General features: G+C 63.9%; 53 protein-coding genes and 1 pseudogene (2 of these 54 only partly in view). 28 read left to right on the top strand and 26 right to left on the bottom strand.

Annotated elements, in window-relative coordinates:
• The 8 genes from AC56LU_RS14225 to AC56LU_RS14190 form a co-directional block, all read left to right on the top strand.
• Positions 1–894: the 3' portion of an MlaD family protein gene (locus AC56LU_RS14225; RefSeq protein ID WP_497176255.1), read on the top strand. 54 nt of this gene lie to the left of the window's left edge; only the last 894 of its 948 coding nucleotides appear in the window; the start codon falls outside the window, past its left edge; the stop codon is at positions 892–894.
• Positions 895–902: 8 nt separating this feature from the next.
• On the top strand, positions 903–1520 hold the full coding sequence (locus AC56LU_RS14220) for an ABC-type transport auxiliary lipoprotein family protein (protein WP_497176254.1): 618 nt from the start codon (positions 903–905) through the stop codon (positions 1518–1520).
• Complete coding sequence (locus tag AC56LU_RS14215; RefSeq protein ID WP_497176253.1) at positions 1517–2698, top strand: VanZ family protein; 1182 nt, start codon at positions 1517–1519, stop codon at positions 2696–2698. The genes AC56LU_RS14220 and AC56LU_RS14215 overlap by 4 nt, the downstream gene beginning before the upstream one ends.
• Before the next feature lie 61 nt (positions 2699–2759).
• The gene (locus tag AC56LU_RS14210; protein WP_497176252.1) at positions 2760–3095 is read left to right on the top strand and encodes a (2Fe-2S) ferredoxin domain-containing protein; all 336 of its coding nucleotides are present in this window, start codon (positions 2760–2762) and stop codon (positions 3093–3095) included.
• 32 nt (positions 3096–3127) lie between these two features.
• Entirely contained in the window at positions 3128–3757 is a 630-nt protein-coding gene (locus AC56LU_RS14205; RefSeq protein ID WP_497176251.1) for an alpha/beta hydrolase, read from the top strand.
• 112 nt (positions 3758–3869) lie between these two features.
• On the top strand, positions 3870–5015 hold the full coding sequence (locus AC56LU_RS14200; protein ID WP_497176250.1) for a D-alanyl-D-alanine carboxypeptidase family protein: 1146 nt from the start codon (positions 3870–3872) through the stop codon (positions 5013–5015).
• A 105-nt stretch (positions 5016–5120) separates the two neighbouring features.
• Positions 5121–6047, top strand: coding sequence for an aldo/keto reductase (locus AC56LU_RS14195; RefSeq protein ID WP_497176249.1), 927 nt, complete (start codon positions 5121–5123; stop codon positions 6045–6047).
• A gap of 13 nt (positions 6048–6060) precedes the next feature.
• Positions 6061–6372 carry a metal-sensitive transcriptional regulator gene (locus tag AC56LU_RS14190; RefSeq protein ID WP_497176248.1) on the top strand — a complete coding sequence of 104 codons (312 nt, stop codon included), beginning with the start codon at positions 6061–6063 and terminating at the stop codon, positions 6370–6372.
• A gap of 4 nt (positions 6373–6376) precedes the next feature.
• Here the strand turns inward: AC56LU_RS14190 and pssA are convergent, their stop codons facing one another.
• The gene (pssA, locus tag AC56LU_RS14185; RefSeq protein ID WP_497176247.1) at positions 6377–7165 is read right to left on the bottom strand and encodes a CDP-diacylglycerol--serine O-phosphatidyltransferase; all 789 of its coding nucleotides are present in this window, start codon (positions 7163–7165) and stop codon (positions 6377–6379) included.
• Positions 7166–7304: 139 nt separating this feature from the next.
• On the opposite strand from pssA, the gene AC56LU_RS14180 reads away from it, so the two are divergent.
• Together AC56LU_RS14180 and AC56LU_RS14175 are read left to right on the top strand one after the other, a co-directional pair.
• Entirely contained in the window at positions 7305–8279 is a 975-nt protein-coding gene (locus tag AC56LU_RS14180) for a CAP domain-containing protein (protein WP_497176246.1), read from the top strand.
• Positions 8276–8851: an Hpt domain-containing protein gene (locus tag AC56LU_RS14175; protein WP_497176245.1), complete on the top strand. Its 576-nt coding sequence runs from the start codon at positions 8276–8278 to the stop codon at positions 8849–8851. The genes AC56LU_RS14180 and AC56LU_RS14175 overlap by 4 nt, the downstream gene beginning before the upstream one ends.
• A gap of 4 nt (positions 8852–8855) precedes the next feature.
• Here AC56LU_RS14175 and AC56LU_RS14170 read toward each other — a convergent pair whose 3' ends face one another.
• From AC56LU_RS14170 to rpmH, 8 genes are all read right to left on the bottom strand, one after another.
• On the bottom strand, positions 8856–9071 hold the full coding sequence (locus tag AC56LU_RS14170; RefSeq protein WP_497176244.1) for a hypothetical protein: 216 nt from the start codon (positions 9069–9071) through the stop codon (positions 8856–8858).
• A 251-nt stretch (positions 9072–9322) separates the two neighbouring features.
• On the bottom strand, positions 9323–9898 hold the full coding sequence (locus AC56LU_RS14165) for a DUF1439 domain-containing protein (RefSeq protein WP_497176243.1): 576 nt from the start codon (positions 9896–9898) through the stop codon (positions 9323–9325).
• 184 nt (positions 9899–10082) lie between these two features.
• Positions 10083–10958 carry a DUF3494 domain-containing protein gene (locus tag AC56LU_RS14160; RefSeq protein ID WP_497176242.1) on the bottom strand — a complete coding sequence of 292 codons (876 nt, stop codon included), beginning with the start codon at positions 10956–10958 and terminating at the stop codon, positions 10083–10085.
• 188 nt (positions 10959–11146) lie between these two features.
• Positions 11147–12523: a tRNA uridine-5-carboxymethylaminomethyl(34) synthesis GTPase MnmE gene (gene mnmE / locus AC56LU_RS14155; RefSeq protein WP_497176241.1), complete on the bottom strand. Its 1377-nt coding sequence runs from the start codon at positions 12521–12523 to the stop codon at positions 11147–11149.
• A 72-nt stretch (positions 12524–12595) separates the two neighbouring features.
• On the bottom strand, positions 12596–14242 hold the full coding sequence (gene yidC / locus AC56LU_RS14150) for a membrane protein insertase YidC (RefSeq protein ID WP_497176240.1): 1647 nt from the start codon (positions 14240–14242) through the stop codon (positions 12596–12598).
• A 10-nt stretch (positions 14243–14252) separates the two neighbouring features.
• The gene (gene yidD, locus AC56LU_RS14145) at positions 14253–14531 is read right to left on the bottom strand and encodes a membrane protein insertion efficiency factor YidD (RefSeq protein ID WP_497176239.1); all 279 of its coding nucleotides are present in this window, start codon (positions 14529–14531) and stop codon (positions 14253–14255) included.
• A complete protein-coding gene (rnpA, locus tag AC56LU_RS14140) occupies positions 14528–14950 on the bottom strand; it encodes a ribonuclease P protein component (RefSeq protein ID WP_497176238.1) in 423 nt (140 codons plus the stop codon). Before rnpA ends, yidD begins: the two co-directional genes overlap by 4 nt.
• A 30-nt stretch (positions 14951–14980) precedes the next feature.
• The gene (gene rpmH, locus AC56LU_RS14135) at positions 14981–15115 is read right to left on the bottom strand and encodes a 50S ribosomal protein L34 (protein ID WP_075796440.1); all 135 of its coding nucleotides are present in this window, start codon (positions 15113–15115) and stop codon (positions 14981–14983) included.
• Between the two features lie 380 nt (positions 15116–15495).
• Here rpmH and dnaA point away from each other — a divergent pair, with 380 nt between their 5' ends.
• The 3 genes from dnaA to gyrB all read left to right on the top strand — a co-directional run bounded on the left by dnaA (position 15496) and on the right by gyrB (position 20705).
• Positions 15496–16893, top strand: a complete 1398-nt coding sequence (gene dnaA, locus AC56LU_RS14130) for a chromosomal replication initiator protein DnaA (RefSeq protein ID WP_497176237.1) — start codon at positions 15496–15498, stop codon at positions 16891–16893.
• Between the two features lie 108 nt (positions 16894–17001).
• Positions 17002–18108, top strand: a complete 1107-nt coding sequence (dnaN, locus tag AC56LU_RS14125; RefSeq protein ID WP_497176236.1) for a DNA polymerase III subunit beta — start codon at positions 17002–17004, stop codon at positions 18106–18108.
• A gap of 95 nt (positions 18109–18203) precedes the next feature.
• Complete coding sequence (gene gyrB / locus AC56LU_RS14120) at positions 18204–20705, top strand: DNA topoisomerase (ATP-hydrolyzing) subunit B (RefSeq protein ID WP_497176235.1); 2502 nt, start codon at positions 18204–18206, stop codon at positions 20703–20705.
• Between the two features lie 64 nt (positions 20706–20769).
• Here the strand turns inward: gyrB and AC56LU_RS14115 are convergent, their stop codons facing one another.
• Positions 20770–22056, bottom strand: coding sequence for an MFS transporter (locus AC56LU_RS14115; RefSeq protein ID WP_497176234.1), 1287 nt, complete (start codon positions 22054–22056; stop codon positions 20770–20772).
• 132 nt (positions 22057–22188) lie between these two features.
• Between AC56LU_RS14115 and AC56LU_RS14110 the strand changes: the two genes are divergently transcribed.
• A complete protein-coding gene (locus tag AC56LU_RS14110; protein WP_497176233.1) occupies positions 22189–22950 on the top strand; it encodes an HNH endonuclease in 762 nt (253 codons plus the stop codon).
• A gap of 46 nt (positions 22951–22996) precedes the next feature.
• On the opposite strand, the gene nudK is transcribed toward AC56LU_RS14110, so the two are convergent.
• On the bottom strand, positions 22997–23581 hold the full coding sequence (gene nudK / locus AC56LU_RS14105; protein ID WP_497176232.1) for a GDP-mannose pyrophosphatase NudK: 585 nt from the start codon (positions 23579–23581) through the stop codon (positions 22997–22999).
• Between the two features lie 72 nt (positions 23582–23653).
• On the opposite strand from nudK, the gene AC56LU_RS14100 reads away from it, so the two are divergent.
• Positions 23654–24409: a DeoR/GlpR family DNA-binding transcription regulator gene (locus AC56LU_RS14100; RefSeq protein WP_497176231.1), complete on the top strand. Its 756-nt coding sequence runs from the start codon at positions 23654–23656 to the stop codon at positions 24407–24409.
• Between the two features lie 17 nt (positions 24410–24426).
• A complete protein-coding gene (locus AC56LU_RS14095) occupies positions 24427–24798 on the top strand; it encodes a DUF4406 domain-containing protein (RefSeq protein WP_497176230.1) in 372 nt (123 codons plus the stop codon).
• Positions 24799–25089: 291 nt separating this feature from the next.
• Here AC56LU_RS14095 and AC56LU_RS14090 read toward each other — a convergent pair whose 3' ends face one another.
• From AC56LU_RS14090 to AC56LU_RS14080, 3 genes are all read right to left on the bottom strand, one after another.
• Positions 25090–25575: a hypothetical protein gene (locus AC56LU_RS14090; protein ID WP_497176229.1), complete on the bottom strand. Its 486-nt coding sequence runs from the start codon at positions 25573–25575 to the stop codon at positions 25090–25092.
• A 143-nt stretch (positions 25576–25718) separates the two neighbouring features.
• On the bottom strand, positions 25719–27206 hold the full coding sequence (locus AC56LU_RS14085; RefSeq protein ID WP_497176228.1) for a hypothetical protein: 1488 nt from the start codon (positions 27204–27206) through the stop codon (positions 25719–25721).
• Positions 27207–27220: 14 nt separating this feature from the next.
• Positions 27221–29908 carry a type VI secretion system Vgr family protein gene (locus AC56LU_RS14080; RefSeq protein WP_497176227.1) on the bottom strand — a complete coding sequence of 896 codons (2688 nt, stop codon included), beginning with the start codon at positions 29906–29908 and terminating at the stop codon, positions 27221–27223.
• A 623-nt stretch (positions 29909–30531) separates the two neighbouring features.
• Here AC56LU_RS14080 and AC56LU_RS14075 point away from each other — a divergent pair.
• Entirely contained in the window at positions 30532–31914 is a 1383-nt protein-coding gene (locus AC56LU_RS14075) for an RNA-guided endonuclease InsQ/TnpB family protein (RefSeq protein ID WP_497176226.1), read from the top strand.
• A 57-nt stretch (positions 31915–31971) separates the two neighbouring features.
• Positions 31972–32472: an NMCC_0638 family (lipo)protein gene (locus tag AC56LU_RS14070; protein ID WP_497176225.1), complete on the top strand. Its 501-nt coding sequence runs from the start codon at positions 31972–31974 to the stop codon at positions 32470–32472.
• Between the two features lie 6 nt (positions 32473–32478).
• Here the strand turns inward: AC56LU_RS14070 and AC56LU_RS14065 are convergent, their stop codons facing one another.
• The 3 genes from AC56LU_RS14065 to infA form a co-directional block, all read right to left on the bottom strand.
• Positions 32479–33573 carry an NHL repeat-containing protein gene (locus AC56LU_RS14065; RefSeq protein ID WP_497176224.1) on the bottom strand — a complete coding sequence of 365 codons (1095 nt, stop codon included), beginning with the start codon at positions 33571–33573 and terminating at the stop codon, positions 32479–32481.
• Between the two features lie 94 nt (positions 33574–33667).
• Positions 33668–35296, bottom strand: coding sequence for an ATP-binding domain-containing protein (locus AC56LU_RS14060; protein ID WP_497176223.1), 1629 nt, complete (start codon positions 35294–35296; stop codon positions 33668–33670).
• A 186-nt stretch (positions 35297–35482) separates the two neighbouring features.
• A complete protein-coding gene (gene infA, locus AC56LU_RS14055) occupies positions 35483–35746 on the bottom strand; it encodes a translation initiation factor IF-1 (RefSeq protein ID WP_497176222.1) in 264 nt (87 codons plus the stop codon).
• A 317-nt stretch (positions 35747–36063) separates the two neighbouring features.
• Here infA and blaOXA point away from each other — a divergent pair, with 317 nt between their 5' ends.
• From blaOXA to AC56LU_RS14040, 3 genes are all read left to right on the top strand, one after another.
• Positions 36064–36852, top strand: a complete 789-nt coding sequence (gene blaOXA, locus AC56LU_RS14050) for a class D beta-lactamase (protein WP_497176221.1) — start codon at positions 36064–36066, stop codon at positions 36850–36852.
• A gap of 361 nt (positions 36853–37213) precedes the next feature.
• Positions 37214–38896 carry a 2-isopropylmalate synthase gene (leuA, locus tag AC56LU_RS14045; protein WP_497176271.1) on the top strand — a complete coding sequence of 561 codons (1683 nt, stop codon included), beginning with the start codon at positions 37214–37216 and terminating at the stop codon, positions 38894–38896.
• 21 nt (positions 38897–38917) lie between these two features.
• Complete coding sequence (locus AC56LU_RS14040; protein WP_497176220.1) at positions 38918–39658, top strand: SDR family oxidoreductase; 741 nt, start codon at positions 38918–38920, stop codon at positions 39656–39658.
• A gap of 14 nt (positions 39659–39672) precedes the next feature.
• On the opposite strand, the gene AC56LU_RS14035 is transcribed toward AC56LU_RS14040, so the two are convergent.
• Positions 39673–41619 (bottom strand): FG-GAP-like repeat-containing protein, encoded by a 1947-nt coding sequence (locus tag AC56LU_RS14035; protein ID WP_497176219.1) that lies wholly within the window; start codon positions 41617–41619, stop codon positions 39673–39675.
• Between the two features lie 146 nt (positions 41620–41765).
• Here AC56LU_RS14035 and AC56LU_RS14030 point away from each other — a divergent pair, with 146 nt between their 5' ends.
• On the top strand, positions 41766–42401 hold the full coding sequence (locus AC56LU_RS14030) for an HAD hydrolase-like protein (protein WP_497176218.1): 636 nt from the start codon (positions 41766–41768) through the stop codon (positions 42399–42401).
• A 40-nt stretch (positions 42402–42441) separates the two neighbouring features.
• On the opposite strand, the gene AC56LU_RS14025 is transcribed toward AC56LU_RS14030, so the two are convergent.
• A complete protein-coding gene (locus AC56LU_RS14025; protein ID WP_497176217.1) occupies positions 42442–43686 on the bottom strand; it encodes an RtcB family protein in 1245 nt (414 codons plus the stop codon).
• Between the two features lie 171 nt (positions 43687–43857).
• Here AC56LU_RS14025 and AC56LU_RS14020 point away from each other — a divergent pair, with 171 nt between their 5' ends.
• Positions 43858–44277 (top strand): hypothetical protein, encoded by a 420-nt coding sequence (locus tag AC56LU_RS14020; protein ID WP_497176216.1) that lies wholly within the window; start codon positions 43858–43860, stop codon positions 44275–44277.
• A 138-nt stretch (positions 44278–44415) separates the two neighbouring features.
• Here AC56LU_RS14020 and AC56LU_RS14015 read toward each other — a convergent pair whose 3' ends face one another.
• The 3 genes and pseudogenes from AC56LU_RS14015 to folE form a co-directional block, all read right to left on the bottom strand.
• The gene (locus AC56LU_RS14015) at positions 44416–45021 is read right to left on the bottom strand and encodes a phosphatase PAP2 family protein (protein WP_497176215.1); all 606 of its coding nucleotides are present in this window, start codon (positions 45019–45021) and stop codon (positions 44416–44418) included.
• Between the two features lie 173 nt (positions 45022–45194).
• Positions 45195–45470: pseudogene (locus tag AC56LU_RS14010) on the bottom strand (transposase); the annotation flags it as partial.
• 98 nt (positions 45471–45568) lie between these two features.
• Complete coding sequence (gene folE, locus AC56LU_RS14005) at positions 45569–46135, bottom strand: GTP cyclohydrolase I FolE (protein ID WP_497176214.1); 567 nt, start codon at positions 46133–46135, stop codon at positions 45569–45571.
• Between the two features lie 144 nt (positions 46136–46279).
• Here folE and AC56LU_RS14000 point away from each other — a divergent pair, with 144 nt between their 5' ends.
• Positions 46280–47137: a hypothetical protein gene (locus AC56LU_RS14000; RefSeq protein WP_497176213.1), complete on the top strand. Its 858-nt coding sequence runs from the start codon at positions 46280–46282 to the stop codon at positions 47135–47137.
• Positions 47138–47235: 98 nt separating this feature from the next.
• Here the strand turns inward: AC56LU_RS14000 and nudC are convergent, their stop codons facing one another.
• Positions 47236–48060, bottom strand: a complete 825-nt coding sequence (gene nudC, locus AC56LU_RS13995; RefSeq protein WP_497176212.1) for an NAD(+) diphosphatase — start codon at positions 48058–48060, stop codon at positions 47236–47238.
• 149 nt (positions 48061–48209) lie between these two features.
• On the opposite strand from nudC, the gene AC56LU_RS13990 reads away from it, so the two are divergent.
• Together AC56LU_RS13990 and AC56LU_RS13985 are read left to right on the top strand one after the other, a co-directional pair.
• A complete protein-coding gene (locus tag AC56LU_RS13990; protein WP_497176211.1) occupies positions 48210–49904 on the top strand; it encodes a carbamoyltransferase family protein in 1695 nt (564 codons plus the stop codon).
• 56 nt (positions 49905–49960) lie between these two features.
• Positions 49961–51013, top strand: coding sequence for a glycosyltransferase family 9 protein (locus tag AC56LU_RS13985; protein ID WP_497176210.1), 1053 nt, complete (start codon positions 49961–49963; stop codon positions 51011–51013).
• Between the two features lie 119 nt (positions 51014–51132).
• Here AC56LU_RS13985 and AC56LU_RS13980 read toward each other — a convergent pair whose 3' ends face one another.
• The 3 genes from AC56LU_RS13980 to AC56LU_RS13970 form a co-directional block, all read right to left on the bottom strand.
• Positions 51133–52287, bottom strand: coding sequence for an MFS transporter (locus AC56LU_RS13980; RefSeq protein WP_497176209.1), 1155 nt, complete (start codon positions 52285–52287; stop codon positions 51133–51135).
• A 519-nt stretch (positions 52288–52806) separates the two neighbouring features.
• Positions 52807–53232 carry an organic hydroperoxide resistance protein gene (locus AC56LU_RS13975; protein ID WP_497176208.1) on the bottom strand — a complete coding sequence of 142 codons (426 nt, stop codon included), beginning with the start codon at positions 53230–53232 and terminating at the stop codon, positions 52807–52809.
• 168 nt (positions 53233–53400) lie between these two features.
• Positions 53401–55176, bottom strand: a complete 1776-nt coding sequence (locus AC56LU_RS13970; protein WP_497176207.1) for an ABC transporter ATP-binding protein — start codon at positions 55174–55176, stop codon at positions 53401–53403.
• Between the two features lie 152 nt (positions 55177–55328).
• Here AC56LU_RS13970 and AC56LU_RS13965 point away from each other — a divergent pair, with 152 nt between their 5' ends.
• Complete coding sequence (locus AC56LU_RS13965) at positions 55329–56225, top strand: universal stress protein (RefSeq protein ID WP_497176206.1); 897 nt, start codon at positions 55329–55331, stop codon at positions 56223–56225.
• Positions 56226–56273: 48 nt separating this feature from the next.
• Positions 56274–56476: the 5' portion of a monovalent cation/H+ antiporter subunit A gene (locus AC56LU_RS13960; protein WP_497176205.1), read on the top strand. The gene runs 2722 nt beyond the window's last position; only the first 203 of its 2925 coding nucleotides appear in the window; the start codon lies at positions 56274–56276; the stop codon falls past the right edge of the window.

Genomic DNA, 56476 nt, shown 5'->3' with positions numbered 1-56476 from the left:
GTGGCCGCCGTGCTGGTCGGCCTGTGGCTGAACCGCGACCGCACCGAACTGCTGCCCTACGAGATCGTCACCACGCAGTCGATCCCCGGCCTGAACCCGGAAGCGGCGGTGCGCTACCGCGGCCTGGAGGTGGGCCGTGTGGACCAGATCGTGTTCGACCCGCGCGTCACCGGCCAGATCCTGATCCGCCTGTCGGTTGACAAGAACTCGCCGATCACCACCACCACCTTCGCCTCGCTCGGCTACCAGGGCGTGACCGGGATCGCCTTCATCCAGCTCGATGACGACCGCACCGGCTCGCCGCGCCTGGCCGCGCGCGAGGACCAGCCGGCGCGCATTCCGCTGCGTCCCGGCCTGCTCGACATGCTGGAAAAACGCGGCACAGCCATCCTCGAGAAGACCGAGCAGATCACCGACAGCCTGAGCAAGATGGTGAGCGACGAGAACCAGAAGACCATCATCGGCGCCTTCGACAGCATCGGCAAGGCGGCCGACGCCTATGCCGCCATCCCGCAAAAGCTGGAGCCGACCATCGACCGCCTGCCGGCGCTCACCGCGAAGCTCGACCGCAGCCTGAGCTCGTTCGACGCCGCCGCCGCCAGCATCCAGGCCACTTCCAACAACTATGGCGAGCTGGCCACGCGGCTGCAGGCGCCGGACGGCCCGCTCGAGCGCCTGAACGGCGCGGTCGGCTCGCTGCAGTCGGCCACCAGCGAACTCGAACTCGAAACCCTGCCGCACGTCGTCCAGATGACCGACGAGGCGCGCGGCGCGCTGCGCGCCGTGAAGCGCACCGCCACCTCGCTGTCCGACCGCCCGCAGAGCATCCTGTTCGGCGCCCCGAGCGTCCAGCCGGGCCCGGGCGAACCGGGCTTCGTGCCCCCGACCAAATGAGGACCACCGTGACCGTTACTCCGATCCGCTCCCTGCTCGCCCTTGCCGCCTCGGCCCTCCTGCTGGCCGGCTGCGCCAGCACCAAGACCCAGGAAAACTCGACCTACGATTTCGGTCCCGCAGCGCCGCTGCAGCAGGCGGCCGCGCCCGCAGCGATGCCGGCCATCGTCGTCATGGACGCCACCGGCCCGGCCGCCCTCGAGAACGAGCGCATGTACTACCGCCTGACCTACGCCGATGCGCTGCAGGCCCGCACTTATGCCCACAGCCGCTGGGCCAGCAACCCGCTGCAGATGCTCACCCAGCGCGTCAAGGCGCGCCTGGCGCAATCGGGCATGAAGGTGCTGTCGGCCACCGACGCCTCCACCGGCGTGCCGCTGCTGCGCGTGGAAGTGGACGACTTCGTCCATGCCTTCACCGGCGTGAGCCAGAGCGAAGGCCAGCTGACCCTGCGCGCCTCGCTGTTCAGCGATCACCGCCTGCTCGACCAGCGCAGCTTCACCCGCGCCACGCCGGCGCCGAGCGCCGATGCCCCGGGCGGCGCGCGCGCCCTTGCCACCAGCACCGATGCGGTGGCGGCCGACATCCTGGCCTGGCTGGCGACGGTCGACACCCGGAAGCGATGACCAAGCCCACCGTCGCCGTCGACCAGCGCGAACGCCCGCGTGAAGGACGCGGCTCGCCGATCGCGCGCGCGGCGCTGCTGGCCTACCTGCTGCTGATTATTTACGCCAGCTGGTATCCGTTCACCGGCTGGCGCGACAGCGGCCTGCCGCCGTTCACCTTCCTCAACCTGGTCAAGCAGCGCTACTGGACCGGCTTCGACGTCGGCGTCAACGTGGTCGGCTACGTCCCGCTCGGCGTGCTGCTGGTGCTGTCGGTGTATCCGCGCGTGCGCGGGGTGTGGGCGGTGCTGCTGGCGGCGCTCGGCGGCATCCTGGTCACGATCACGATGGAGGCGGTGCAGAACTTCCTGCCCAGCCGGGTGCCGTCCAACCTCGACCTCATGACGAATGCCGGCGGCTGCCTGGTGGGCGCCCTGCTCGGCGCCTGGTGGGCGCCCGGACTGCTCGACCGCAGCCGCCTGTTCCAGCTGCGGCGGCGCTGGTTCGCGCCCTATGCCAGCCAGGGCCTGGTGCTGGTGGCGCTGTGGCCGCTGGCGCAGATCTACCCGCAAAGCTACCTGTTCGGCCATGGCCAGGTGCTGCCGATCGTCTCCGGCTGGCTGTCGCGCTGGTTCGATACCGAGATCGACCTGGTGACCATGCTGCGCCCGGGCGCGGCCATGTCGGTGGAGCAGTACTGGCTGTCCGAGACCATCATTACCGCCTGCGGCATGACCGGCGCCGTGCTCACCCTGATGTGCCTGGTGCGCCGCAGTGCCCCGCGCTTCCTGCTGATGGTGGTATTCCTCGCCACGGCGCTGCTGGTCAAGGCGCTGGCGAGCTCGCTGCTGTTCCGGCCGGATAACGCGTTCGTGTGGGTGACGCCCGGCGCCGAGGGCGGCTTCATCATCGGCATGATCATGCTGGCCGGCCTGGTGTTCGCACCGCAGGTGGCGCAGCGCCGGCTGGCGGTGGTGACGCTGGTACTGAGCCTCATCGTGGTCAATACGGTGCCGGTGAACCCGTATTTCGTCGCCACCCTGCAGGGCTGGGTGCAGGGCAAGTTCCTGAACTTTAACGGAGCAGCCCAGTTCCTGTCGTTGCTGTGGCCCTTCTTTGCCTTATGGTTCCTGCTGCTGCCCTCGCACAAGCTCAACCGCCCGGAACCGCGGCCGGGGCCGGCGGACGAGACGCCGTGACAGGGCGTCCCCGCCATTTGCCGTATCATGGCGGCTGGCGACCTTCCTTGACGAGACCGACATGAGCGATACCAACGACGCACGTCCCTTCTACCAGCACCATGTCTTCTTCTGCATGAACGAACGCGAAGGCAAGGATGCCCGCCAGAGCTGCGGCAAGTGCGGCGCCGAGAAGGCGCAGAAGCATGCCAAGAAGCGCATCAAGGAACTCGGCCTGAGCGGCGAAGGCAAGGTGCGCATCAACCAGTCCGGCTGTCTCGACCGCTGCGAGGAAGGACCGGTACTCGTGGTTTATCCCGAAGGCACCTGGTACACCTACGTCGACACGAGCGACATCGACGACATCATCGACACCCACCTGGTGGGCGGCAAGGTCGTGGAACGCCTGAAAATCTGAACCAGTCCCGAACACGTATTGAACACGCAGTGATGAACAAATACTCGCACAAGTTTACCCTCGACGGCCACGCCGGCAAGATGCAATGCATCCTCGACCTGCCCGAAGGCGCACCGCGCGGCATCGCGCTGGTCGCGCACCCGCACCCGCTGTACGGCGGCACCATGGAAAACAAGGTGGCCCAAACCCTGGCCCGCACCTTCGTGACCCTCGGCTATGCCACGGCGCGCTTCAATTTCCGCGGCGTGGGCGAATCGGAAGGCGTGCACGACGACGGCCGCGGCGAGGTGGACGACATGGACCTCATGTACCGCCACATGACGCAGCAGTATCCGGACCTGCCGGTGGCGCTGTCGGGTTTCTCCTTCGGCACCTTCGTGCAGGCCCAGTTCCAGCAGCGCCTGATTGCCGAGGGCCGCCCGGCCGAGCGCATGGTGCTGGTCGGCACCGCCGCTGGCAAGTGGCCGATGCCGCCGGTGCCCGCCGATACCATCCTGATCCACGGCGAGCTTGACGATACGATCACGCTGCAGGAAGTGTTCGACTGGGCGCGCCCGCTCGACATCCCGGTGACCGTGATCCCGGGCGCCGATCACTTCTTCCACCGCAAGCTCGGCCACATTAAAAATCTTGTCGTAGAAATGTGGCGGCGTGACATTTGATGCCATCGCTGTGCAATAATTAGTCTCTTCTTCCAAGGCAATATCGTGTCAATAAGGTGCGAGCTTGCCTTCTGCACTCCTGCATTGGCATTTTTTACAGACGAACACTCCCATGAAAAAACTGTTAGCGGCCGTCGCCGCCAGCCTGCTGATGGCTTCGGCCAGCGCCCAGACCGTGCCCGCGCCGACCGTCGCCGCCAAGTCGTGGCTGCTGCTCGACGCGACCAGCGGCCAGGTCATCGCAGCCCAAGATCCCCACGCCCGTATCGAACCGGCTTCGCTCACCAAGGTCATGACGGCCTACGTGACCTTCGCCGCGCTGCGCGACAAGCGCCTGACCCTGAACACCATGGTCAACGTCTCCACCCGTGCGTGGAAGGTCGACGCCAGCAGTTCGAAGATGTTCATCGACCCCAAGGTCCCGGTGTCGGTCGACGGCCTGCTGCACGGCCTGATGATCCAGTCGGGTAACGACGCGGCGGTGGCCCTGGCCGAAGCCGTGGCCGGCGACGAAGGCACCTTCGTCACACTGATGAACCGCGAATCCGAGCGCCTCGGCATGAAGAACACGCGCTGGGCCAACCCGCACGGCCTGCCGGACGCGAACAACTACTCCACCGCGAGCGACCTGTCGATCATGGCGGCCAGCGTGATTCGCGACTTCCCGCAGTTCTACAAGATCGACTCGATCAAGCAGTTCACCTATAACAAGATCACCCAGCAGAACCGCAACCGCCTGTTGTGGCTGGACCCGACCGTGGACGGCATGAAGACCGGCCACACCAACTCCTCGGGCTACAGCATGATCGCCTCGGCGCGCCGCCCGAACGGCAACGCCGGCCAGCGCCGCCTGATCTCGGTGGTGCTGGGCACTGCCTCGGATGCGGTGCGCACCCAGGAAAGCCAGAAGCTGCTGAACTGGGGCTTCCAGAACTTCGACACCGTCAAGCTGTATTCGAAGGGCCAGGCGGTATCGACCGTGCCGGTATGGAAGGGCTCGGAAGCGGCCGTGAAGCTCGGCTTCACCCGCGACGTGCTGGTGACCGTGCCGAAGGGCGTGGCGGCCAAGATGAAGCCGGTCCTCGAGCGCAAGGATCCTTTGGTTGCGCCGCTGGCGCGCCATGCGCAGGTCGGCACCCTGAAGATGATGGTCGACGGCAAACCGCTGATCGCGCTGCCGGTGGTGGCGCTGGACGAGGTGCAGGAAGCGAGCATCTTCGGACGCGCATGGGATTCGATGCGTTTGTGGATGCAGTGATCTTCTGATCGCTCCTCTAAAGCCCGTCCGTGCGCAAGCCGGACGGGCTTTTGTTTTTCCGCGCCCCGCTATAATCGTGCAATTCACCCAACAGGATGCTTGCCGATGACCACTTCGCTCCCCGCCGACCTGCACTGCCCGCGCATCGCCACGCGCGAAGGCGGCCTCGAACTCTCGCGTGTCGTGGCCGGCATGTGGCGCATGAACGAATGGGGCATGGCGGTCGAAGAGCGGGTGGCCTTCATCGAGCGCTGCATCGCGCTTGGCGTCACGTCCTTCGACCACGCCGACATCTACGGCGACTACGGCGTCGAAGGGGTGTTCGGCGAAGCCCTGCGCGCCCAGCCTTCGCTGCGCGGACGCATCGAGCTGGTGAGCAAGTGCGGCATCAAGCTGGTGTCCGAAAAACGCCCGCAGCACGGCATCCAGCACTACGACACCACGGCCGCCCACATCATCGCCTCAAGCGAGGAATCGCTGCGCCAGCTTGGGACGGATCACCTCGACCTGCTGCTGATCCACCGTCCCGACCCGCTGATGGATTTCGACGAGATCGCCGAAGCCTTCACCCGCCTGCAGGCGGCCGGCAAGGTACGCCACGTGGGCGTGTCGAACTTCACGCGCCACCAGTTCGAATGCCTGAACCGGCGCGTGGCGCTGAGCACCAACCAGGTTGAGTTCTCGCCAATGGTCACCGACCCGATGTTCGACCAGACCTTCGACGGCATGCAGGACCTGCGCATCGCGCCGATGGTCTGGTCACCGCTGGGCGGCGGGCGCCTGTTCACCTCGAGCGACGCCCGCGCCGTCGAGGTCCGCAGGGTCATCGGCGAGATCGCCGACCGCATGCAGAAGCCTTTCGCCAGCGTGTTGTTCGCCTGGATCATGGGGCTGCCGAGCCGCCCGATCCCGCTGACGGGCACCGGCCGCTTCGATGCGATCCGTGAAGCCGTACTTGGCGCTACCTTCAGGCTCGCGCGGGACGACTGGTTCCGCATCCTGCGCGCCGCACGCGGGCACGAAGTGGCGTGACGGTCAACAGACCATGGCCGACAGCCCGCTGAAGATCGTGGAAGGCAGCGCCCTCACCGCGCAGCAGAAGAAAGACCTGCTGAACCGGCTCGCGCGCATCGAAGGCCAGCTGCGCGGGGTACAGAAGCTGATCGCGCTGGCGGCGGAGCCGTCGGACGTGGATGCCGTGGCCCAGCAGATGGCGGCGGCGCGCAAGGCGCTCGACCGCTCCTTCGTGCAGCTGCTGGTGGGCGCGGTCCAGACCCAAACCGGCAATGCCGCCGACCTCGAGGAAGCTAAAACGCGCGCCGCCCACCTGGCGGCAATGCTCGACAAGTTTGCGTGAACCCTCAGTCCTCGTAGACCACCGGCGGTGCGATCCCGCGCCAGCCGGTGCGCCACGCCAGGTTGAGCAACAGGGTCGCGCACACGTACACCAGGAAGAACAGCACGAAGAAACGCGTCTGCAAAACCGCCAGCAGCACCGCGCATACGGCCAGCAGCACCAGCATCACCTTGCCGCGCGGGTGCTTCGAGCTGGGGAAGCGGATGGTCGACACCATCAGCGTGCCGACCGCGATCATCAGCGCCATGATCGCGAAGCACTGCGCCATGGTGGTGGCAGGATCGGGCCAGGCCACCACCACCGAGGCCACGCAGGCCGCACCGGCCGTGATCGGCATGCCGACGAAGTAGCGCGGGTCGGTGCGGCCCACCATGACGTTGAAACGCGCCAGTCGCAGCGCGCCGCAGGTGACGAAGATGAAACAGGCCAGGCCGCCCATGCGCACCAGGGTCGGATGCGCGGCATTCATCTGCGCGAAGCCGTAGCAATACAACAAGAGCCCGGGCGCGCAGCCGAAGTTCATCACGTCGGCGATCGAATCGAGCTGCACGCCGAAACTCGATTGCGTCTTGGTGATGCGCGCCACGAAGCCGTCGAGCGCATCGAACACCCCGGCCAGCACCAGCAGGATCGCCGCCAGGCGGTAATCGGCCGGCGCGCCGACGTGGGCGTTGTCCACCGAAATGACGATGCTGCCGAAGCCGCAGGCGATCGACAGCAGCGTCACGAAACTGGGCAGGGCGAACTTGGCGCGCGCAAGGCGCTGGCGGTTGGTGGGCGTAGGTTGGGACACGGCTGGCTCGGTTATAGGTTCGATAAGCCTATTCTACAGGAGCGAAATAAGCGGTCCGCCGCACAACATGACGCAAGGCATTTGCCTCGTTTTGCTCTAGAATGTCGGATCGTTTCTCAGTATTGACAGGAGTTGCAATATGAGCTATATGCCACGCTGGCGATCCCTTATCGCCCTGCTGACGGCCGCGTCGACCCTGGCCGCGTGCGGCGGCGGCGGCGGCGACAACACGGCCGCTGCGTCCCCGGCCGGAGTGACCCCGCCGCTCGGGACCCCGGCCGGCACCCCTGCCGGCACCCCGGAAGCCGGTCCGGTGGCGACCAACAACATCGCGGTCGATGGGCGCAACTGGATCAACTACCGCCGCGCCCAGGCCGGCGTGCCGACCGTGACCGAAAACGCGCAGATCAACATTGCAGCGCTGGGCCACTCCGAATACCTGCGCACCAATAACCTGATGAGCCACGACCAGAAGCCGGGCACCCCGGGCTTCACCGGCGCCACGCTCCTGGACCGCCTGAACGCGGCCGGCTACACCATCCCGGCCACGGGCTTTGCCTATGGCGAAGTGATTTCCGGCGCCACCAACGGCAGCGGCTTCTACATGGCCGAAGAACTGATCACCGCGATCTACCACCGCTTCGTGATGTTCGAGCCGAAGTTCCGGGAAATCGGCACCGGCGCCGCGACCTCCGCGAGCCGGTATAACTACTTCACCGCCGATTTCGCGACGCGTGGCGGCTTCGGGCCCGGCATCGCCGCCAACAGCGTCGTGATCTGGCCGTTCAGCGGCCAGACCGGCGTGACGCCGAACTTCTACAGCGACAGCGAGGAACCGGATCCGGTCCCGAACATCAACAACGTGGGCTACCCGATCAGCGTGCACGCCAACATCGATTCCACGGTGGCGATGCAGACCTTCACGGTGCGTCCACGCGGCGGCGCCAACCTGCCGGTGCAGGTCGTGAATTCGTCGGCCACGGCAGCGGAGCGCACCGCCATCGCGATCGTCCCGCTGGCGCCGCTGGCCGCGGCCACCACCTATGAGGTCAGCTTCTCCGGCACGGTCAACGGCAGCCCGGTGACCCGGGACTGGTCGTTCACCACACGGTGAGCCTGGACACCGCCGCCGGCCTGGACCGGATGATGGGCGACCGCGCGATGTACCTGCGCGTGCTCACCCGTTTCCGTTCCGACTACGCCGACAACGTGCTGCGCCTGCGCGCCGCGCTCGCCGCCGGCGACGCCCTGCTTGCGCACCGCATCGCCCACACGCTGAAAGGCGCGGCGGCGATGATCGAGGCGCGCGGCCTGCGCGCCCTGGCGGTGGACATGGAACAGCTGCTGCGCGCGGGTGCGCCAGCCGACAGGCGGCTGCTCGCGCAGCTGATCGATCGGCTGGAAACGGAACTGGCCCGGGTGATGGTGCAGGTCGATATGCTGCTGACGGCGCCGAAAACGGCAACGGCGCTTGCCGTGGCAAGTGAGACCGCGCTGCGCGAGGACGATCTGGCACGGCTGGGCGCCCTGCTCGATCTGGGCGACAGCGGCGCGCAGGATTTCATCGCGGAGAAGCGCAGCGGGCTGCACACCCGCCTGGGTGCGCCGCGCATGGCGGAACTGGAGTCGGCGGTGGCCGCATTCGATTACGAACGGGCCTTGCGGGTATTAAAACACCTGGCTTGAACGCCTAGCGTGTGAACTCGGCTTCCTCGTCGAACGAGTCGGCGCAGCCCTTGCCGCAGAAGCGGCGCACGCTGTCGAGCGGTTTCTCGCAGTACCAGCAGGACCCCTTCGCAGGCAGGCTCGCGCGCGATGGCATCCCTGGGGTCGCTATAGCGACCGCGGCAAGCACCGGCTCGGCAGCCAGGCCACTGTCCGGATACGTTTCCTGTGTCGTTTCCAAGATCCACCCCCTACACGACGGTCTGAAGTCCAACCAAGATTACTTCAGCGGAACATCGTGCCCATGAGAAACCTCAAACCCGAATCGTGGCAGGTTCGCGCCACGGCAGTTCAGTGCAATTCCACACCATTTAGTGTGCGCCGAATGAACTGGCTCTGCAATCTCGGAATGCCGATTCAACTTGCGAACAACATTTCCTTCACGGACCTGCGCTGTATTCTGCCAATTTTTTGTACCTACGCAACTGCACGCTACTTCACCGGTTCGAGCGTCACCAGCAAGCCGGAACGTGTGGTTTCGATCCGTGTCGGGATGTACTGGACGCCGGCATAGCGCAGGTCGGCCATGTCGAAGGAATAGACCGGCGTGCCGCGCACGACGGTGTCGATCAGGGAATTGGCCACGCGCGTAAGCTGGCGTTCGGCCTCGGGATTGGCGCCGAGCGTGAGGCGCTCGACGCGCGGCTCGGCCATCATCACGGCGGGGCGGCCCGGGTCGACGTAGAGGCGGCCCGAGAAGGCCAGGCCGCCGCGCCATGCGTCGCGCGCGAAGGGCGGAGAGACCGAGGCGTCCAGCGCCACCGCCACGCGGTCGCTTTCCGGCTCGATCGACAGCACCGGACGCTGCAGGCGGACATTGAACAGGCCCATCAGCGGATGATTGAGCGGGAAGCGGCGCTCGAGGCCGGCCTGCAGCTTGTGCAGGGGGAGTTCGACCTTGCGCGGGCCGCTCAGGCTGGCGCAAGAGGACAACAGGGCGCAGGCGGCCAGCGCCAGTCCTGCGTTGGCCAGCCGGCGCTGCCGGCTGAAGCCTTGCGTGATCGTCATCTTCCTGCCTCCTGTTCAGTCTGTTGGGCGAAGCCTAGCATGACGTGAGCGGTGGCGCAGTGACGATTCTATTTGCCGATACAGAAAATAGAGAAAGCGCGTGAAGGCAGAGCAGGTGCGACTTTCTCATTCACGAGGCGACGGCGAACCTTGACAGGCAATCCGCACGCACGATCTCATGTTTTCATGCCGTGAGTGCTTTCGCCCCCACACGCCGTCTGGTCCGCAGCACCCCGACTGCGCACAGTCCGAGTCCGAACAACGCGAGGCTCGCCGGTTCCGGTACCTCGCCCGTTGGCACGGCTGCTACGCCAAAGCCGCTGAACCCGCCGCTGCCGTAGTCATTCGCCACGTTCGTCGAAGCGTAGGCATTGCAGTCGTTGGAGATGGTATTGCCGATCATCGTGACCGCCGCCGTCAGTGCAAGCGCCCGTCCGCAGGCGATGCTTGCAGCCGAATCAAAGCTCACGCTTTGCTGGGCCAGAATATTTCCTGCAAAAACTGCATCCGCCCCGAGGGTGGCCGAACTGCCGACCTGGAAGTAGATCCCGTTACTGCTGGTTCCGTTGATCACGTTGACGATCGAATTCGCCCCGGTAACAAGCGTGCTTCCGATCTGAAAGATGACGACGCCGTTCGGGTCGTTAGCAAAATCGATGGTCATGTCACCGGTCAGCGAGGCCGATGAAGAAAAGCTATAAATACCTGACTTGAAGAGGCCGACGGTACCGAGATCCTGGCCGCTCAGGTCGATACCGCCAGTCAAGGCGGCAAGGCGGTTGTAGGCGGAGCGAGCATCGGACCGCGCCTGGGCGGCGATGGCGTCCGTCTCGTGGATTGTGCCACCCGAAGCGAATGTGATGCTCTCCCTACCGGTAATCGACGAACCGGATGACACACCAAGCTTGCCATGCAAGGTGGTCGCACCCGTATTCGTTACCGACTCAGCCCCGAGAACGGCAAATTGCTGTGCTCCCCCGAGGAAGGGTATCACCTCAGCGCTCGCGGAACCACAGATCAGTGCCAGCATCATCGGCAAAATCAATTTTTTCGTATTCATGCATTTTTCTCCAAGTCGTTTTCTTACGGATGCGATAAGACGTCACATGTTGCCTAAGCGACACTTGAAGAATAATTGCATTTATTACAATTACTATATCATATAAACAATTTTTATGTACATTATTTCAACAACATTTGGGCAAACTTCAAACCTTCTTTTCAAGACCATTCGCTGAAGTCACTATGTTATTTACCGATGCAGAACCTGCTGAAGATCACCCCCAGCAAATCGTCCGGCGTGAATTGCCCGGTGATGCTGGACAGCTGGTCCTGCGCCAGGCGCAGCTCCTCGGCGAACAGGTCGAGCGACTGGTCGTCCTGCAGTGCGTGCTGGCGCGCCAGCTCCAGGTGCTCGCGGGCGGCGCGCAGCGCGATCAGGTGGCGTTCGCGCGCCAGGTACAGCGACTCGCCGGTCTGCTGCCAGCCGGCGATGCGCAGCAGCTCGGCGCGCAGCAGGTCGATGCCGAGCTTCTCGTGGGCCGACAGGTACAGGTGGGTCGCGTCGGGCGAGACATCCATCGACGGCTTGTGGCCCGACAGGTCGATCTTGTTCCAGATGCGCACCACCGGCACGCCCTGCGGAAAGGCGGCGACGATCTTTTCGTCCTCAAGGCTCGGGCCCAGGTTGGCGTCGAGCAGGTGCAGGATCACGTCGGCCTTGCCAACTTCGCCCCAGGTGCGCTCGATGCCGATGCGCTCCACGACATCGATGCCCTCGTCGGTGCGGATGCCGGCGGTGTCGATGATGTTGAGCGGGATGCCTTCGATCTGGATGGTCTCGGTAACCTTGTCGCGCGTGGTGCCGGCGATCGGCGTGACGATCGCCACGTCCGCCCCTGCCAGCGCGTTGAGCAGCGACGACTTGCCGACGTTGGGCTGGCCCACCAGCACCACGTTCAGGCCTTCGCGCAGCAAAGCGCCTTGCGCCGCCTGGCGGAACACGTTTTCCAGCGCCTCGATGATGCCGGCCAGCTGGCCGCGCGCGTTCGATTTTTCGAGGAAGTCGATTTCTTCTTCCGGGAAGTCCAGCGTCGCCTCGACCAGCATGCGCAAATGGATGGTCTGGTCGACCAGCCGGTGCACGACTTGCGAGAAGGCGCCGGACAGCGACTGCGAGGCGGATTTCGCCGCCGCTTCGGTGGAGGCGTCGATCAGGTCGGCCACCGCCTCGGCCTGTGCCAGGTCCAGCTTGTCGTTCAGGAAGGCGCGGCGGGTGAACTCACCCGGCTCCGCGAGCCGCAGGCCAAGCGCGGCCCCAGCTTCCAGCACCCGCGCGAGCAGCATCTGCAGCACGACCGGGCCGCCGTGGCCCTGCAGTTCGAGCACGTCTTCGCCGGTGTACGAATGCGGCCCCTGGAAGACCATGGCGATACCCTGGTCGATCACGTCGCCGTTGGCGGCCTTGAACGGGATGTAGGTGGCGTGGCGGGGCTTCAGCGTCACGCCGGGGAACAGGGCGTCGATCAGGCCTGCCAGCGATTTGCCGGAGGCGCGCACGACGCCGATGCCGCCGCGGCCGGGGGCAGTGGCAATCGCTGCGATGGGGGAGGTGTCGAGTTTCATGGGGGGATTGTAAGGGATGCGAACGTAAAAAAGCCCGCGACCGGCGCGGGCTTTTGAAATGACACGGAAGGCTTATTTTGCCGGCGCGGCCGTTTCGAACTTCTTGGTAATGACCCACTGCTGCGCGATCGACAGGATATTGTTGACCACCCAGTACAGCACCAGTCCCGACGGGAAGAAGAAGAACACCACCGAGAAGGCCAGCGGCATGAACAGCATCATCTTCGCCTGCATCGGGTCGGTCGGCTGCGGGTTCAGCTTGGTGGTGATATACATCGACACCGCGTAGATGACCGGCAGGATGAAGTACGGGTCGGGCTGGGTCAGGTCCTGGATCCACAGGATCCACGGCGCGCCGCGCATCTCGACCGACGCCTGCAGCACCCAGTACAGGGCGAAGAACACCGGCATCTGCACCAGGATCGGCAGGCAGCCGCCCAGCGGGTTGATCTTCTCGGTCTTGTACAGCTCCATGGTGGCCTGCTGCATCTTCTGCGGGTCGTTCTTGTAGCGCTCGCGGATCGCCTGCATCTTTGGCGTCACGACGCGCATCTTGGCCATGCTGCGGTAGCCGGCCGCCGACAGCGGGAAGAAGGCCAGCTTGATCAGCACGGTCAGCGCGACGATGGTCCAGCCCCAGTTGCCCAGCATCGAGTGCAGGTGGGTCATCACCCAGAAGATCGGCTTGGCGATGATGGTCAGCATGCCGTAGTCCTTGACCAGCTCCAGGCCCGGGGCGATGGTTTCCAGGGTCTGCTCGTCCTGCGGGCCCGAGTACAGGCGGGTGTCGTTCGACACGGTGGCGCCCGGCGCGACGGTGCCCAGCGGCTGCACGGTGCCGATGGCGTACAGGTTGGTCGCGATCTTCTTGGTGAAGATTTCGCGCTGCGCCTTGTCGGCCGGGATGAAGGCCGACACGAAGAAGTGCTGCGAGATCGCGATCCAGCCATTGTTGGCCTTCTTCGAATGCTGGGCGCTGCCGTCTTCGAGCTCTTCGAAGGTCAGCTTCTGGTACTTGTCTTCCTCGGTGTACAGGGTCGGGCCGGTGTAGCTCGGCATGAAGAAGGAGTCGGTCGGCGGCTTGTTGCCGTCGTGCTGCAGCTGCAGGTACAGCGATGGGGTCACCGGCGCCGCGGTCAGGTTGGTGACATCGTGGCGGATGCCGATGGTGTAGTCGCCCTTGCGGAAGGTGAAGGTCTTGGTCAGGCGCACGCCGCCCTGCTCCGCGTCCAGCACCAGCTGCACGGTGCCGTCGGCGCCGCGCGTGATCGGACGGGCCACGAACGGCGTCGCGTGGTTCGGCATCACGCCGGCCGGGGTCGAGCCGACCAGGCCGGTCTGGCCGAGGTAGGTGTTGTTGCCACTCACGTTGAACAGCACCTTGTTTTTCTTGCTGTCGATCTCGTCGGCGAAGTGCAGCAGCTCGAGGCGCTTGATGACGCCACCGAGGGTGTCGATGTCGGCCTTCACCACGTCGGTGGTGATGGTGATGCGTTGCGTCGCAGGGGCTGCCGGTGCAGCGCCGGGCACGGCGGCGGCGCCAGCCTGGGCAGCGGCCGGCACGTCATTCGGCTTGACCGGCTGCTGCGCCACCTGGGCGGCAGGCGGAGCCGGCGAAAACAGCGACTGTTTACCGTTGGCCACCATCCAGTTGTTCCAGAGAACAATCAGGGAAATGGCGAACACGATCCACAGGACGGTACGTTTATTGAGTTCCATTGGAGTCTAGTCAGGAGTGGTTACAACCGCGAGCGGCTGGTGGAGGTTGCCGATCCTTGCCCGCGTCCGGCGGGAATGCAGGCGGGACGAAGTCGACCCCGCCCGGATTCCACGGATGGCAGCGGCACACGCGGCGCGCGGCCAGCAGCGAGCCGCGGGCGGCGCCGTGCACGCGCAGCGCTTCGATCGCGTAATTGGAGCAGGTCGGGTAAAAACGGCATTTCTGCCCGAGCAGCGGGGACAGCAGCAGCTGGTAGCCGCGAAGGAACCAGACCAGCAGCGTCTTCATGGCGTCGGGGGTGCCGGGATAGGCTCGGCACGGCCAGTCTCGGCACGACGCGGACGCTGCGAGGCGAACAGGCGTGCAAGCTCGACGCGCAGCGCGGCCTTGAGCGCGCGCGTGGTGGCCGGCCCGTCCTTGGCATTCACCGGACGGGATAAGCGTACGATGCAATCGACGGCCTGCAGCTGGCTGGTGCGGAACAATTCGCGCGTGATGCGCTTGATCGTATTGCGGGTGACGGCGCGCGGCGCGAAACGCTTGGCCGCAACGACGCCCAGCCGCGCATGCGGCAGCGTCGTGGGCCGGGTATAGAGCACGAAATGCGCGGATTTTTGTGTCGGCCGCAAACGAAAAACGGATGAAAACTCATCCGTTTTAACGATACGCCGAACGCGCGCGAAGTCGTGCGAACCTTCGCCTGTCATCACCGACCGCGTCGATCTGGTCTAAGGAACTTAGACAGCCAGGCGCTTGCGGCCCTTGGCGCGGCGTGCGTTCAGGACCAGGCGGCCACCACGGGTAGCCATACGTGCGCGGAAGCCGTGCGTGCGCTTGCGACGGACGACGGAAGGTTGGTAAGTACGTTTCATGGTGGTCTCGCTTAAAGCAAAAGAAAGTGCAAAATCGGGTCTGACGTCGCGTCAGGATTCGTCGCCAATGACAGTTCGCAGATGGTTAAGCCAGCGTCACGCCTTAGCAGATACTCAATTTCGACCGGGCCGTGTCGGGCTGACTTTGCAGTTTGACGGAGCACGCGGACGGGGAACCCTGAATTAGACTCGATTTCCGGCCCAGCTGTCAAGGAGGCCGTTGTTTCCGGATCGCTTGCCGATGAGCTCCCCTGCCCGCCTGTGTTGTGCACTGCAATGCTGCAAAAAGCGCGGCTCCAGTTGAAAATAGTGGGACCAACCTGTGGATAACTATCGCCGAGACAGGTAAAATAGCGTGTTACGTATCAACTAGCGAAGTAATGGAAAATTTTTGGCAGACCTGTTCCGCGCAGCTGGAACTCGAGCTGACGCCCCAGCAATACAGTGCGTGGATCAAATCGCTTGTCGTACTCGACTACGAGGACGGCAAGCTGCGCATCGCCGCACCGAACCGCTTCAAGCTTGACTGGGTCAAGACGCAGTTTGCCACGCGCATCACCGAACTCGCCTGCCAGTACTGGGAAGCGCCGGTGGAGGTGCAGTTCGTGCTCGACCCGAAGAACAACCCGGCCAAGAAGCCGGCCAGTTCCGGCGCGTCCACGTCGGGCGGCATGTCGCCGGCCAACCTCGACGCGCCGCGCCAGCCCGAGCCGCCGAGCCAGGGCAACGTGAACATCGCCAACTCGCCCAAGCGCGAGCAGAGCCGGATCAACACCGACCTCACCTTCGACAGCTTCGTCACCGGTAAGGCCAACCAGCTGGCGCGCGCCGCCGCGATCCAGGTGGCCAACAACCCGGGGGTGTCGTACAACCCGCTGTTCTTCTATGGCGGCGTGGGCCTCGGTAAGACCCACCTGATCCATGCGATCGGCAACCAGGTAATGGCCGACAACCCGAACGCGCGCATCCGCTACATCCACGCCGAGCAGTACGTGCGCGACGTCGTCACCGCCTACCAGCGCAAGGGCTTCGACGACTTCAAGCATTACTATCACTCGCTCGACATGCTGCTGATCGACGATATTCAGTTCTTCGGGGGAAAAAGCCGTACGCAGGAAGAGTTCTTCTACGCGTTCGAAGCACTGATCGCGGCCAAGAAGCAGATCATCATCACCTCCGACACCTATCCGAAAGAGATCACTGGCATGGACGACCGCCTGATCTCGCGCTTCGACTCCGGCCTGACGGTGGCGATCGAGCCGCCGGAGCTGGAAATGCGCGTGGCGATCCTGCTGAAAAAGGCGCAGTCCGAAAACGTGACCCTGTCGGACGATGTCGCGTTCTTCGTAGCCAAGCACCTGCGCTCGAACGTGCGCGAACTGGAAGGCGCGCTGCGCAAGATCCTGGCGTACTCGCGCTTCCACGGCAAGGACATCACCATCGACGTGGTGAAAGAAGCGCTGAAAGACCTGCTGTCGGTGCAGAACCGCCAGATCTCGGTGGAGAACATCCAGAAGACGGTTGCGGACTTCTTCAACATCAAGGTCGCGGACATGTACTCGAAGCGCCGGCCGGCGAACATCGCCCGCCCGCGCCAGATCGCCATGTACCTGGCCAAGGAACTGACGCAAAAGAGCCTGCCGGAGATCGGCGAGCTGTTCGGCGGACGCGACCACACCACCGTGCTGCACGCGGTGCGCAAGATCGCGGCGGACCGCCAGAAGAATGCGGAATGCAACCATGAGCTGCACGTGCTGGAGCAGACGCTGAAGGGTTGATTTGCCGGATGGCCGGTGCTGCCGGCCCCCGACATTTGTGTTTGCCTCCGGCAATTGGCAAAATAGAGCGATAGCAATAAATAAATTAATACTTAACTGAGGATATCTATGCAACTGGTCAAAACCACCCGAGACACGCTTCTCCGGCCACTGCAGATCGTGAGCGGTATTGTCGAGCGTCGGCACACTATGCCGATTCTGGCCAATATCCTCATTCGCAAAAACGGCGAAAGCGTCTCGTTCCTCTCGACCGACACCGAAGTGCAGATCACCACGCTCGCCAATATCGGCTCGGGCGACGACGTGACCGGCACCACCGTGGCGGCCCGCAAGCTGCTGGACATCCTGCGCGCGCTGCCGGAGTCGGGCGACGTCACCATGACCCTGCAGAACAAGCGCCTGGCTGTGCAAAGCGGCAAGTCGCGCTTCGCGCTGCAGACCTTGGCAGCCGAAGAATTCCCGACCGTGTCGGTGGCCGACAGCTACAACGCCAGCGTGACCCTGCCGCAGAAGACGCTGAAGCACCTGTTCAACATGGTGCACTTCTCGATGGCCCAGCAGGACATCCGCTACTACCTGAACGGCCTGCTGCTGGTACTGGACGGCCAGAACATCATCGCCGTGGCGACCGACGGCCACCGCCTGGCCTTCTGCCAGGTCGCCACCGAGCAGAGCTTCGAGCGCCAGGAAGTCATCATCCCGCGCAAGACCATCATCGAACTGCAGCGCCTGCTGGAAGAAAGCGACGAAGAAGTGCGCCTGGACATCGCGGCCTCCCAGGTCAAGCTCACCTTCGCCGACATCGAGCTGGTCTCGAAGCTGGTCGAGGGCAAGTTCCCTGACTACACCCGCGTGGTCCCGAAGGGTTACAAGAATGATTTCACGATCAGCCGCGATGAACTGCTGCGCTCGCTGCAGCGCGCCGCGATCATGACCAGCGATAAGTTCAAGGGCGTGCGCTGCATCATCGAGCCGGGCATCATGAAGATCAGCTCGACCAACGCCGACCAGGAAGAAGCAGTCGAAGAACTCGAGATCGACTACGGCGGCGACACCATCGACATCGGTTTCAACGTCACCTACCTGCTCGACGTGCTGAACAACCTGAAGTGCGACCAGGTGAACATCGCACTGGGCGACTCGAATTCGTCGGCACTGATCTCGATTCCCGACAATGGCGACTTCAAGTATGTCGTCATGCCGATGCGTATTTGAACTAAGGAATAGCATTCACCGCCGCGCCGGCCCGTCCTGGTGCGGCGGTAAAGGCTGCCAGCAGCCTGGCTCACCCGTTTTATAGAAAGCAGTCCATGTCCGAGAATATCCAAGCACAAACGTCCCCCGCTCCCCAGGCGGAAGAATACGGCGCCGCCTCGATCCAGATCCTGGAAGGCCTGGAAGCCGTGCGCAAGCGTCCGGGCATGTACATTGGCGACACCTCGGACGGCACCGGCCTGCACCACCTGGTGTTCGAGGTGCTCGACAACTCGATCGACGAATCGCTGGCCGGCTACTGCACCGAGATCCACGTCACGATCCACTCCGACAATTCGATCTCGATCACCGACAACGGCCGCGGCATCCCGACCGGCGTCAAGATGGACGACAAGCACGAGCCGAAGCGCTCGGCGACCGAGATCGCCCTGACCGAGCTGCACGCCGGCGGCAAGTTCAACCAGAATTCCTACAAGGTGTCCGGCGGCCTGCACGGCGTGGGCGTCTCGTGCGTGAACGCCCTGTCGAAACTGCTGCGCGTGACCGTGCGCCAAAAAGGCAAGGTGCACCAGATGGAATTCGTGCGCGGCGTCCCGCAGGATCGCATCATCGAAATCCGCGACGGCTTCGAAGTCTCCCCGATGAAGGTGATCGGCGACACCGACAAGCGCGGCACCGAGGTGCACTTCTGGGCCGACGAAGAAATTTTCACCCACGTCGAGTTCCACTACGAGATCCTGAGCAAGCGCATTCGCGAGCTGTCGTTCCTGAACAATGGCGTGAACATCCGCCTGAGCGACCACCGCACCGGCAAGGAAGAGATCTTCGCCTTCGAGGGCGGCACGCGCGGCTTCGTCGAGTACATCAACAAGACCAAGAGCGTGCTGCACCCGACCGTGTTCCAGGCCACCGGCGACCGCCTGTCGGACCAGGGCACCAACATTTCGGTGGACGTGTCGATGCAGTGGAACGACGCCTACAACGAGCAGGTGCTGTGCTTCACCAACAACATCCCGCAGCGCGACGGCGGCACCCACCTGACCGGCCTGCGTGCGGCGATGACGCGCGTGATCAACAAGTACATCGACGAGAACGACTTTGCCAAGAAGGCGAAGGTGGAGATCTCGGGCGACGACATGCGCGAAGGCCTGACCTGCGTGCTGTCGGTGAAAGTACCGGAGCCGAAGTTCTCGTCGCAGACCAAGGACAAGCTGGTGTCGTCGGAAGTGCGCGGCCCGGTGGAAGAAATCGTCGCCAAGACGCTCACAGACTTCCTGATGGAGAAGCCGAACGACGCCAAGATCATCTGCGGCAAGATCGTGGAAGCGGCGCGTGCGCGCGAGGCTGCCCGCAAGGCGCGCGACCTGACCCGCCGCAAGGGCATCATGGACGGCCTGGGCCTGTCCTCGAAGCTGGCCGACTGCCAGGAACGCGACCCGGCGCTGGCCGAACTGTACATCGTCGAGGGTGACTCGGCAGGCGGCTCGGCCAAGCAGGGCCGCGACCGCAAGTTCCAGGCGATCCTGCCGCTGCGCGGCAAGGTGCTGAACGTGGAAAAGGCGCGTTTTGAAAAGATGCTGTCGTCGGAGCAGATCACCACCCTGATCGCTACGCTGGGCACCTCGATCGGCCCGGACGAATTCAACGTCGACAAGCTGCGCTACCACCGCATCATCATCATGACCGACGCGGACGTCGACGGCGCCCACATCCGTACCTTGCTGCTGACCCTGTTCTACCGCCAGATGCCGCAGCTGGTGGAGCGCGGCCACATCTACATTGCGCAGCCGCCGCTGTACAAGGTGAAGTCCGGCCGCGACGAGCGCTACCTGAAGGACGACGTCGAGGAAGCGAGCTACATGATGACGGTGGCGCTGAACAATGCTTCGCTGATTCCGCGCGAAGGCGCCGATCCGATCACCGGCGAAGCCCTGAGCACGCTGGTGACCCAGTACAACCTGGCCAACGCCATCATGATGCGCCTGACCCGCGTGATCGACCGCGCGGCGCTGACCGCAATCATGAGCGGCGTGACGCTGCAGATGAGCACGCTGGAAGACGCCACTGCCTCGGCCCAGGCGATGGAAGCGGCAATCAATGACCCGGCTGTGAAAGTGGTGGTGCGTTCCGATGAGCTGTCGGAAAAGCAGGCGCTGCGCATCGAGCGCATGCGCCACGGTAACGTGAACGTCACCTCGATCGACGCCGACTTCGTTCTGAGCAACGACTACGCCGTGCTGGCCAACGCGGCCGCCACCTTCCAGGGCCTGATGGGCGAAGGCGCCATCATGCGCCGCGGCGAAGGCGAGAAGATGAAGGAGTTCGCGGTGCGCGGCTTCCACGAAGCCATGATCTGGCTGCGCGAGGAAGCGGAACGTGGTGTGTCGAAGCAGCGCTATAAGGGTCTGGGCGAGATGAATCCGGAACAGCTGTGGGAAACCACGATGGATCCGACCGTTCGTCGCCTGCTGAAGGTGCAGATCGAGGATGCGATTGCGGCGGATCAGATCTTTACGACGCTGATGGGGGATGACGTGGAACCGCGCAGGAACTTCATTGAGAGCAATGCGCTGCAGGCGGGGAATATCGACGTCTAAGTCGGCTTGCCAAAGCAAAAAAGCCAAGCGTTTCGACGCTTGGCTTTTTTTTCATCGCTGCCGCTTAGTCCTGCTCAGGGATCGGCCGAACAACCAGGAACTGGTACGACATCGCACCTAGGAAGGCGATCCCGGCACCAGTCAGCAAGGCGGGAACGAAGGACCAGCTCTGCGCGATATAGCCCGTGAAGATGGGCGCCAGCGCACTGCCGATGAACCCGCCGAAGTTCTGAATCGCGCCCAGTGAGGCAATGCGGCTGCGCGGCGCAACCGCGGTGACCAGCGACCACGAACAGGCCGACGCCGCGTTGGCGAGGAAGATCACGACCGAGATGCAGGCGATGGCTGCCGTATTACTCTCGACCAGCGCCGCCGGAATCGTGAACGCCACCATGCCCAGCATGGCCAGCACCACCGCCGCGCGGCGGCCCTGCACAGTGGAGGCTGCACGCCGGGTGATCCGATCTGATGCCCAGCCAGCGCTCAGGGCGCCGGCGAAGCCGCACAGGAAGGGAATCGTGGCGGCCACCCCAACGTAGGCCACATCCATGTGGCGTTCCGTCCGCAGGTAGCCTGGCAGCCAGGTAAGGAAGACCCAGTTCAAATAAACCGAGCCGAAGAAGCCGAGCATCATGCCCCAGGTGGCACGCTGGCGGAACAGCGCGCGCCAGGCCGCGAAACCTGGCTTTGGCGCGGCCTCGCCAGTTTGTCCCTCGTCCAGGTAGGCGCGCTCCGCGTCGGTCAGCTCCTCGCGCACCGGATCGCGATACAGCATGACCCAGACAACGGCTGCGACGATGCCGAGCGCGCCGGTGACGAAGAAGGCCCAGTGCCAGCTTGTCGCGGCGATCAGGGGCGACAGGCACAAAGGTGCAAGCGCAAAGCCCAGCGGCGAGGCCGAGTTATAAATGCCGGTCGGCGTGCCGCGCGCGCGCAAGGGAAACCAGTTGCTCACCACCCGCGCCGCGGCCGGGAACTGCGGCGCTTCGCCGATGCCGAGCACGACGCGCGCGAGCACGAACCAGCCGAAGGTCGACACCAGTCCGCCGGCGGCCTGGGCCAGCGACCAGAGCACCAGGCCGGCACCGAGCAGCCAGCGCGGCCCGATCTTGTCGACCAGCGCGCCGACCGGGAGCTGGCATAGCGCGTAACTCCAGGAGAACGCCGACAGCAGCAGGCCCATCTGGCCGAGCGAGAGGTCGAGGTCGGCGCGGATGAATTCGTTGGCGACGGCCAGGGTGGCGCGGTCGAGGTAGTTGATGACGCCGGTGACAACCAGCAGTACGAGCGCGATTGTCTGACGACGGCGGATGCGTGGAGGTGCGGCTTTATTTATAGAGATATCGATCATGTCGAGATCGTATCAAATCAGTGTTAATGCGGGGAAAGATATTCGGTAGCTATACGCTCTAACAACAACTTTTCTTGTTGAGAAGATATTGAACAAAGACTAGACTGGCTGGATGAAGAAACCGACCAGTTCATGTCCGATCTAATATCAATCTCGACCGATTCGAAGGCCTGGAGCGACGCGGAGCTAGCCGCTACGGTCAAGTCTTATCTGCGCATGCTGCATGCGGAGCTGAACGGTATCAGCTATAACAAGGCGGCGGCCAATCGAGAACTGCGTGCCGGCCCGCTCGCCACCAGGACAAAAGCCTCGATCGAATTTCGAATGCAGAACATCTCGGCAGCTTTATATGAACTGAAGATGCCGTATATCGCCGGCTATCTCCCGGCACGGAACATTGGCTCAGCCGTCAAAGAGAAGATGGTCGCCTTGTTGAGCACTGAAGGCATCGAATCGCTAGAGGCCTATGTTCCAACACCTGATGCCTCTGTGCTTTCAGAGCGCGTGTCTGATCTTAGGCAACGGTCTCTTGGTACCGTCCCCAAAGGGTCGCATTCGCCACAGATTGTCACAGTGACGACGACAAGCTACGTCCGCGATCCGGCCGTGAAAGCATGGGTGCTTCAGGGGGCGAAAGGACGTTGCGAAGGGTGCGATGATCCGGCGCCGTTCGTTGGAATGGATGGATTGCCCTATCTCGAAGTGCATCACGTCATGCCACTGTCCAGTTATGGCTCGGATAAGACGACAAATGCGGTAGCGCTTTGCCCGAATTGCCATCGTCGCTGCCACTATTCCAAAGACCGTGACGAGTTCAAACTCGCGCTGTATCAACGGATACCGCGGCTCATTGTTGAAGTGCCGGAAATGGCTGAACAAACTGCCGCCATTTGAGTTGGCGTGGAAATTACGGTCGGGTGTATTCTCGGCAAGCCAAGGCTTACGGCCTGTCGAACAAACGCAGCGCCGCATGCTGCAACAGCATGATCGTCTTGCCGTCAGCAATTTCTCCCTGCCCGATCATGCTCATTGCCTGATCAAACGGTAGCTCCAACACATCGATGTCCTCACCCTCCCCCGCTATACCGCCCCCATCACCCACGCGCTGGCTGTCCTCATACTCAGCCACGAAGAAGTGCAGTTTCTCCGTCACCGACCCCGGGCTCATGTAAGCCTCGAACACCTTCTCGACCCGCTCGATGCGGTAGCCCGTCTCCTCTTCGGCTTCGATGCGGATGCGCTCGGCCGGCGACATGTCGTCCAGCAGCCCGGCTGCCGCCTCGACCAGCATGCCGTCCGCCAGGCCATTCAGGTAGGCCGGTAGCCGGAACTGCCGGGTCAGCACGACGCTGCGCCGCGCGCGGTTGTACAGCAGGATCGCGGCGCCATTGCCGCGGTCGTAGACCTCGCGCTCCTGGCGCTGGCTGCTGCCATCCTTGCGCTGGTAGTCGTAGGTGTACTTTTTGAGCACGTACCACTGGTCGGACAGGACGGAAACATCGACAAGCTGGACAGGCGCGGACATGGCGTTCCTTGACGTTGGGATTCCGATAGCCTAACATGCAGTTTCGTGCAATTTCAAGAAATTTCGTGCAATATGCTGACCAGCCAACGCAAGAACGAGATCCTCACCATGCTCACGCAGCAGGGGCAGGTCGAAGCCAAGGCGCTCGCCGCGCACTACCAGGTCTCGGAAGACACCATCCGCCGGGATTTGCGGGAGATGGCGGCCGAGGGCCTGCTGCAGCGGGTGCATGGCGGTGCCCTGCTGGCCTCGCCCGCGGAAGCCGGCTTCACCGAGCGCCAGCACATCGCCATGGGCTCAAAAGCGCAGGTGGCAGCGAGCGCAGCGCGCCTGATCGCGCCCGGCCAGATCGTCATCCTCGACGGGGGCACCACCTGCGCGGAGCTGGCGCGCTCGCTGCCGCGCAACATGCCGCTCACGGTGGTCACCCATAGCCCGACCATTGCGGTCGCGCTGGCCGAACACGAGAAGATCGAGGTCATCCTGATCGGCGGACGCCTGTTCCGGCATTCGATGGTCGCCGTCGGCGCCGCCGCGCTCGAGGCACTGAGCCACATCCGCGCCGACCTCTATTTCATGGGTGTGACCGGCGTGCATCCCGATGCCGGGTTCAGCACCGGCGACTTCGAAGAGGCGTATATCAAGCGCGCCCTGTCCGGGCGTGCGGCAGAAACGGTCGTGCTGGCTTCCAGCGAAAAACTCGGCGTGGCCTCCGCCTACAAGATCGGAGACCTCGGCATGGCGGCAAGCTTGGTCATCGACTGCGCGCCTTCGGCCGAACTCGATGCCGCACTGACAAGCGCTGGCGTGACTGTCCTCAGCCATTGAACCCAAAGGAGACTCATATGCAAACAAAAACCATCCTGATCGCCGGGCCCTATCGCAGCGGCACCGGCGGCGATCCGATCTTGATTGAACGGAACCTGAGAGCCCTGGAGCAGGCCGCGCTGGCGGTATACGACAAGGGACACTTTCCGCTGATCGGGGAGTGGGCCGCGCTGCCACTGGCGCATGCGACCGGCGCCACGATCCCAGGAGCGATTCCGCAAGCTTTCCTGTACGAAGTGGCCCAGCGCATGCTGCGCCAATGCCATGCCGTCTACCGGATCGCCGGCGAGTCGCGCGGCGCCGACATGGATGTGCAGACGGCGCGGGACCTAGGCCTGCCAGTCTATCTCGATCTTGCCGATATCCCACCCGGCGCGAGAGGCGAATAGAGAAGTCTTGGTGCCTGTAATGTTAGAAAAATCTGCGCTCTGATCAAGGCGTGACATGCCTGTTTCGTCGGCCTAGCCAGGCAGATGCGACAGACGTTGCGGTCGAAACGACCAACCAGCAGCGAAAAGCCACCGGCCTTCATTTTGTCTGCTGTTAAGCTGCGCGGGCTAGTGGTGTGGCCGATCACGCCCGGCTGGCGAGAAAGAGCGTAGCAGGCTGCGATCGCCGACAAATACAATACGCAAACGGAGACCAGAAATCACCGTGGTCAAGAATGCATCAAATGCCCCCTACGGACGCTGGGCAACTGCAATGCTAACCTCGTTCGACTGATAGCCCGCCCACTCGACTTTTAGGCGATAACGAGCAGGCTGCAACGGCAGCGCAACGTACCACGCTACATTTACGTTAAAGTAGGTGCTGGAAAATACACCTTCAAAAGCTGCCACATCTAGCGGAGGCGACGGTGGCGGAGGAATCGTTATGTTCGGGTCTCGATCGACGATCGGACCACGATACGTTTTTCCTGTCCCAACGTGGGTAACGATCAAAGTTAGCGGCCCAGGATACCGGATCGCCTGAGCAAGGTTTATACGATATATTCCGCATAAAGGAATGACGAGCGCTAAATGCGGAGCGTCTTTTTTAGGCATGATAACTTGCGAAGGGGCGCGCACTTTCAACCCGCGCCACTCAATACCAGGGTCAGCCGGCGAGCAAGCGGTCTGCTTATTGGTGTCAAACGGCACGTGCTCAAATAATTCGTCTTCGGTCATAATTTTGTCTACCTTTGCACCACGCGAGGTTGTCGCGTCCGCGGATGGCGAATAGCGTGGTGCAAACAAAGCGCTACCGCTTGCGCCCGCGGACGAACATGAGAAGCAGGCGGCAATTACAAATAGAGGAGTCGACCAGCGCCTCATAACGGTCTCCATCCATCACCAAGATCAACCTTGCAAACAGCCGGCGCACAATCTACACAGAAGTCGCTGACGCCATTAGCTGCACCGTACATTACGCATTTGGAACGGATAACATCAGTGCGCGAATCGTAACGAGTCTGGCTCGCAGGGAGACCATAAAAGCAGTGATTTCCGTGATGCCCTTTCGCATCGTCGTAAAATCTGGTCATTCTGTCGGGCAGCTTCCCGCTCCCATCCGGCACCATCCCGATCTTGTGACCTAGTTCGTGGACGATAACTTCGTTCTGCATTTTAGTGTCGATAGTAGACCACCATGCTTTCGTGCAAACACAGATCAGGTTCCCTCCAGGGAATGAAAGCCCACCTCGCATCCGCTCAACAATATTTACCACGAGAACAATTGTTCCGGTCCCACGTTGCAGCGTGCTGACATCGATTCGTACGATATTTGCGCGTTGAGGGAGTGCTGAGCTGCTGGGCACTGCTGTGCATTTTTCGACCGGAATATTGACTGCATCGGCGGGGGTCCCGCCTGTCTTGATAAACTTCGCGGATACGAACCAGTTTTCGCCTGGCACAAGGCCCTGCCAAAGAAAATACGTCACGGGAAATATCGATGTCGCGCTTGGAGGGTCGCCGACGGGAATTAACACTGGTGAACTTCCTGGCCCGACCACAACTGGCGACGCCCCAACCTGAAAATTTTCTTTCTTTACAGCCAAGTGTCCCGTATACGCGATCGCTATCACCTGAGGCTGCTTTCCAACAGCTGACGATTTAGAATAAGCCTTCCTGGCATTTTCCTGAAATATTTGCTCGTCACGCGTGCCGATATTTGGAAGGGAGTCCATCTCAACAGCTGGCAATCTCGTCAACTTGATGTTGTGCTTTGCGTATGTGCGTTCCACTAGCGCCAAACTAGTAGCGCACGTTGTAAGCGAGCGCATTTTTAGCTCGACGTAGTAGATCAGACGGTGCACTTCCAGATTCCCGGTCGACACTGTCGTGCCGTTGGCGTCGGCAGCACGAAAAACGTATTTATCCTTCCCTGCGGCGCCAACATAGAAATCGTCTAGCGGCAGAACCAGACTTCCATCGCTCGCCGTTATGTAGGATTTCTTTTCTTTCTGATACGCGAAGCGAGAATTTCTCGCCAGTTCTCCCGGCGTGTATTTTGCATTGCCATCGAATGGCTCACATTTGACTGTAAATTGGTGAGTGCCTGGCTTATTGAAATACACCTTGAGCCGCACCTTGGCCCCAGCACGATCCACGTTCGGCACAACTTTCCCGTCAACAAAGCTATCCGACCGGCTCAGATTGACGAATTGCGTTACGCTGCTTGTTTCGGTGCCATCGCCATTGAGGAAAGCGATCCGTGCTATTCGCTCCGAACCCACTTTTATCCTTACCTCCTTTCGCTCCAGGTTCTCGAACGGATTTGTATAGGCGGTCCCCGCGAGCTTGAACTTTGTGCCTGTCATGTCGAAGCAAACCTTTATGCGCGAATGATCTCTAGTTTTAATTCCTCAACTTCACCTGAGGAAACCAGGTGAGTCCGACCTTCCTCGTCCGTTACTCCCGGCTCTATTGATCCATCCGCTCGGATGATGCGGTATTGATAGTTTGAGAGGGGAAGCCCGGTTTGCTCGTCCTTGAGAACGAATGCTTCATCGAAGAGCCTTGGTCGGCTGTCTGGCAAACTGGTGAGCGAGGTCTCGCTACGGACACCGGAGTCAAACAAATGCTGGCCACCCTTGACAGAGAACGTCCCCGGACAAGCAAACGTAATATCCCCACCCTCCAGCGTGATCGACGACTCCCCCGCCTGCAGCACGATCTTTTCCTTCGCCTTGATCTCGATGCAGTCATTCACCGAAATCACCGTGATCTCCTTGTCCGCCAGGATCTCCAGCCCATCGGTATGCGCCTGCAGCGACACCGGCCCATTCGCCGCGATCGCCTGGATGCCGCCCCCATGCGTGAACAAACTGGTCGCCTCGCCGGATACGGACGACAACGTATGCCCCGCCGTCATGTGCAAATCCGACTGCGTGGTCCAGTGCAGGTGCTTGCCTGCATAGAGCACGGTCGATGCCGGCGTCGCCCAGTTGATGCTGGCCGCCGAATCCATCAGCACGATGGGTGATCCGAACTTTTCCACAGGCTGCGTTGAATCCAGCTCGCGCGAACCCGGCCTGGCCTTGAAAGCCGCCTGCCCGTTGACCGGTCCGTCGTACTTGCCCTTCGCCTCCGGATCGATCTGCGCGATGAACGCCTCCTGCGCCTTCAAGGCATCCTTGCTGAACAAGGCCTGCTGCTGCGACGCCGCATCCCCGAGCTTGGCCGACAATTCGGCAGCGCTCCTGCACTGCGCCACGGCCTCCGCCACATCCATCTGGGTCGAGCTGACGCCCGCTCCCTGCGCAGGCCGCGCACGTGTCGACAGCAGCACACCCTCCCCGCCCCGGATCACCGCCCAGGCGTCGGTGCGCAGCTCAAAACCACTGCCGCGATAAGCGCCGCGCTGCGACGTCCCCGGCTCCTGATGGATCAAGTAGCCGAGATTGAGCTGGGTCGCCCCGCTACTCGTCGCCAGCCGCATGCGCAGCTGCCCGGTCGTGTCGTCGATCTGCCACTGGTTGTAGCCGCTGCCGTCGAAGTTACGGGTGTGGATGCCGGACAGGACCCCCGCATGGTTGGCGCCCGAGTCCACGCCGGCCGAAAACGGCGGCAGGTCCGCGCCGTTGTACAGCTGCGCGACGATCACCGGCCGGTCGATATCGCCTTCGATGAAGTCGACCAGTACCTCGGTGCCGATGCGCGGGGTGAACACCGTCCCCCAGTTCGGCCCCGCCAGCGCCTCGGTCACGCGCACCCAGGTGCCGGATGTCTCATTGCCCGGTGCGCAGCCTCGGTCGTCGGTGTTGTGCGCCATGCCGCCCGCATTCGGACGTGCACCGCGCTGCCAGGCGAATTGCACCCGCACCTGGTGATCGCGGTTGGTGGTGGACACCGCATCCGCCAGCCCGACCACCAGGGCACATTGCGGCCCCGGCGCCGTGGTGCGATGCGTCGCGGCCGTCAAACGGGGAACGAGCGGCACTACTTCGCGCACGCAGGTGAACACATTGCGATACGTGCCGTTCTCGACGCCAGCCGAGGGAGCACCCGTAATCCCGGTCTCGAAATTGTTGCGCGCCTCGTGCCACACCGACAGCACCTTGAATGCATTGTCCCCCTCGGTATAGCGGTCGTGCTGGGTCAAGTAAAAAGCATGGCCGGCCGCCAACCTGCGCACTGCGCCGGTCCCTTCAAAGACCTTGTTGCTCTGCTCGAGCGCCAGCAGAATCAGGTCACTGTGCGCGTCAGCGGCGCCGCGCTCGGTGGCGATGCGTTCACCGCTGCCGTCGTAGAGCTGCAGTGGCGGCAGTTCTCCTGCGTCGAGGTGGGACGCATGCTCGTAGCCGGGCGCCACCAATTGTGCCGGATCCCAGCTGCTGATCGCGACGCGATTTGCCTGCACGCTGCGGCGAGCCTTTAAGCCGTCGATCGCATCGTCGGTCTCGGTGGCGCGCACGCCATGGAAGCGGATCACGTCACCGCCCGGTGTCGCAGGCGTGCGCGCGCGCCTGTCGAAGATGACGATGCGATGCTTCGCGTGGCCATTGCCATCGCCCGCCGCCTGGTTGTGCTCGAAACGCCAGTTCAAGCCTTCGGATGCCAGCAGGCGCACGAAGAATTCGAGGTCGCTTTCACGGTATTGAGTGCAAACCGGGCGGACTGCCAGCTCCTGCGTGATGTCGAAGTCCAAGCGCACCTGCGGATAATCGGCCAGCAGTTCGATAACGATGTCTCGCGCATTCTTGTCTTGGAAAATGTAGCTGTCACGGCGGTGGGCCAGCAGCGCCAGCGCGGGCTCGAGCCGCAACCGATAGCGAGCAACGCCACCATCGGCGCCAAGCCAGGAGGCCTCGGTACAGATGCCATGCCATGCGCGCCGGCTGCCGTCGGGCTGCGAAAGCGTAATCGTCAGGTCTTCGCCGATGAAATTGGACAGGTCCAGGTCGGTCGACGTGCAGAGGGCGTCGATATCGAAACGAAAGAGCTCATTGACAGCCTCACGGCCAATGAACTGATCTGCAACCAGCGACTCCGGAAGGTCGCGTTCCTGCGGAGTGGTCAAGGTGATGAGCCTGCTAATCTGACTCAGCCCTGTTCCGTTCCGACCCAATGAGGCAAACTCGGGGAGAGCTTTCATTCGACCAGACGACGTGTGAGCGTTCCCCATCTGAATGACTCCATCATGATCGAGATATTTACGCCTCGAAACATCGATCATAGCGAACTCAGGCATGCGAATGAGCTAACCGCGCTTGACGTGCGTCAATGTCGCGTTCTGTCCTACGCGTCTCCTCTATAGGACAGATTGCATTATTTTTGTCATCCAAAGGCGACAGGCAGCGGGCCAACTGCAAAGGTCACTGCCTGCTAGGCGTCGGGCTTACCGGCCCAGATAGTCCATAAATGTGCGCCACCACTGCGACCGCTTGCTCAACTAGCCGGTCACGCAAGAACAACTCGACGTCTTTCTCGTCGGCACCTTCTAAATGTTAGTCATTAAGCGCGGCTGTTACTGCTTCCAATGCCGCGTTCAATTCCTTTCGGCAAGTCAGGATTTTGGGCACGAATTGCTATAGTCAGGTTGCCTTCCAACTGGTCGCAGCAGGCTTAGTCGACTGGATGTGCACAAGGATAGATGTGATCTGTCCTGCCTTTGACAGCCGTTGTCGAACTGCCCGAATACACATGAGTCAAACAGCTTATTCTTTTGGATATCACTTCATGCTTCTATCGCACCGTATCCGCCTGAATGCCACCCGCGAGCAATGCGACTATTTCGCACGCGCGGCTGGGGCAGCGCGTCGCGTATGGAACTGGGCGCTGGCAGAGTGGAAGCTCCAAGCCGCAAGGGGAAAACATCCGAACGCTTTAGCACTGAAAAAACAGTTCAACGCCATCAAGTACGCTCATCCTGACTGGCTCGACGAAAATGGACGGCCCTGGCTCCGTGCACTCCACCGCGATGCCCACGCGCAGCCATTCACTAACCTTGCGCGTGCCTGGAACCGCTACTTCGCGGACAGGAAGGCCGGCAAGACCGCTCACCCACCGGTGTTCAAGAAAAAGGGCCGCTGCCGCGACAGCTTTTATGTGGCAAATGACAGAATTCGCTTTGACGGCAACAGCGTTGTATTGCCCAAAATCGGTCGCGTCGCGTTGGCTGAGACGCTGCGATTTCCTGGCAAGATGATGGGGGCGCAGCTGTCACGCGAGGCAGACCGGTGGTCGCTCTCTGTTCAGGTCGACGTTCCTGAAAGCCATGCCCAACGTATCCGAACGGGCAATGGCGTCGTCGGCATAGACCTGGGTGTGGCCGCTGCCGCCACTTTTAGTACAGGCGAGAAGATTCACGCACCACGTCCACTGAGAGCAGCTCTGAGGCGCCTGCGCATTCGCTCTCGCCGCCTATCGAGGAAGCATACTGCAGCTAAGGCGGCTGCCGGCATTGTGGGCTCCATCCCGAAAGGGACCCGTCTGCCCAAGTCCGCCAACCAGATCAAAGAAGCGCGAAAGTTGGCACAGCTGCATATGCGAATCGCCCGGATACGACGCGACTTTTGTCATAAGCTTACGACGCGTCTATGCCGCGAAAACCAAGCGGTGGCGATTGAGGATTTGAACGTAAAAGGCATGTTGGCCAACGCACGGTTGTCGCGCGCGGTCAGCGATGTAGGCATGTACGAGATCAGGCGCCAATTGCACTATAAGGCGCAACGCTACGGCACCATATTAGTAATGGCCGACCGCTGGTACCCGTCGAGCAAACTGTGCTCGGCATGTGGCGAGAAAAACAGCACGCTAACGCTCGGCACAAGAACATGGGCCTGCACCTGCGGTGCTGCCCACGACCGGGACATCAACGCCGCGGTCAATCTCCAACGGCTCGCAACCGGCGCTCTCAAGGCGCACTCTGCGCTACCCGTGGCGAGTCTGGCGGCAACGTCAGGCACTCCAGTCGGAGTGGTTCCGACTGGAGGCGGGAAAGTTACGCCTGTCAGGTACGAATTCGGTCAGCAGGACGGTTCGGGGCAGGAAGATAACGGTGCGCGCCACCGCGCACGTTTTTGAAAGCAGTTCGACCCTATGCGACTTCTTCTACAAACAGCCATCACCGTTGGAGGTATCTTGCTCTCTTCAATCGCTGTCGCTGCGCCTGAACAGCAGGCCGCCGCCTTCATGAACATTTATTCCACGCACTGCCTGAAGTACCTGCACGACTTCGACGGCCTGCGCAAACAGCTTGCTACCTTGCCCCAGCTCCCCGCGGAGGCGGCAGCGATGTTTCTGCAGGGCGCCAAGGGCAGCGCATGGTCGGTGCCGAGCCAGCATGGCCAGTTCGTGCTGGTCGTCCATTCGGACAAGAACCTGTGTGCGCTGTACGCGAAGACGGTGCCAGCCACCACGGCTCAGGCGATGTTCGAAAAGACGGTGGGCAAGGCCCCCTCGCCTTTCCGCAGTGAGCGCAAGCGCAATACCTCGGAAAAGGGACCGGACGGCGTCAAGAGCACCGTCGCCTACGAGTGGAGCACGGATAAATCGCCGCGCAAGCCGCTGTTCGCGCTGACCACCACCACCAGCAAGAACAGCGTGGCGCAGGGCGTGGCCACCGCGGCGATCGGCCACTGAGCCCGCTCAGGGCAGCCGAATCTTCACGACCGCATTGCCCGAGGTGACGTACAGGTTGCCCTTGCCGTCGTTGGCGATGCCGCGCAGGGGCGCCAGGCTGCCCGGCAGGCCGCCCGTCTGCAGCGTGGTGGAGCGGGTGGTGCCGGCAAGCGTCGTCACCAGGCCCTCCTGGTTGATCCTGCGCACCAGGTTGTTCACCGCGTCGGCCGCGTAGACAATGCCGTCCGGGGCGACCGTGAGCGCCACCACCTCCTGGAAGCTGGCTGCGGTGCCGGCCCCGTTCGCCGAACCGCGCGCATTCGGCGCGCCGGCAAACGGCGTGAGCACGTTCGCGTTGACGGTCGAGGGATTGACGGTGCGGCTGATCTTGCGCTGCAGGTCGAACACGTAGACGTTGTTGTCGCTGTCGGTCGCCACGCCGCGCGCTTCGGCGGTGCGCACGCCGAACAGCTCCTGGGCCACCTCCGGGCCCTCCAGCATGCCCGTCGACCCGGCCACGATGCGCCGCGTGCTGAGGCCGTTCGTCACCAGCAGTTGGCGGCGCGCGTCGACCGCGATCCCTTTCGGGTAGACCACCGGCATGCTGCCCAGGGTGACATTGACGCCGACCGGGATGATCGCCTCCGTGGCCACCTGGCCGGCGCTGCTCACGCTGCGGATGCGCAGGTTGTCCGTGACGAACAGGGTGCCGTCGCTGTGGATCGCCAGCGCAAAGGGCGAGACGAAACGTGCGCGGTCGCCGGGCCCGTCGATGTGCTCGCTCGAGCCCGCGGCGCCGGCCAGGGTAGTGACGACCCCGGCCGGCGTGATCTTGCGGATGGACTCGTTCCCAGTGTCCGCCACGTACACGTTGCCGGCGGCGTCGACCGCGATGCCGGTGGGCGTATCGAAGCGCGCCGCCTCGCCGGTGGCGTTGGTGCTGCCCGCCTCAAGGGCGCTGCCGGCGACGATGCTGATGGCAGCCGGGGGCGGCTGGTCGTCGTCATCGTCGTCGTCTTTCGGCGGATGGTCGCCGCACGCGGCCAGCAGCAGCATGGCGGCGGATGCGCACACCAGGCGCACGCGCCGGCGCGCCGCGGTGGAAATTCCCTGCTTCTTCATGAACGCGTCTCCCGGGATTCGATGCCCAAAATGCTAGCACGCGCCGGTTGCGGCGTTTCCCCGATTCGTCATGTGCGCCGCATGAAATGCATGCTCACATGCGGTCGACGAACTGCGCATGCGCACGCACGCTCATCACCAGCACCAGTTTCAGGCGCGCCCGGGTCATGCCGACGAACAGTTTTCTCAGGGTCAGCTCGTCCATCTCTTCGAAATCGATCTCGGTGAAGATCAATGCCGGCGCCGACTGTCCCTTGAAGCGGTAGACCGACTCTGCCAGCAGCCCGCCCTCGCGGAACACCGGGTTGCCGAACAGGTCGTAGGCGCCGGTGAAGGAGCGCAGCGTGTGCGCGTCGCTCAGTCGATCGAGCTTGAGGATGCTTGAACGTTCGCGGCCGCGGAAGGAGCAGATCGCAATGTCCTGGCGCCCGAAGCCGGCGGCCAGGCAGGTCGTGACGGCGCGCCGGGTCTGCGCCAGCATGGCCTCGGTATCGCCTTCCGGGTAGGTGAGTTCCTCGATGTCGGCGCCCTTGAACGGGCTGCCCGCTTCCACCGGCTGGCTGACGGCGCCGATGGAGCTCAGCATCTGCACGATCTGGCGCGGGCTGCGGTAGTTGGTGTTCGAGTGCAGCACCACCCAGCCCGGCAGCGGCACCATCTCCTTGCCGTACAGGTTCTGGTCCGGGTCCTCCAGCCAGATGGCGCGTCCGCCGTGCTTGAGCATGCGCAGCACGATGTCGCGCCAGGTGGCGGAGAAATCCTGGCCCTCGTCGACGATGACGACGTCGTACTGCCAGGTCTCGGGCAGCGCGGCCGATGCCAGCGAGCTTTCGATGTCGGCCCAGACGGTGGGCGCGCCGTAGTCGGGCGTCATGCCCTGGGCGCGCAGCCAGGCGTCGCACAGTTCGTGGAAGTTGGCGACCCGTCCGCCGGGCGGGACCAGGCGCTGGATGTGGTCGGCCAGCGGGCGGTTGAAGCAGACGTAGAGCGGGCGCAGGCCGGCATCCAGCGCGGCGGTATATTCGGCCAGCGCCAGCTGGGTCTTGCCGCTGCCGGCGGTGCCCACCACGCGCAGGCGGAACGGAGAGAATTCGAGCCGCCGCGCCCAGGTCGCCAGGCCGCCGGACAGGTGCGTCACCATGCTGGTGGCGCAGCCGATCATCGAGCTTGGGTCGGGGCGCAGGCTCAGGGTGTCGCCGAGGTAGCGGGTGACCCGGTCGAATTCGTCGGTACGCGGCGTGAGCGGCAAAATTTCCCGGATCTTCGCGCCCAGCCGGCCCTTGGTGGTGGCGTCAATGATGTGGCTGGGGTCGATGCCGGCCAGCTGCGGGTCCTTGACGATGTAGTCGGGGCAGTACAGCAGGTAGTCGATCGACAGCTCGCCCTGGTAGCGTTTGGCGAAGCCCTCGATGGTGTGCAGGATCTGGTTGTGGATCTTGCGCGGCTTGCCCTGGTAGTTCTTCACCAGGCCATCGCGCGATTCGTTCAGGAAGCCGGCGATCTGCTCGATCAGCAGCAGCCTGCCGTTCGGCGCCAGGATGATGAAGTCGATGTCGCCATAGGCCGAGAAGCCGTGCTCGACGTTGGTCCAGTGGACGCCGTGGTAGATCTCGTAGGGCGTGTCCGACAGGCGCTTCTCGAGCAGCGTGAGGGTTTCGATTTCGCGCGCGGCAGATCCGGTGACGGACATCTCGCGCCAGCCGGCAGGATGGATATGGGCCATGGATCGTCGCTTGCCTGTTTTTAGGATAGCAACATTCTAAGGCCTATCACGCTTGTTTATAACACTGTTGAAACGGACGTGATCGATCTACCGCGCGATGTGCGGACAGACCAAATGCGAGAAAGCGGAGAAGGGTGAAGCGGAGACTGCGCGCTTCCCTCCCGGGAAGCGCGCCTGCAGTGCAGGTTAGCGGCGGCGCGGCGCCGGACGCGGGCCGGATGGGCCGCGGTTCTCGATATGACGGAAGGTGATACGGCCCTTGTTCAGGTCGTACGGCGACATTTCGAGCGTGACACGGTCACCCGCGATGATGCGGATGTGGTTCTTTTTCATGCGGCCCGAAGTATAGGCAATCAATTTGTGGCCGTTTTCGAGCTCAACGCGGAAACGCATTTCAGGCAGGATTTCGGACACGAGTCCGTTCATTTCGATCAGTTCTTCTTTTGCCATGCTGGTGCTCCTCATGCTGGATGACGGCCCGCGCGGCGCACGGGTCGATGTAACGTCGGTCACACCGCCCGGCGATACATGGCGGCGTAGGTGCTGATGCTGGCCTGACCGGAGACCAGGTGGAGTAGAAGGAAGCGCGCAACCTGCGAAGTGAAGCGGCGGGTGCGGAGGCTCGGGCGGCGGTATTTACAAGCCGGGAGAAAGTCGGAAGCGCTGCTTCGACGACAGGCAACCAGTATACCAGTAATGGTGCTGCGCTGCAAAAACGGCCGGATTTTGTTGCTCTATTGCTATACTGTTACCTTTCCGGAGAGCCGATGACGACGAAACACCTGATGGCGCTGGCACTGCTGGCCGGTGCGGCATTGCCCGCAGCGGGCCAGGATGCGATCCGCTGTACCCTGCTGGTCGACGCCGCCACCGGCAAGGTGCTGGTGCGCGAAGGCCAGTGCGAACAGCGCGTGACGCCCGCCTCGACCTTCAAGGTGGCGCTCAGCCTGATGGGCTACGACAGCGGGATCCTGGTCGACCAGCGCACGCCGCTGCTGCCCTTCCGCAAAGGCTATGTGGACTGGCTGCCGGAATGGCGTACCGCCACCAGCCCGGCGGCGTGGATGAAGCTGTCGGTGGTGTGGTATTCGCAGCAGATCAGCACCCGCTTAGGCAGCGAGCGGTTCCAGTCTTACCTCGACCGCTTCGACTACGGCAACCGCGACGCGTCCGGCAATGCGGCCAAGAACGACGGCCTGACCCAGGCCTGGCTGGGCAGCTCGCTCAAGATTTCGCCCGACGAGCAGGCCGTGTTCCTGCGCAGGCTGGTCAACCGCACGCTGCCGGTCTCCGGCAAGGCGGTCGACATGACGACGTCGATCATGCGTTATCCGCGCCTGCGCAACGGCTGGGAACTGTACGCCAAGACCGGCACCGGCTCGGAACCGGGTGCGCTGCCGCATGGCTGGCTGGTGGGCTGGACCGGCGACGGCAAGCGCACGGTGGTGTTTGCGCGGCTGGTGCAGGATGCGACGCGCGAAGATGGCGGCCGCGCCGGCCTGCGGGTGCGCGACGCGTTCATCAAGGAGCTGCCGGAGCTGCTGGAAAAGTTGTAGTGTGCAATGCACAAATTTTTGCTTGACAGCGGGTCCACTCGTCTTTTAGAGTGGATCGCATGTCCTTCCACCTGCATCTGTCGACTTCCCTACCTGCCGCCGGCGCGCTAGCGCTGGCCGCCCTGCTACTACAAGCGTAATTCGCGCGCGTAGTCCGCGCCGTACGCCCCGGCTCCCGCCGGCCCAGCAAGCTCCAGGAAAGTTGTACCGATGTCCAAGATTCCGCTTCACATTCGTCTGCTGCTCAGCGCGCTAAAACTACCGATCGGTTGCCGGGCCTAGCGTTCGTGGCCCGTCCGGCAGCCTGCCGCCACACCACCGCCTCACAGAGGCCTACCGTGTACCGCACCAGGAGCAAACGATCATGCTGAAGAACCCCGCCGCCAAATACCGTCCCTTCCCCGCCGTCGCACTGAGCGACCGCCAGTGGCCGAACGCCGTCATCGCGAAACCACCGATCTGGATGAGCACCGACCTGCGCGACGGTAACCAGGCCCTCATCGAGCCGATGAGCCCGGAGAAGAAGCTGCGTTTCTTCGAGATGCTGGTGAAAATCGGCATCAAGGAAATCGAGGTCGGCTTCCCCTCGGCTTCGCAGACCGACTTCGACTTCGTGCGCATGCTGGTGGAAGAAAACCGTATCCCGGATGACGTCACCATCATCGTGCTGACCCAGGCGCGCGACGAGCTGATTCGCCGCACGGTGGAGTCGGCCGTGGGCGCCAGGCGCGCCATCGTCCACGTCTACAACTCGGTGGCGCCGGTGTTTCGCCGCGTGGTGTTCGGCATGGAGCAGGACGAGATCGTGCAGATCGCGGTCAACGGCACGCAGCTGATCAAGAGCCTGGTAGCGCAGCACCCGCAGACCCAGTGGGGCCTGGAGTATTCGCCGGAATCCTTCTCCACCACCGAACTCGATTTCTCGAAGCGCATCGTGGATGCCGTGAGCAGCGTATGGCAGCCGACGCCGCAGAACCCGATGATCGTCAACCTGCCTTCCACCGTGGAAGCGAGCACGCCCAATGTCTACGCCGACCAGATCGAGTGGATGTGCCGCCACCTCGAGCGCCGCGAGTCGCTCGTCATCAGCGTGCACCCGCACAACGACCGCGGCACCGCTGTGGCGGCGGCCGAACTGGCCGTGATGGCCGGCGCCGACCGCGTCGAGGGCTGCCTGTTCGGCAATGGCGAACGCACCGGCAACGTCGACCTGGTCACCCTGGCCATGAACCTCTACACCCAGGGCGTCGACCCGGGCCTGGACTTCTCGGACATCGACGCGGTGCGCCAGCTGGTGGAGGAATGCAACCAGCTGCCGGTGCACCCGCGCCACCCGTATGCGGGCGACCTGGTGTTCACCGCCTTCTCCGGCTCGCACCAGGACGCCATCAAGAAGGGCTTCGCCGTGCAGAAGGCGGATGCGCTGTGGGAAGTGCCCTACCTGCCGATCGACCCGGCCGACCTGGGGCGCAGCTACGACGCCGTCATCCGCGTCAACAGCCAGTCCGGCAAGGGCGGCATGGCGTATCTGCTGCAGCAGGAATACGGCCTGGAGCTGCCGCGCCGCCTGCAGATCGAGTTCTCACGCGCGGTGCAGCGCATGGCCGACGCCACCGGCCGCGAAGTCGCCGCATCCGACATCCACGCGCTGTTCTCGCGCGAATACCTGGAGCAGGTGACGCCCTGGCAGTACGTGGCGCACCGCATGATGGAGGACAGCGCGCACGGCGTGCAGATCGAACTGGACATGGCGCGCCACCATGCGCCGCAAGTCATGCAGGGCAAGGGCAACGGCCCGATCGATGCCTTCGTGAACGCGCTCGGCCTCGACATCCGCGTGATGGATTACCATGAGCATGCAATCGGCCGCGGCGCCGATGCACGCGCCGCCTGCTATGTCGAGCTGCGCGTGGGCAGCGGCCAGACCCTGTTCGGCGTCGGCATCGACAGCAATATCGTGACGGCCTCGTTCCGCGCGGTGCTGTCGGCGGTGAACCGTCACCTGGCCGTTGCGGGCACGGACGAGGCGGCGATCGCCGCCTGATTTCACTGACGGGAGGCCGGCATGAACGAGAAAAATGCACAGGTTGCGATCGTCACCGGCGCCTCGCGCGGCATCGGCGCCGCCCTGGCCCAGCGCCTGGCCGAGGACGGCTACCGGGTGGTCGTCAACTACGCCAGCAACGAAGCCGAAGCCCACCGCGTGCTCGCCACCCTGCACGCCTGCGGCCACACCGCGATCGCGGTGCAGGCCGATGTCAGCAAGCCGGAGGAGGTGCGGGCACTGTTCGATACCGCCGAGCGCGAGCTGGGCACCGTGGACGTGCTGGTCAACAATGCAGGCGTGCTCAAGACGATGCCGCTGGCCGACACCTCCGACGAGCTGTTCGCCCAGACCTTCGGCGTCAACGTGCAGGGAACCTTCAACACGCTGCGCGAAGCGGGGCGGCGCCTGAACGACGGCGGGCGCATCGTGAACTTTTCCACCACCGTGCTGGCGATGAAGCTGCCCGGCTACGCCGTCTACAGCGCCAGCAAGGCCGCGGTGGAAGCGATGGGCGCCGTGTTCGCCAAGGAACTGCGCGGGCGCCGGATCCGCGTCAACACAGTGGCGCCGGGGCCGGTCGCCACCGAGCTGTTCTTCTCCGGGAAAACCCCGGAGCAGATAGAGGGTTTTGCCCGGATGCCGCCGCTCGAGCGCCTGGGCGAGCCGGGCGACATCGCGCGCATCGTGTCCTTCCTGGTGAGCGAGGAATCGGGCTGGATCAACGGCCAGGTGCTGCGCGCCAACGGCGGCACCGCCTGAGCCGTCGCGCGGCGTCAGCCGTACGGCGTGTAGGCGACGCCGTTGGCCATGACGCCGACCAGCGCGGCCTGGTTTTCGGGGCTCTCGCTGAAGCCCACCAGCACCTCGGCGACGCTCGCCTGCTTGTTGTCGAGGACGCCGGTCCAGAATTCGATGCCGCCCTTCTCGCCCGGACGGCGCAGCACGTTTTCGTAGAACTTCTCGATGATCTCGCGGTTGGAAGGCGCGGCGCCATAGACGTCGCGGAATTCCTTCGAGTCGACGAAGCCGGCAGCCACGGCGCCGAGCCGCACGCCGTTGTCCATCATGGCCAGCCAGTAGCCCAGCCCCGGCAGGTCCGGGGTGCGCGCGAACGCCGCCTGGTAGACGCGGTAGGCCTGACCGGCGATGCCGTCGACGTCCAGCGCGACCCCGGTGTCGCCGAACTGCAGGCGCTCGACGTTGAGCAGGGTGTCGATGCCTTCCTGGCCGGAGAGGTCGCGCACGGTGGCGGTGCCGTCCTTCAGCGTGACCTGGTAGCTGGCCGCGGTCTTTGCATACACCACCTTGTCGCGGCCCTCGCCGCCGTTGATCGTGTTGGCCACCGAGGTCTGCGCGATCACGTCGTTGCGCGCGGTGGCGGTAATGACGGCCGGCCCCGGCAGCGGCTTGGTGGCCAGCGCGGTGTTGGCGTAAATGGTGCCCTGGTAGGTGCTGACGGTGCTGAAGCTCAGACCCTTCGATGTCTCGACCGGCAGGCTGAACACGCCGATGAAGTAGGGATCGCTTGCGAACGTGTTCAGCTGGCCGGCGCGCAGCGCCACTTCGAAGTGGCCGAAGCCGTCGTTGACCCAGACGATCGGCGTATTTTCCGTCGGCTTGTCGTTCATGAACTGGGTGACAACGATGTCCTTGCTACCGTCGCCGTTGACGTCCATCAGGCGGATGAACTGGCTCGCCCCGACGTTGCTGTCCTGGATCGGCAGGCCTTCGCGGCTGTCGGCCGCCTGGAAATGATCGAGGGTGGCGTCGACGAAGCTGCCGCCGTCGTTGCGCACCACTTCCAGCGACCAGCCGTCGGCATAGGCCGTGCTCGGCGTCGATTCGGAAGACAGCAGCAGCAAGTCGTTGTCGCCGTCGCCATCGATGTCCATGGCGGCGATGTCGTGCACCACGCGGGTGTCGCCGAAGTAGCCCTGGGGCAGGGGTGTGACCGTGGCCGCGTTGAAGCCGGTCCCCGTGCCCCAATACACCAGCGAGCGGTGCTCGCGGTTGTGCACATTGCCGTCGTTGCCCAGCACCAGGTCGAGCTTGCCATCGCCGTTCAGGTCGGTCAGCAGCGACGAATTGAAACCGAAGCCGCCGTTCTGGCGGTTCAGCAGGCCGCTGCCCTCGACCGGCAGGCCGGCATTCGAACGGGCGAACTTGCCGGTACCGTCGCCGAACAGCACGTAGGGCTCGATGGGGCTGGCCGGGCTGCTGAGGTTGCCGACGAAAATGTCCAGGTTGCCGTCGCGGTTGATGTCGCCCACCGTGGCGCTGTGCGAATAATCGGCCACCTGCGGCAGATTGGCGCTGGCATCGATGTAGCCGCCGCCCTGCTTGCCCAGCAGCAGGCGGTTCTGTGCGCCGGGGAAGGGTTCGGCATCGTAGCCGTGGTCGGCCACGAACAGGTCGATCAGGCCGTCCTTGTTGAAGTCGGCCTGGACCACTTCGCGCGGATGGATGGTGGTGAAGGTAGAGGGCAGCATGCCCGCGGGGGCCGGCGCATAGGTGCCGTCGCCCTTGCCCAGCATGAGCAGGGCCGGCTGGGCCACCGCCGTGCCGCCGTTATGGGGATAGTAGGCGCCGAAGATCAGGATATCCTTGATGCCGTCACCGTTGGCGTCGACCGGCTCGGGGATCGCCTGGGCTACCTGGTTGATGGGAGAGGGCGTCGGGGTACGCACCATATCGAAATAATCGTCGGCGTTCTGGATCATCGTTGTCGTTTGAATAAAAGGCCACAGTGGGCGCAATGCTTAAAATTCTGTCAGGAAATGTTTGTATACTCAAGTCACCGACAGAAAATCCAGCCTGTCAGGACAAGATAACAACGCATCCGGTCGCGCCGCCCTATAATCGGCTTATGTCCTACCGTCTCGCCATCTTCGACTTCGACGGCACGCTGGCCGATTCCTTCCCCTTCTTCATCAGCGTGTTCAACCAGATCGCGGACCAGCACGGCTTCCGCCGCGTCGGCGCGGCCGAGGCCCAGGACCTGCGCCACCACGACACCCGGACGATCATGCGCCAGGTCGGCATGCCGGCCTGGAAGCTGCCGCTGGCCTCGCGCAGCTTCATCGGCCTGATGCGCGAGAACGCTTCTCGCATCCCGCTGTTCGAGGGCATCGGCGAGGTGCTGCACACACTCGACCGAGAAGGCGTGCGGCTGGCCATCGTCTCCTCGAATTCGGAACAGAACGTGCGGCTGGTGCTGGGCCCGCGCCTGGGCGCCCTGTTCGGCCACTACGAGTGCGGGATGTCGGTGTTCGGCAAGGCCGGACGCATCCGCAAGGTGGTGAAGCGCGCAGCGGTGCCGGCGGCACATGCGCTCTACGTGGGCGACCAGGCGCTGGACGCCGATGCGGCGCGCCGTGCCGGCGTGGCCTTCGGCGCGGTCAGCTGGGGCTATGCGCCGATCGAGGCGCTGCGGCGGGTGGCGCCGGACCGAGAATTTGGCACGCCGGCCGAGCTGCTGCACATCGCGCCAGGACGCGCCTGACAAAGCCCTGATGGCTGCCCTGAGGGCTCTGTCAGGCGCGTCATCCTTTTACACACACCACCTGCTTGAGGGTGTGCACGATCTCGACCAGGTCGCGCTGCGCATGCATGACGGCGTCGATGTCCTTGTAGGCCATCGGAATCTCGTCGATCACGCCTTCGTCCTTGCGGCACTCCACGCCCGCGGTGGCGCGTTCGGCATCGAGCCGGGTGAAGCGGCGCTTGGCCTCGGTGCGGCTCATGACGCGCCCGGCGCCATGGCTGCAACTATTAAAACTTTCCGGGTTGCCCTTGCCGCGCACGATAAAACTCTTCGCTCCCATCGATCCCGGAATGATGCCGAGCTCGCCTTCGCGCGCGGACACCGCCCCCTTGCGGGTGACGAGCACGTCCTTGCCGAAATGCTTCTCCTTCTGCACATAGTTGTGGTGGCAATTGACTGCCTCCACATGCGTCTCGAAGGGTTTTGGAATGACCTCGCGCATCGCGCGAATCACGTTGTGCATCATCACCTCGCGGTTGATGCGCGCGAATTTTTGCGCCCAGCCGACCGCTTCCACGTAATCGTCGTAGTGCTGGGTGCCTTCCTGGAGGTAGGCCAGGTCCTGGTCGGGCAGGTTGATCATGTGACGCCGCATGTCCTGGCGCGCCAGCTCGATGAAGTGGGTGCCGATCGCATTGCCGACGCCGCGCGAGCCGGAGTGCAGCATCACCCAGACCGCGCCCTCCTCGTCCAGGCAGACCTCGACGAAGTGGTTGCCGCTACCTAAGGTTCCGAGGTGCTTGTAGTTGTTAGTGCCGCGCAGCTTGGGATACTTGCGGCAGATGGCGTCGAACTCGTCCTTGAGCTTCGCCCAGCCGGCATCGACCGGTGGCGGCGGGTTGTTCCAGGATCCGACGTCGCGGCTGCCCTTGTTATTGCGGGTCTTGGGCGACATGCCGTGCGGCACCGCCTGTTCGATGGCGCTGCGCAGGCGGGACAGCTTGTCGGGCAGGTCGCTCGCGCGCAAGGTGGTTTTGGCCGCCATCATGCCGCAGCCGATGTCCACGCCGACCGCCGCGGGAATTACCGCACCTAGCGTTGGGATCACGCTGCCGATGGTCGATCCCTTGCCAACATGGACGTCCGGCATCACGGCGACGTGGTGGAACACGATGGGCAGCCGGGCCAGCTTTTCCAGCTGTTCCCTGGCTTCGCGTTCGACCGGGACGCCCCGGGTCCACATCTTGACCGGCTTGCCGCCCTGCGGGGTCAACAGCTCGATGTTCTGTTTCGAGTCGTTCATGGCCTGTTCGATGCATCTTGGTTCATATGGCTATGGTGGCGCAAATCGTAAAACCACGGTGTCCGCATCGAATCCCGTTTTTGAGCCGGCCTGCGGTTGCGCCCGTCGGGTGGCGCTTCTATACTCCGTCACGCGATGCACTCCTGCATCATCCTGACAAGGGAACCGCCCATGCGCAAGCCACTCATCCTGTTCTTTCCACTGCTCGCGCCGCTGCTGCTGGCCGGCTGCGTCAACGACACGGCCAGCTACCCGATCGAGGGCAAGGAGCATGCGCTCACCGTGCGTGTGATGCAGGATTATTTCTGGAGCAAGGATGCGACGCTGCGCCTGACCGCCGCCCGCATGCCGGACTGCCAGCGCCAGCTGGATCTGGGCAAGGTATCCCTGTCGGGCCTGGAACTCGAACTGTTCGCGAGCGGCCCCAGCGTGTACACGCTGCGTTCCGGCGAGGATGTCTGGCAGGTCGACACCCAGGGCTGTACCGAACTGGAAGCGCCGGAGGCGAATGCCGTCACCGGCCAGGCGCTGGGCAGCTTCCACCTCGACGAGCACGACAAGCTGGTGTTCGAGGCGCCGGCAGCGCAATAGGGAAGCGGCAGGCATCGCAGGAGCGCGCGGCCGGCGCAGGAACCCGCCCACGCGTCCTGCGTGCGTTGGATCCCCTCGCCCGGCGCAGGTGGCGACCGGGTCGATGCCGGCCGCGCTGACCTACCCGGCCATCAACAACTAAGGGCGCAGCCAGCCGCGCCCGATCGGTACCGCCAGCACACGGCGGTACACGGTTTCCGCCAGCGGCAGCAGCTGCGCGCAGGCCGCGCGCACCGCCGGCGTATTCACCAGCGCGGCCATCGCCGCCGACATCGCCATCGCACCGGCCATGTCCTTCGGCCAATGCACGCCCAGGTAGACACGCGACCATGCCACCACCAGCGCCAGCGGCAGCAGCATCAAGCCGATACGGCGCGCCTTCTGCACCTGGCTAAAGGCGAGCACCAGGGCCACCGAGAAGATGCTGGTGGCATGGTCGCTCGGGAAGGAGCTGTCTGGAGCGTGCAGCAGGAAGGTCTGGCCGACGTCGACGACGAAGGGCCGGGGGCTGTACCAGAACTGCCCGATGAGTCCGTTCAGCGTGAGCGCGCAGGCGGCCGCGATAAGGGCGCGCAGGGCGACCTCGCGCCCCTGCCCGCCGCCGAGCCACAACATGACCAGCGACAGCGGCATCACAAAGATCAGCCACTGCGCGGCAAACATGGCGCCCATCAATTGCCAGCCGGTCAGGCTGGCCTGGGCATTGAGGGTGGAAAACAGGATCAGGTTGAGGTGCTCGAACATGGCCAGCCCGAAGATAAAATATTGATAATTTTTCTTTAGCTTAGCCGAGCTCGACTGCCACACTTTTCGAGAAGTGCAACAGATTGTGACAATTCGTGAGCAATGTTGCTCGCCACTGCGTCAACTCAACGACGATGCAGCAGGCGCCTTAGCTGGCTCAGTTCCAAATCGCGCCCCGACTTCTCGAGCACGCTTTCGAGCAGGCTACGGTCGCCGTCGCGCAGCATGGTCCATTGGGTGAAATATTCGTGCACGGTGCGCCAGGGCGGGAAGCCCGGGGGCATGCTGCGCCAGGTGGCGCCGGTGTGGAGGAAAAACAGGACGGCGCAGAACACGTCGTACAGGTCGTGCTTGCGCGGACGGGTCTTGCGGCGCGCCGCTTCGAGCAGCCCGCGCAGGGGCTCGAACTCTTCGCGAGAAATGTCGCTGGGAAAAACCGGACGATCCATGGCGCACCCTCCGAAAATTACTTGGAGGCTGGCGATCCGGAACAGGTTCCAAGGCAAACCCGGCAGCCATAGGACGCCGGGGCATGGCTTGAGCTTACTTAATCGCGTGTGAGTGCCAGGAACTCGGTGCGCAGCGCCAGGTTCGGCTGCAGTTCGCCCAGCATGGCCGAGGTGATGGTTTCCTCGCCGATGGCGCGGATGCCGCGGCTTTCCATGCACATGTGGCGGCACTTGACGACCACGCCGACCGCCTTCGGCTCCAGCACTTCCATCAGCGCGTTGGCGATCTGGATCGTCATGCGTTCCTGCACCTGCAGGCGCTTGGAGAAGATGTCGACCAGGCGGGTCAGCTTCGAGAGGCCGACGATCTTCCCGTTCGGCAGGTAGCCGACGGTCGCCTTGCCGAAGAAGGGCGCCAAGTGGTGTTCGCAGTGGCTGTATACCGGGATGCCGCGCACCACGATCAGCTCGTTGTATTCCTCGGCGCCATCCTCGAAGGCCTTGAGCACTTCGACGGGGTCCTGGTCGTAACCCGAGGTCCAGTGTTTCCAGGCCTTCGCCACGCGGTGCGGCGTCTCCTGCAGGCCCGGACGCTCAGGATCCTCGCCCAGGCTGGTCAGCAGGCGGCGCCAGTCGTGTTCGGTGAAAGCTTCTTTGTCAGACATGGTGAACCTTAAAAAATCGATTGCCGCAAGTATATAGAAAATGCGCCGGAGGCACTGGCCGCTGCCGGTTTATTGAGCAAAGTTAATGTTCCAGTTTCAAGCATCGGGTAGCGTGAAAGATGGTTCCTAGCCTGGGAGAACACCATGTTCGGCAGCACGGTCCTCGAAGTCGCCATCGGCCTGACGTTTTGCTACGGCACCCTGGCGCTGGTCGTCAGTACATTGCAGGAAGCGCTGGCGGCCGCATTCAGCCTGCGCGCCAACATGCTGCTCGACGCCGTCAAGCGCATGCTGGACGATCCGCGCTGCGAGGCGTTGGCCCAGAGCCTGTACGACCATCCGCTGGTCAATCCGCACGGCGGCGGCAACGCCCGGCGCCCGCTGTCCGTAAAACCATCCTATATCGAACCCGCGCACTTCGCGATCGCCCTGCTCGATTCGCTGCGCAGCAACCCGGCCATTCCGCTGCAGGCGGCAATCGACGCCCTGCCCGACGAGCAGGTCAGGCGCGTGCTGCTGGCGCTGTACCGCCAGTCCAGCGGGGATCTGCAGCGCTTCCAGGAAGGCATCGCCGGCTGGTTCAACAGCGCGATGGAGCGCCTGTCCGGCGTCTACAAGCGGCGCCAGCTCCTGATCTCGTTCCTGCTGGCCCTGCTGTTGACCATCATGCTCAACGTCGACAGCATCCACCTGTTCCAGACCCTGTGGCAGAACCCGGCCCTGGCCGCGCAGATCAAGGCCGCACCAAACGCGCTCGACGCCGAAGCGCTGCGCCAGCTGTGGGCGCTGCCGATCGGCTGGAGCAGCTTCCCGCCCCAGCTCAATTCCGCCTTCGCGCTGCAGGTGGCCGGCTGGCTGATCACCGCCGGCACCACGCTGTTCGGGGCGCCGTTCTGGTTCGACCTGCTGCAGCGCGCCGTCCAGCTGCGCGGCACCGGCGCCAAGCCGCAACCGCAGCCGACCACGCGCACGGCGCCGGAGAGCGTCCCTGTGCAGTCCTGAGCCTATGGAGCGCTTGAGAACACTCGCAGGGCAAGGCGCGTCGTCGAAGACAGTACGCTAGTACGGCGAGACGATGCAACGCCGCAATGCGGGTGTTATCAAGTGCGACCGGGTGGGCGGTGGGCGTCTACCAGAATGCTGGACACTGAAATGTGCGGCACCCGTTCGGGCCACTCGTCCTCCGGCCCGAACCAGCGCGCTTCCGAGATTTCCGAGGTGTCCACGCGGATCTCGCCGTCCAGGTAGTCCGCCGTAAACGCCAGCATCAGCGAATGCGGGAAAGGCCAGGACTGGCTGGCGAAGTAACGCAGGTTGTGCACCCGCAATCCCACCTCTTCATATACTTCGCGGTGGACCGCCTCTTCCACCGACTCCCCCGCCTCCAGGAAGCCAGCCAGCGGCACGAAGCGTTTTGTGGGCGAGGCCAGGTGCATCGCCAGCAGCACGCTGTCACCCTTCCTGATCAGGACCATCATGGCCGGCGAGATGCGCGGGTAGGCCATGTGCCCGCACTGCACGCACTTGTAGCAGCGCTCGCCGGCCGCCAGCACCGTGGCGCTGCCGCAGGCGCCGCAGAAGCGGTGGGTGCGCGCCCATTCCGCGACCTGGGCGGCCCGTGCGGCCAGGCCCAGCAGCCCCTCGTCCATCTCCGCGAACAGCGAGCGCAGGCCGCGCAAGGCATAGCCCGGCGGCAGCGCCGGTTCGCTGTCGAACCAGCCGGTTTCGCAATAACGTTCGCCATGCATGCCGAGCGGCTGCAGGCGGGCGCGGTCCACGTCCAGCTGCGTCAGGACCGCGGCGTCGGGCAGCGCCAGATCGTGCTCGCGCACCAGCAGCCGGCCGCCGTGGAACAGGAAGCTCAAGGGGGCGGGATCGGGACGGGGTGCGAACAGCGGCGTGAAGGAAGCAGGTGTCTGGAGCATGGCCGGTAATGGTCGGGAGGATGCCCGATCATACCGCCTTTCCGGACACTGCTCTTCCACCGTCATTAAGCTGCCGTGTGAACTAATCCTGCTCAGCAGGCTCAAAGTTGGGCTGTGCGATGCATCGGCCCCAACCCCAGGAGATATCGATGGACGACACCCCAGTTGTGCTTGGCATTAACCGGACCAAGGACGCGAGCATCTGCCTGATGCATGGCTCGCACCTGGCCTGGGCCATTCAAAAAGAACGCCTCACGCGCCGCAAGCACCACGCAGGCAAGCCCGGCGACCTGCGCGACCATTACCTGCCGCGCCTGCCCGGGCTCGAGCACCCGGTCGACATCTTGGTCGAATGCTTCTCGTCCGACCAGGAAACCGGCAGCCTGCCCCTCCACGAAGAAGAACCGGGGGCCGCGCTGACGCTGTCCCACGGCGGCCGGCGCGCGCGCATCTCGCACCACCTGGCGCACCTGTACAGCGTGTTCCACCCCTCGCCGTTCGACGCCGCCGCGGTGATGATCATCGACTGCCAGGGCAGCCCGGTGTCCGACGTCACCGAAACCTGGAGCGGCGCCGCCCACACACCCGGCGACTGGCGCGAGGTCTCGTCCTTCTACACCGCCACCCGCGGAGCAATCAGCTGCATCGGCAAGCAGGCAGGCGACGCCGCTGGCGGCCACCAGGACGACGGCCGCCTCGCCGGGCTCGGCATGTTCTACTTCCTGCTGACGCAGGCGATCTTCCCGGGCGAGGGCAACGAGGGCAAGGTCATGGGCCTGGCGTCCTACGGCGACCCGGCGGCCCTCGGCCTGCCTTCGCTCGACGTCGAGGGCATGGCGGTCGGCATCCCGTCCGCCTGGCGCGCTCTGCTGCGCGAGCGCAGCCGCTTCCGTTTCGGCAGCGCCGAAGCGCGCTTCACCGACTGCGCCAACCTGGCCGCGGCCGGCCAGCGCGTCTTCGAGAATGCGCTGCTGGCGCTGGCGAACTGGCTGTACCGCCAGACCGGGGCCGACCATCTGTGCTTTGCCGGCGGCGCCGCCCTCAACTGTTCCGCCAACGTACGCCTGTTGCGCGAGACCCCGTTCCGCCGCGTGTTCCTGCCGCCGGCGCCGGGCGACGCCGGCACCGCGCTCGGCTGCGCGCTGTACGGGCTGACCGAACTGGCAGGCCGTCCCTGCGACTTCCGCTGGAGCGCCGACTACCTCGGCCCGCCGCCCCAACTGTCCGACATCGAAGCGGCGCTCGAAGGCGCCAGCGACCTGATCGTCGAACGCCCGCGCGGCCGCGACGCCCTGTGCGCGCGCATGCTTGACCTGCTGTGCACCGGACGCGTGATCGGCCTGTACCAGGGACGCAGCGAGTTCGGCCCGCGCGCGCTGGGCCACCGCAGCATCCTCGCCGATCCGCGCCGCGACCGCATCCGCGACTGGATCAATGCGCGGGTCAAGGGGCGCGAATGGTTCCGCCCGCTGGCCCCGGTGGTCCCGGAAGAACGCGCCGCCGTGTACTTCGACCTGGCCGGGACCTCGCCCTTCATGCAGTTCGCGGCGCCGGTGCGGCCCGAAGTCGCGCCGATGCTGCCGGCCATCACCCATGTGGACGGCACCGCGCGCCTGCAAACCGTCGGCCCCGCGGACGACCCGCTGCTGCGCGCCCTGCTGGCTGGCTTCGAGGTGCGCACCGGCGTGCCGGTGCTGCTCAACACGTCCTTCAACGGCAAGGACCAGCCCATGGTCGAGACCGCCTTCGAAGCCATCGCCGCGTTCCGGCAGATGCCGCTGCATGCACTGGCGATCCCGCCCTTCCTCGTGACCAAGCGCAGCGAGCCAGCGCTGCCGGTATGATCCGCGCCTGAGCTGGAACCGGGTTGCACAGGGCTGGTGGACTAATCGGAGAACACATGATTCGGCGTCCCTTGCTGTACCGTCATGCCATTCGCAGCGCCATCGTGTTTCGCGCCTTGTATCTGGGAGACATGCTCTGTGCGGTGCCCGCCTTGCGCGCACTGCGCCTGGCCTTGCCGGAGGCCCGAATCGTGCTCACGGGCTTGCCCTGGGCAGCGCAATTCGCCCGCCGTTTCGACGCCTACGTGGACGAGTTCATTCCGTTTCCGGGTCATCCGCTGCTGCCCGAGCAGGCGGTGCGCTACGACGAACTCACGTCCTACTATGCGGGCATCTGCAACCGGGGCTTCGATTTCGCGCTCCAGCTGCACGGCAGCAGCGATGTGACCAACCATATCGTCAGCGGTTTCGGCGCCCGCAGCATGGCCGGGTTCACCCGCGGCGACGCGAGCCAGACCGCCCGGACACTGCTGCTGCCCGAGCTGGATGGCGGCACGGAACCGGAGCGGCTATTGACCCTGCTGGCGCGGCTGGGCGCACCGGATACGGGCACGCAACTCGAGTTTCCGGTGCGGCGCGACGACATCGACGAACTCGAAGCCAGCAAGCTGGCGCCGGATCTCGAACCCGGCAACTACATCTGCATCCATCCCGGCACACGCAAGCACGCCACATGCTGGCCGCCGGACCGCTTCGCCGAAGTGGCCGACCAGCTCAAGCGTGAATTCGGATTCGACACCGTCCTGACCGGCTCAGCTGACGAAGCGCCCCTGGTGCGTGCGGTGGCGCGGCACATGCGCACGCCGGCGATCGAGGCTACGGAGCCGCTGTCGATCGGCGCCATGGCGGCAATGATGAGCCGGTCACGGCTGCTGATCTGCAATGACACCGGGGTCTCGCACATCGCCGCCGGCCTGGGCCTGAGCAGCGTGGTGGTGTTCAGCAAGGCCGATATCGCACGCTGGGCGCCGCTCGACCGGATGCGCCATCGCTGCATCTGGGATCCCTCCGCCGAACGGGCGGCGGTGGTCCTGCAGCACGCGCGCGCCCTGCTCACCGGGACGGAACCGAGCGGACAGCGTGCGACAGGGATGTGGCCCTATTGGTGAAGGCTTGCATGCGACCGAAAAAAAACGCAGACAGCGCGTGGCGCGGTCTGCGTTGGAAGCCGGCTTGCGCCGCGTGAGGATCGAGTGCCGGCCGAGGCTGCCGAAGAGTGGCGAAACCCTTACTTCAGCAGTTTGGTACGGGTCGCAACAAAGGCGATGATCAGCGACAGGCCGCCGAGGTAGGCCATGGCTGCCTGCATGCCGACGAAGTGGGCGACGGCGCCGATCACCGGCGGGCCCATCAGGGCGCCGCTGTAGGCCATGCTGGCGACGGCGGCCAGGGCCATCGGGCCTTGCGCGCCGGCTGCGCTGAACACGAAGGGGAACAGCAGCGCCACGCCGATGCCGGCGATGGCGAAACCACCCAGGGCGACGTAGGCGTTCGGCGCCAGCACGGCGAAGAACAGGCCGGCCGCCGCGACCAGCGATCCGGTGGCGATCAGGCGCTGGGCGCCGAAGCGCATCTTCAGCTTGTCACCGACCATGCGTGACAGCAGCATCATGACCGAGAAAGCCGACAGGGCCAGCGGCGCCAGGCCGTCCGACGCGCCGAAATGCTCTTTCAGGAACACACCGCTCCAGTCGGCGATACTGCCTTCCGCCATCGCACCCAGGAAGCCCAGCAGGCCCAGCAGCGCCAGCGGACCGCGCGGCAGCGAAAACGACTTCTTCTCGACCTGTTCCACTACGCCATCGGCCTCCATCATGCTGAAGGCGCCCCACAGGACCAGGGCCAACGGACCGGCCAGCATCAGGAAGTGGGTGCCGGGCGTGATTTTCAGGCTGGCCATCAGGCTGCCCAGGGTCGCGCCTGCCAAGCCGCCGGCACAGACGAAACCGTGCAGCATCGACATGTCGGCCTTGCCGCTCAGCTTTTCACGCCTGGCCGCGGCGGAGTTGATGGCGACGTCGAAGGTGCTGGCGCTGATACCCAGCAACAGGACCGACAGCATCAGGCGCGGCACAGTCGGCGCCATGCCGATCGACACCAGCACTACCAAGAGCGCCATGCCCGAGACCAGCGCCGACTTGCGCGCGCCGAAGCGGCCCATCAGGAAGGACGAGACCGGGTAGGACAGGACGGCGCCCAGGCCGCCGCACAGCAGAACCATCGACAGCGCCGAGTGGGACACCTGAACGCGCTCGGCCAGGGCCGGGATACGGCCGGCCCACGAACCCATGATCAGGCCGAACAGCGCGAACAGCACCGGCAGCGCGAACTGCTGGGTTTGCGCAAGAGAGATCGAACGTGGTGCGGAAACAGTGGTGTGCATCGTCAGAACCGAATTGTTAAATTTTTTGAGGTAATTAATAAAGCCAGCAAGCTTGGAAATGCAAAACGCCAACCTGGATGCGTTGGCGCCTTAAGCTGATGGGAGGCAATTTTAACGACAGGAAAAAATCTGTGTTTGCCGTCCGGAAAAATATTTTCGCTTGTTGTTTTCCGTCGACGCAAACATGACAACTCCGTTAGCGAAGCTCTAACAATCCTTGGGAAAACCAGGGCAAATCGGTGAAAAAGCGCGTAAATGTAAGAATTTATTGCTGTGTTTGCTTACTGCGCGCGTGTTGCCGACGCTGCTCACATGTGCAAGAAACGCCGGCCGGCATGCTGATTCGATAATGAAACGAACAAAAAAACAGGCGGGAAATGCAATCCCAGCATTATGCTGAAATCGCATTTCCCGCCATAACAATTTATACGTCCCGATGAATTCAGGGACGGCTCAATTGTGAAATATATGGATTAGAAATATGCGGCATACATATACCGCATTACTCGTCCGTATTAATTAAACCAGTTCGATGACGACGTCGATATTGCCGCGCGTCGCGTTCGAATATGGGCACACGATGTGCGCACGGTCCACCAGCGTACGCGCCTGGTCTTCCGGCACGCCAGGCAGGCTGACCTGCAGCGTGACCTCGATGCCGAAGCCGGTCGGGATCGGTCCGATCCCGACGCTGCCCTGCACCGACACGTCCGGCGAGATGGCCAGCTTGTCGCGTGCGGCCACGAATTTCATCGCACCCAGGAAGCAGGCCGAGTAGCCGGCCGCGAACAGCTGTTCCGGATTGGTGCCGTCGCCGCCTGCGCCGCCGAGCTCTTTCGGGGTCGACAGCTTGACGTCGAGTGCGTTGTCGGACGAAACGACACGGCCGTCGCGGCCGCCGGTGGCCTTGGCGCTTGCACGGTAGAGGACTTTTTCGATTGCCATGGTGATGCTCCTTTGTAGTTGACTGGATGGATTCAATTACTTACTAACGATTATATAGCGCACTACTTTATGCTGCCGCCTGAGGCAGATTCGCTGCCATGGAAGTGATAATACATCGTGCGCTATTCAGTTGCAAGCGATTTTTATGCTGGAGAGTTTGCCCCCGCGCTACTCCTCGGACGATTGCTCCACGCCCGGCGGCACCGGCCGCTCGCCGATCTGCTGGCGCCACATCGCGTAGTACAGCCCTTTCTGCGCTACCAGCGCGTCGTGCGAGCCGGTTTCGACGACGCGGCCCTTTTCCAGCACGTAGATGGTGTCCGCATGCATCACGGTGGAGAGCCGGTGCGCGATCAGGATCGTGATCTGGCTGGCGCGCGCCGAGATGTCGCGCACGGTATTGGTGATCTGTTCTTCGGTGAGCGAGTCGAGCGCCGATGTCGCCTCATCGAAAATCAGCAGGCGCGGCTCGCGCACCAGCGCGCGGGCGATCGACAGGCGCTGCTTCTCGCCGCCCGACAGCTTCATGCCGCGCTCGCCGATGACGGTGTCCAGGCCCTCGGGCGACTTGTCGACCAGGTTCGCGCACGAGGCCTGCGCCAGTGCGGCCATGATCTGCTCGTCCGTCGCATCGGGCTTCACGAACAGCAGGTTGTCGCGGATGGTCCCGGCGAACAGGTGGGTCTCCTGCGTGACGAAGCCGATCTGGCGGCGCGCCTCGTTGTAGCGCAGGTCTTCGGTCGAGATCTCGTTGTAGAACACCTTGCCGCGCGCCGGCGTGTACAGCCCGACCAGCAGTTTCACGAGGGTCGACTTGCCCGAACCGGAAGGCCCGACGAAGGCCACCGTCTGGCCCAGCGCCGCGCTGAACGAGATATCCACCAGTGAATCCTCCGGCGCCCCCTTGTGGCGAAAGCCGACGTCGGCGAAGCGGATCTGCTCCAACGGCCCGATCTCGACGAAGTCCTGCGGCCGGCGCTCGATCGGCTTGTCCATCAGGGCGCGGAAGTTGAGCAGCGACGCCTCGACCTCGCGGTGCGCCAGGATGATGTTGCCCAGTTCCTGCAGCGGCGCGAAGATCGCCACCGAGATGAACTGCATCGCAATCAGTTCGCCGGTCGTGAGCACGTCGCGGAAGATCAGCCACAGGAGCGCGAACAGGATCGCCAGGCGCAGCAGGCTCAGGGTGCTCCCCTGCAGGAAGGCGAGCAGCCGGATGCGCTTCACCTTTTCCATCTCGAGCGCGAAGATGCTGTCGGTCTGCGCCTTCAGGCGGCGGATTTCGGTGAAGGTCAGGCCCAGGCTCTTGATCAGTTCGATGTTGCGCAGCGATTCGGTGATGAAGCCCGAGTTGCGGTTGGTCTCGCGCACGATCGAGCGCTGCTGGGTTTTGATCTCGCGGCTCAGCAGCCCGGTGAGGCCGCCCAGCACCAGCACCCCGACCAGGAACACCGGCACCAGCAGCCAGTGCTTGGTGACCGCGTACCAGACCAGGAAAGAGACCCCCACCAGTGAGGCGAATACCGTATTGATGAATGTGTTGATGAAGCGTTCGCTGTCGGCGCGCACCTTCTGCAGCAGCGACAGGGTCTCGCCGCTGCGCAGGTCTTCGAATTCCTGGTACTTCAGGCGCAGCACCTGGCGCAGGCCGTCGTTGAAGATCGCCACCCCCAGCTTCTGCACGACCAGCCGCGTGACGTAGTCCTGCAAGGCCTTGGCCAGGCGCGCCAGCAGGGCCACCAGGACCGCGAGTCCCAGCAGGCGCATGACGCCGGCAACCAGTTCGTCGCCGCTGCGGTTCCCGGGGTGAAGCGCGTAGTCGTCGATGATCATCCCGAAGATGATCGGGTCGACCAGGTTCAACACCTGGGCCAGGCCGGCCAGCAGCAGGGCCAGCGCGGCCAGGCGGCGGTGCGGACGCAGGTAAGTCCAAAGGATGTGCATGCCTTGATGGTACCAACCCCGCCTGCCGGGGTGCGCACGGACATGTTGCCTGTATGATTACGAGGTGTACCTGAGGTAACGCGTTGCCGCAATCCATGTAAAAACAGTAAAGTGAACCCGTTTGCCAACCCGCGCCGACCTGGAGATTTCGCGTGAACGACAGCCCTTCCGTCCTGCCGCCGCAGCTCCCACCCCGGCGCCTGCTGCTGGCCACCGACCTGTGCGCGGGCTGTGACCGCCCGCTCGACCGGGCCAAGCAGCTGGCGCGCGAATGGCAGGCGGAGCTGGCTGTATTGACCGTGCGCGACGGCCCGCAGACGCCGGAAGAAGTCGCTTCCTGGCTCGACGGCAGCCCCACCGTGCACGCCTTCGAGCTGGCCGCGCGCCGCGAACTGGCCGAGGAATTTTCCGGCACCGGCGTCACGCCGACCTTGCAGGTACTGGAGGGCGACGTCACCGACAGCATCCTCGGGGCCGCGAGCGGCATGCCTGATGCGATGGTGATCCTGGGCGCGTCGCGCGACGAGAGCTTCCAGGAGCTGATCCTCGGCTCGACCGCCGAACGCCTGTCGCAGGACCTGCCCCAGCCGCTGCTGGTGGTGCGCCAGCGCACCCGCGGCGGCTATGAACGCATCGTGGTGGCGAACGATTTTTCCGGCGCGGCGCGGCGTGCGATCGAGACCGCCCTACACCTGTTCCCCGGCCGCCGCGTCACCCTGCTCCATGTGCTGGAAGGCGCCGCCGGCGCGCTCTCCGCGACCCTGTCTGCCGCGGTGGAAGACGGGATGGCGCGCAGCGCAGGCTTCCTCGACGATTGCGCGCTGCCTCCGAGCGCGCGCGCATTGCTCGACATCGCGATCGTCCAAGGGCGGGTGGCGGAGGCCGTGGCGCGCTATGCATTCGAGAACATGGTCCAGCTGGTGGTGCTCGGCGTGCACCGCCAATCGAGCGTGGCGCGCGTCTTCATGGGCAGCCGCAGCGACGACCTGCTGCAGCACCTGGGCTGCGACACCCTGCTGGTGCGCGAAGAAAGCCGCGGCGATGGTTGAACGAACGGCGTACCGGAGCCGTCGCCATCCCGACAGGAGCCGGGCGCGATGCTGCTGATCCTGCTCCTGCTTCCCTTCGCCGCATCCTTCATCGCGGCCTGCATGCCCGGCCGCTCGCGCGACCGTCCCGCCGCCGTCGCCGGCCTCGCCACCCTGGCGGCCCTGGCGCTTGCCATCTCCCGCTTCGACCTGATCGCCACCGGCGCCGTGCCGCAGGAGCGCTACGCCTGGCTGCCCGGCTTCGGCCTCGA

It is taken from the genome of Telluria sp. PB2R4 (genome assembly GCF_059685695.1).
Note: the sequence above shows the minus strand (reverse complement) of the source record. Positions and strands in the feature narration are given on the sequence as shown.

Excerpts from the sequence above, each read along its gene's own strand:
- AC56LU_RS14215 (WP_497176253.1), top strand. The coding sequence starts at position 1,517 with ATGACCAAGCCCACCGTCGCCGTCGACCAGCGCGAACGCCCGCGTGAA.
- AC56LU_RS14210 (WP_497176252.1), top strand. The coding sequence starts at position 2,760 with ATGAGCGATACCAACGACGCACGTCCCTTCTACCAGCACCATGTCTTC.
- AC56LU_RS14205 (WP_497176251.1), top strand. The coding sequence starts at position 3,128 with ATGAACAAATACTCGCACAAGTTTACCCTCGACGGCCACGCCGGCAAG.
- AC56LU_RS14200 (WP_497176250.1), top strand. The coding sequence starts at position 3,870 with ATGAAAAAACTGTTAGCGGCCGTCGCCGCCAGCCTGCTGATGGCTTCG.
- AC56LU_RS14195 (WP_497176249.1), top strand. The coding sequence starts at position 5,121 with ATGACCACTTCGCTCCCCGCCGACCTGCACTGCCCGCGCATCGCCACG.
- AC56LU_RS14190 (WP_497176248.1), top strand. The coding sequence starts at position 6,061 with ATGGCCGACAGCCCGCTGAAGATCGTGGAAGGCAGCGCCCTCACCGCG.
- AC56LU_RS14180 (WP_497176246.1), top strand. The coding sequence starts at position 7,305 with ATGAGCTATATGCCACGCTGGCGATCCCTTATCGCCCTGCTGACGGCC.
- AC56LU_RS14165 (WP_497176243.1), bottom strand. The coding sequence starts at position 9,898 with ATGACGATCACGCAAGGCTTCAGCCGGCAGCGCCGGCTGGCCAACGCA.
- AC56LU_RS14160 (WP_497176242.1), bottom strand. The coding sequence starts at position 10,958 with ATGAATACGAAAAAATTGATTTTGCCGATGATGCTGGCACTGATCTGT.
- mnmE (WP_497176241.1), bottom strand. The coding sequence starts at position 12,523 with ATGAAACTCGACACCTCCCCCATCGCAGCGATTGCCACTGCCCCCGGC.
- yidC (WP_497176240.1), bottom strand. The coding sequence starts at position 14,242 with ATGGAACTCAATAAACGTACCGTCCTGTGGATCGTGTTCGCCATTTCC.
- yidD (WP_497176239.1), bottom strand. The coding sequence starts at position 14,531 with ATGAAGACGCTGCTGGTCTGGTTCCTTCGCGGCTACCAGCTGCTGCTG.
- rnpA (WP_497176238.1), bottom strand. The coding sequence starts at position 14,950 with ATGACAGGCGAAGGTTCGCACGACTTCGCGCGCGTTCGGCGTATCGTT.
- rpmH (WP_075796440.1), bottom strand. The coding sequence starts at position 15,115 with ATGAAACGTACTTACCAACCTTCCGTCGTCCGTCGCAAGCGCACGCAC.
- dnaA (WP_497176237.1), top strand. The coding sequence starts at position 15,496 with ATGGAAAATTTTTGGCAGACCTGTTCCGCGCAGCTGGAACTCGAGCTG.
- dnaN (WP_497176236.1), top strand. The coding sequence starts at position 17,002 with ATGCAACTGGTCAAAACCACCCGAGACACGCTTCTCCGGCCACTGCAG.
- gyrB (WP_497176235.1), top strand. The coding sequence starts at position 18,204 with ATGTCCGAGAATATCCAAGCACAAACGTCCCCCGCTCCCCAGGCGGAA.
- AC56LU_RS14115 (WP_497176234.1), bottom strand. The coding sequence starts at position 22,056 with ATGATCGATATCTCTATAAATAAAGCCGCACCTCCACGCATCCGCCGT.
- AC56LU_RS14110 (WP_497176233.1), top strand. The coding sequence starts at position 22,189 with ATGTCCGATCTAATATCAATCTCGACCGATTCGAAGGCCTGGAGCGAC.
- nudK (WP_497176232.1), bottom strand. The coding sequence starts at position 23,581 with ATGTCCGCGCCTGTCCAGCTTGTCGATGTTTCCGTCCTGTCCGACCAG.
- AC56LU_RS14100 (WP_497176231.1), top strand. The coding sequence starts at position 23,654 with ATGCTGACCAGCCAACGCAAGAACGAGATCCTCACCATGCTCACGCAG.
- AC56LU_RS14095 (WP_497176230.1), top strand. The coding sequence starts at position 24,427 with ATGCAAACAAAAACCATCCTGATCGCCGGGCCCTATCGCAGCGGCACC.
- AC56LU_RS14090 (WP_497176229.1), bottom strand. The coding sequence starts at position 25,575 with ATGACCGAAGACGAATTATTTGAGCACGTGCCGTTTGACACCAATAAG.
- AC56LU_RS14085 (WP_497176228.1), bottom strand. The coding sequence starts at position 27,206 with ATGACAGGCACAAAGTTCAAGCTCGCGGGGACCGCCTATACAAATCCG.
- AC56LU_RS14075 (WP_497176226.1), top strand. The coding sequence starts at position 30,532 with ATGAGTCAAACAGCTTATTCTTTTGGATATCACTTCATGCTTCTATCG.
- AC56LU_RS14065 (WP_497176224.1), bottom strand. The coding sequence starts at position 33,573 with ATGAAGAAGCAGGGAATTTCCACCGCGGCGCGCCGGCGCGTGCGCCTG.
- AC56LU_RS14060 (WP_497176223.1), bottom strand. The coding sequence starts at position 35,296 with ATGGCCCATATCCATCCTGCCGGCTGGCGCGAGATGTCCGTCACCGGA.
- infA (WP_497176222.1), bottom strand. The coding sequence starts at position 35,746 with ATGGCAAAAGAAGAACTGATCGAAATGAACGGACTCGTGTCCGAAATC.
- blaOXA (WP_497176221.1), top strand. The coding sequence starts at position 36,064 with ATGACGACGAAACACCTGATGGCGCTGGCACTGCTGGCCGGTGCGGCA.
- AC56LU_RS14040 (WP_497176220.1), top strand. The coding sequence starts at position 38,918 with ATGAACGAGAAAAATGCACAGGTTGCGATCGTCACCGGCGCCTCGCGC.
- AC56LU_RS14035 (WP_497176219.1), bottom strand. The coding sequence starts at position 41,619 with ATGATCCAGAACGCCGACGATTATTTCGATATGGTGCGTACCCCGACG.
- AC56LU_RS14030 (WP_497176218.1), top strand. The coding sequence starts at position 41,766 with ATGTCCTACCGTCTCGCCATCTTCGACTTCGACGGCACGCTGGCCGAT.
- AC56LU_RS14025 (WP_497176217.1), bottom strand. The coding sequence starts at position 43,686 with ATGAACGACTCGAAACAGAACATCGAGCTGTTGACCCCGCAGGGCGGC.
- AC56LU_RS14020 (WP_497176216.1), top strand. The coding sequence starts at position 43,858 with ATGCGCAAGCCACTCATCCTGTTCTTTCCACTGCTCGCGCCGCTGCTG.
- AC56LU_RS14015 (WP_497176215.1), bottom strand. The coding sequence starts at position 45,021 with ATGTTCGAGCACCTCAACCTGATCCTGTTTTCCACCCTCAATGCCCAG.
- folE (WP_497176214.1), bottom strand. The coding sequence starts at position 46,135 with ATGTCTGACAAAGAAGCTTTCACCGAACACGACTGGCGCCGCCTGCTG.
- AC56LU_RS14000 (WP_497176213.1), top strand. The coding sequence starts at position 46,280 with ATGTTCGGCAGCACGGTCCTCGAAGTCGCCATCGGCCTGACGTTTTGC.
- nudC (WP_497176212.1), bottom strand. The coding sequence starts at position 48,060 with ATGCTCCAGACACCTGCTTCCTTCACGCCGCTGTTCGCACCCCGTCCC.
- AC56LU_RS13990 (WP_497176211.1), top strand. The coding sequence starts at position 48,210 with ATGGACGACACCCCAGTTGTGCTTGGCATTAACCGGACCAAGGACGCG.
- AC56LU_RS13985 (WP_497176210.1), top strand. The coding sequence starts at position 49,961 with ATGATTCGGCGTCCCTTGCTGTACCGTCATGCCATTCGCAGCGCCATC.
- AC56LU_RS13980 (WP_497176209.1), bottom strand. The coding sequence starts at position 52,287 with ATGCACACCACTGTTTCCGCACCACGTTCGATCTCTCTTGCGCAAACC.
- AC56LU_RS13975 (WP_497176208.1), bottom strand. The coding sequence starts at position 53,232 with ATGGCAATCGAAAAAGTCCTCTACCGTGCAAGCGCCAAGGCCACCGGC.
- AC56LU_RS13970 (WP_497176207.1), bottom strand. The coding sequence starts at position 55,176 with ATGCACATCCTTTGGACTTACCTGCGTCCGCACCGCCGCCTGGCCGCG.